51 protein-coding genes, 1 tRNA gene and 2 pseudogenes (1 of these 54 running past the window's edge) are annotated in these 57,671 nt (G+C 67.9%); 26 read left to right on the top strand and 28 right to left on the bottom strand.

What is annotated here, in order from left to right; translation table 11 throughout:
• Positions 1-11, bottom strand: partial view of an SDR family NAD(P)-dependent oxidoreductase gene (locus ACM9NP_RS15040; RefSeq protein WP_415647312.1) — the 5' end (the start) only. The gene continues 787 nt to the left of window position 1, outside the view; 11 of the gene's 798 nt are visible here — the first part of the coding sequence; its start codon is at positions 9-11; its stop codon lies off the left edge, out of view.
• Positions 12-248: 237 nt separating this feature from the next.
• On the opposite strand from ACM9NP_RS15040, the gene ACM9NP_RS15035 reads away from it, so the two are divergent.
• Together ACM9NP_RS15035 and ACM9NP_RS15030 are read left to right on the top strand one after the other, a co-directional pair.
• On the top strand, positions 249-878 hold the full coding sequence (locus ACM9NP_RS15035; RefSeq protein ID WP_415647311.1) for a hypothetical protein: 630 nt from the start codon (positions 249-251) through the stop codon (positions 876-878).
• Positions 776-1,060, top strand: a complete 285-nt coding sequence (locus ACM9NP_RS15030) for a dihydrodipicolinate reductase C-terminal domain-containing protein (RefSeq protein WP_415647324.1) — start codon at positions 776-778, stop codon at positions 1,058-1,060. The genes ACM9NP_RS15035 and ACM9NP_RS15030 overlap by 103 nt, the downstream gene beginning before the upstream one ends.
• 83 nt (positions 1,061-1,143) lie before the next feature.
• Here ACM9NP_RS15030 and ACM9NP_RS15025 read toward each other — a convergent pair.
• Positions 1,144-1,219, bottom strand: a tRNA-Ala gene (locus tag ACM9NP_RS15025).
• Positions 1,220-1,331: 112 nt separating this feature from the next.
• Here ACM9NP_RS15025 and ACM9NP_RS15020 point away from each other — a divergent pair.
• Positions 1,332-1,904, top strand: a complete 573-nt coding sequence (locus ACM9NP_RS15020; RefSeq protein WP_415647310.1) for a hypothetical protein — start codon at positions 1,332-1,334, stop codon at positions 1,902-1,904.
• A 7-nt stretch (positions 1,905-1,911) separates the two neighbouring features.
• On the opposite strand, the gene ACM9NP_RS15015 is transcribed toward ACM9NP_RS15020, so the two are convergent.
• On the bottom strand, positions 1,912-2,406 hold the full coding sequence (locus ACM9NP_RS15015; RefSeq protein ID WP_415647309.1) for a phosphotransferase: 495 nt from the start codon (positions 2,404-2,406) through the stop codon (positions 1,912-1,914).
• A 566-nt stretch (positions 2,407-2,972) separates the two neighbouring features.
• On the opposite strand from ACM9NP_RS15015, the gene ACM9NP_RS15010 reads away from it, so the two are divergent.
• From ACM9NP_RS15010 to ACM9NP_RS14990, 5 genes are all read left to right on the top strand, one after another.
• Positions 2,973-3,266 carry a hypothetical protein gene (locus tag ACM9NP_RS15010; protein WP_415647308.1) on the top strand — a complete coding sequence of 98 codons (294 nt, stop codon included), beginning with the start codon at positions 2,973-2,975 and terminating at the stop codon, positions 3,264-3,266.
• A gap of 183 nt (positions 3,267-3,449) precedes the next feature.
• Positions 3,450-3,938 carry an RNA polymerase sigma factor gene (locus ACM9NP_RS15005; protein WP_415647307.1) on the top strand — a complete coding sequence of 163 codons (489 nt, stop codon included), beginning with the start codon at positions 3,450-3,452 and terminating at the stop codon, positions 3,936-3,938.
• The gene (locus tag ACM9NP_RS15000) at positions 3,935-4,558 is read left to right on the top strand and encodes a methylated-DNA--[protein]-cysteine S-methyltransferase (protein ID WP_415647306.1); all 624 of its coding nucleotides are present in this window, start codon (positions 3,935-3,937) and stop codon (positions 4,556-4,558) included. The genes ACM9NP_RS15005 and ACM9NP_RS15000 overlap by 4 nt, the downstream gene beginning before the upstream one ends.
• Positions 4,555-5,241, top strand: coding sequence for an alpha-ketoglutarate-dependent dioxygenase AlkB family protein (locus tag ACM9NP_RS14995; RefSeq protein WP_415647305.1), 687 nt, complete (start codon positions 4,555-4,557; stop codon positions 5,239-5,241). Before ACM9NP_RS15000 ends, ACM9NP_RS14995 begins: the two co-directional genes overlap by 4 nt.
• Positions 5,242-5,253: 12 nt before the next feature.
• Positions 5,254-5,862, top strand: coding sequence for a DNA-3-methyladenine glycosylase I (locus ACM9NP_RS14990; RefSeq protein ID WP_415647304.1), 609 nt, complete (start codon positions 5,254-5,256; stop codon positions 5,860-5,862).
• Here the strand turns inward: ACM9NP_RS14990 and ACM9NP_RS14985 are convergent, their stop codons facing one another.
• Positions 5,863-6,237 carry a DUF4267 domain-containing protein gene (locus ACM9NP_RS14985; protein ID WP_415647303.1) on the bottom strand — a complete coding sequence of 125 codons (375 nt, stop codon included), beginning with the start codon at positions 6,235-6,237 and terminating at the stop codon, positions 5,863-5,865. It lies immediately after the preceding gene.
• A gap of 110 nt (positions 6,238-6,347) precedes the next feature.
• Here ACM9NP_RS14985 and ACM9NP_RS14980 point away from each other — a divergent pair, with 110 nt between their 5' ends.
• On the top strand, positions 6,348-6,743 hold the full coding sequence (locus ACM9NP_RS14980) for a VOC family protein (RefSeq protein WP_415647302.1): 396 nt from the start codon (positions 6,348-6,350) through the stop codon (positions 6,741-6,743).
• Positions 6,744-6,813: 70 nt separating this feature from the next.
• Here the strand turns inward: ACM9NP_RS14980 and ACM9NP_RS14975 are convergent, their stop codons facing one another.
• Both ACM9NP_RS14975 and ACM9NP_RS14970 read right to left on the bottom strand, forming a co-directional pair.
• Complete coding sequence (locus ACM9NP_RS14975) at positions 6,814-7,380, bottom strand: YwqG family protein (protein WP_415647301.1); 567 nt, start codon at positions 7,378-7,380, stop codon at positions 6,814-6,816.
• A gap of 42 nt (positions 7,381-7,422) precedes the next feature.
• Complete coding sequence (locus tag ACM9NP_RS14970) at positions 7,423-8,070, bottom strand: hypothetical protein (RefSeq protein ID WP_415647300.1); 648 nt, start codon at positions 8,068-8,070, stop codon at positions 7,423-7,425.
• 89 nt (positions 8,071-8,159) lie between these two features.
• On the opposite strand from ACM9NP_RS14970, the gene ACM9NP_RS14965 reads away from it, so the two are divergent.
• Entirely contained in the window at positions 8,160-8,711 is a 552-nt protein-coding gene (locus tag ACM9NP_RS14965) for an ArsR/SmtB family transcription factor (RefSeq protein WP_415647299.1), read from the top strand.
• 48 nt (positions 8,712-8,759) lie between these two features.
• On the opposite strand, the gene ACM9NP_RS14960 is transcribed toward ACM9NP_RS14965, so the two are convergent.
• The 14 genes and pseudogenes from ACM9NP_RS14960 to ACM9NP_RS14895 form a co-directional block, all read right to left on the bottom strand.
• Positions 8,760-9,296 carry a DUF6069 family protein gene (locus ACM9NP_RS14960; RefSeq protein WP_415647298.1) on the bottom strand — a complete coding sequence of 179 codons (537 nt, stop codon included), beginning with the start codon at positions 9,294-9,296 and terminating at the stop codon, positions 8,760-8,762.
• A 451-nt stretch (positions 9,297-9,747) separates the two neighbouring features.
• Positions 9,748-11,882: pseudogene (locus ACM9NP_RS14955) on the bottom strand (ABC transporter ATP-binding protein).
• The gene (locus ACM9NP_RS14950; protein WP_415647297.1) at positions 11,879-12,778 is read right to left on the bottom strand and encodes an ABC transporter permease; all 900 of its coding nucleotides are present in this window, start codon (positions 12,776-12,778) and stop codon (positions 11,879-11,881) included. The pseudogene ACM9NP_RS14955 and the gene ACM9NP_RS14950 overlap by 4 nt, the downstream one beginning before the upstream one ends.
• The gene (locus ACM9NP_RS14945) at positions 12,771-13,799 is read right to left on the bottom strand and encodes an ABC transporter permease (RefSeq protein ID WP_415647296.1); all 1,029 of its coding nucleotides are present in this window, start codon (positions 13,797-13,799) and stop codon (positions 12,771-12,773) included. Before ACM9NP_RS14945 ends, ACM9NP_RS14950 begins: the two co-directional genes overlap by 8 nt.
• A 347-nt stretch (positions 13,800-14,146) precedes the next feature.
• A complete protein-coding gene (locus ACM9NP_RS14940) occupies positions 14,147-15,895 on the bottom strand; it encodes an ABC transporter family substrate-binding protein (RefSeq protein WP_415647295.1) in 1,749 nt (582 codons plus the stop codon).
• 183 nt (positions 15,896-16,078) lie between these two features.
• Positions 16,079-17,212, bottom strand: a complete 1,134-nt coding sequence (locus ACM9NP_RS14935; protein ID WP_415647294.1) for a hypothetical protein — start codon at positions 17,210-17,212, stop codon at positions 16,079-16,081.
• 587 nt (positions 17,213-17,799) lie between these two features.
• The gene (locus ACM9NP_RS14930; protein ID WP_415647293.1) at positions 17,800-18,918 is read right to left on the bottom strand and encodes a LicD family protein; all 1,119 of its coding nucleotides are present in this window, start codon (positions 18,916-18,918) and stop codon (positions 17,800-17,802) included.
• Complete coding sequence (locus ACM9NP_RS14925) at positions 18,915-20,276, bottom strand: hypothetical protein (protein ID WP_415647292.1); 1,362 nt, start codon at positions 20,274-20,276, stop codon at positions 18,915-18,917. The genes ACM9NP_RS14930 and ACM9NP_RS14925 overlap by 4 nt, the downstream gene beginning before the upstream one ends.
• Positions 20,277-20,286: 10 nt before the next feature.
• Complete coding sequence (locus ACM9NP_RS14920) at positions 20,287-20,979, bottom strand: phosphocholine cytidylyltransferase family protein (RefSeq protein WP_415647291.1); 693 nt, start codon at positions 20,977-20,979, stop codon at positions 20,287-20,289.
• A gap of 402 nt (positions 20,980-21,381) precedes the next feature.
• Complete coding sequence (gene rarD / locus ACM9NP_RS14915) at positions 21,382-22,308, bottom strand: EamA family transporter RarD (protein ID WP_415647290.1); 927 nt, start codon at positions 22,306-22,308, stop codon at positions 21,382-21,384.
• Positions 22,309-22,706: 398 nt separating this feature from the next.
• On the bottom strand, positions 22,707-23,879 hold the full coding sequence (galK, locus tag ACM9NP_RS14910) for a galactokinase (protein WP_415647289.1): 1,173 nt from the start codon (positions 23,877-23,879) through the stop codon (positions 22,707-22,709).
• Positions 23,872-24,837, bottom strand: a complete 966-nt coding sequence (galE, locus tag ACM9NP_RS14905) for a UDP-glucose 4-epimerase GalE (protein ID WP_415647288.1) — start codon at positions 24,835-24,837, stop codon at positions 23,872-23,874. The genes galK and galE overlap by 8 nt, the downstream gene beginning before the upstream one ends.
• Positions 24,834-25,901 carry a galactose-1-phosphate uridylyltransferase gene (galT, locus tag ACM9NP_RS14900; protein ID WP_415647287.1) on the bottom strand — a complete coding sequence of 356 codons (1,068 nt, stop codon included), beginning with the start codon at positions 25,899-25,901 and terminating at the stop codon, positions 24,834-24,836. The genes galE and galT overlap by 4 nt, the downstream gene beginning before the upstream one ends.
• Complete coding sequence (locus tag ACM9NP_RS14895; RefSeq protein WP_415647286.1) at positions 25,898-26,680, bottom strand: DeoR/GlpR family DNA-binding transcription regulator; 783 nt, start codon at positions 26,678-26,680, stop codon at positions 25,898-25,900. The genes galT and ACM9NP_RS14895 overlap by 4 nt, the downstream gene beginning before the upstream one ends.
• Positions 26,681-26,794: 114 nt before the next feature.
• Here ACM9NP_RS14895 and trpS point away from each other — a divergent pair, with 114 nt between their 5' ends.
• The 4 genes from trpS to ACM9NP_RS14875 all read left to right on the top strand — a co-directional run bounded on the left by trpS (position 26,795) and on the right by ACM9NP_RS14875 (position 35,677).
• Positions 26,795-27,814, top strand: coding sequence for a tryptophan--tRNA ligase (gene trpS / locus ACM9NP_RS14890; protein WP_415647285.1), 1,020 nt, complete (start codon positions 26,795-26,797; stop codon positions 27,812-27,814).
• Between the two features lie 169 nt (positions 27,815-27,983).
• Complete coding sequence (locus tag ACM9NP_RS14885) at positions 27,984-28,502, top strand: 2'-5' RNA ligase family protein (RefSeq protein WP_415647284.1); 519 nt, start codon at positions 27,984-27,986, stop codon at positions 28,500-28,502.
• Between the two features lie 180 nt (positions 28,503-28,682).
• Entirely contained in the window at positions 28,683-29,912 is a 1,230-nt protein-coding gene (locus ACM9NP_RS14880) for a YihY/virulence factor BrkB family protein (protein WP_415647283.1), read from the top strand.
• Between the two features lie 596 nt (positions 29,913-30,508).
• Positions 30,509-35,677, top strand: a complete 5,169-nt coding sequence (locus ACM9NP_RS14875) for a S8 family serine peptidase (RefSeq protein WP_415647282.1) — start codon at positions 30,509-30,511, stop codon at positions 35,675-35,677.
• Between the two features lie 178 nt (positions 35,678-35,855).
• Here ACM9NP_RS14875 and ACM9NP_RS14870 read toward each other — a convergent pair whose 3' ends face one another.
• The gene (locus ACM9NP_RS14870) at positions 35,856-36,821 is read right to left on the bottom strand and encodes a helix-turn-helix transcriptional regulator (protein WP_415647281.1); all 966 of its coding nucleotides are present in this window, start codon (positions 36,819-36,821) and stop codon (positions 35,856-35,858) included.
• A gap of 85 nt (positions 36,822-36,906) precedes the next feature.
• Between ACM9NP_RS14870 and ACM9NP_RS14865 the strand changes: the two genes are divergently transcribed.
• Positions 36,907-37,587 carry a RibD family protein gene (locus tag ACM9NP_RS14865; protein ID WP_415647280.1) on the top strand — a complete coding sequence of 227 codons (681 nt, stop codon included), beginning with the start codon at positions 36,907-36,909 and terminating at the stop codon, positions 37,585-37,587.
• 344 nt (positions 37,588-37,931) lie between these two features.
• A complete protein-coding gene (locus ACM9NP_RS14860) occupies positions 37,932-38,543 on the top strand; it encodes a hypothetical protein (RefSeq protein ID WP_415647279.1) in 612 nt (203 codons plus the stop codon).
• Here the strand turns inward: ACM9NP_RS14860 and ACM9NP_RS14855 are convergent.
• Entirely contained in the window at positions 38,538-39,146 is a 609-nt protein-coding gene (locus tag ACM9NP_RS14855; RefSeq protein ID WP_415647323.1) for a TetR family transcriptional regulator, read from the bottom strand. The genes ACM9NP_RS14860 and ACM9NP_RS14855 overlap by 6 nt on opposite strands.
• A 324-nt stretch (positions 39,147-39,470) precedes the next feature.
• Here ACM9NP_RS14855 and ACM9NP_RS14850 point away from each other — a divergent pair, with 324 nt between their 5' ends.
• From ACM9NP_RS14850 to ACM9NP_RS14840, 3 genes are all read left to right on the top strand, one after another.
• Positions 39,471-40,775, top strand: a complete 1,305-nt coding sequence (locus ACM9NP_RS14850) for a D-arabinono-1,4-lactone oxidase (protein WP_415647278.1) — start codon at positions 39,471-39,473, stop codon at positions 40,773-40,775.
• A gap of 165 nt (positions 40,776-40,940) precedes the next feature.
• Positions 40,941-41,867 (top strand): ABC transporter ATP-binding protein, encoded by a 927-nt coding sequence (locus ACM9NP_RS14845; RefSeq protein ID WP_415647277.1) that lies wholly within the window; start codon positions 40,941-40,943, stop codon positions 41,865-41,867.
• Positions 41,864-43,480, top strand: coding sequence for an ABC transporter permease (locus tag ACM9NP_RS14840; protein ID WP_415647276.1), 1,617 nt, complete (start codon positions 41,864-41,866; stop codon positions 43,478-43,480). Before ACM9NP_RS14845 ends, ACM9NP_RS14840 begins: the two co-directional genes overlap by 4 nt.
• 112 nt (positions 43,481-43,592) lie before the next feature.
• On the opposite strand, the gene ACM9NP_RS14835 is transcribed toward ACM9NP_RS14840, so the two are convergent.
• Positions 43,593-43,721: a hypothetical protein gene (locus ACM9NP_RS14835; protein WP_415647275.1), complete on the bottom strand. Its 129-nt coding sequence runs from the start codon at positions 43,719-43,721 to the stop codon at positions 43,593-43,595.
• 107 nt (positions 43,722-43,828) lie between these two features.
• Between ACM9NP_RS14835 and ACM9NP_RS14830 the strand changes: the two genes are divergently transcribed.
• Positions 43,829-44,866, top strand: coding sequence for a magnesium and cobalt transport protein CorA (locus tag ACM9NP_RS14830; protein ID WP_415647274.1), 1,038 nt, complete (start codon positions 43,829-43,831; stop codon positions 44,864-44,866).
• Positions 44,867-44,991: 125 nt separating this feature from the next.
• Here the strand turns inward: ACM9NP_RS14830 and ACM9NP_RS14825 are convergent, their stop codons facing one another.
• Positions 44,992-46,425 (bottom strand): MDR family MFS transporter, encoded by a 1,434-nt coding sequence (locus ACM9NP_RS14825; RefSeq protein WP_415647273.1) that lies wholly within the window; start codon positions 46,423-46,425, stop codon positions 44,992-44,994.
• Positions 46,426-46,513: 88 nt separating this feature from the next.
• Positions 46,514-47,785, bottom strand: a complete 1,272-nt coding sequence (locus tag ACM9NP_RS14820; protein ID WP_415647272.1) for an MFS transporter — start codon at positions 47,783-47,785, stop codon at positions 46,514-46,516.
• A 278-nt stretch (positions 47,786-48,063) separates the two neighbouring features.
• Between ACM9NP_RS14820 and ACM9NP_RS14815 the strand changes: the two genes are divergently transcribed.
• The 5 genes from ACM9NP_RS14815 to ACM9NP_RS14795 all read left to right on the top strand — a co-directional run bounded on the left by ACM9NP_RS14815 (position 48,064) and on the right by ACM9NP_RS14795 (position 53,456).
• Complete coding sequence (locus ACM9NP_RS14815; protein WP_415647271.1) at positions 48,064-48,816, top strand: phosphoglyceromutase; 753 nt, start codon at positions 48,064-48,066, stop codon at positions 48,814-48,816.
• A 329-nt stretch (positions 48,817-49,145) separates the two neighbouring features.
• Entirely contained in the window at positions 49,146-50,291 is a 1,146-nt protein-coding gene (locus ACM9NP_RS14810) for a sensor histidine kinase (protein WP_415647270.1), read from the top strand.
• 208 nt (positions 50,292-50,499) lie between these two features.
• Entirely contained in the window at positions 50,500-51,180 is a 681-nt protein-coding gene (locus tag ACM9NP_RS14805) for a response regulator (protein WP_415647269.1), read from the top strand.
• 237 nt (positions 51,181-51,417) lie between these two features.
• A complete protein-coding gene (locus tag ACM9NP_RS14800) occupies positions 51,418-52,290 on the top strand; it encodes an ABC transporter ATP-binding protein (RefSeq protein WP_415647268.1) in 873 nt (290 codons plus the stop codon).
• Positions 52,291-52,301: 11 nt separating this feature from the next.
• Positions 52,302-53,456 carry an ABC transporter permease gene (locus tag ACM9NP_RS14795; RefSeq protein ID WP_415647267.1) on the top strand — a complete coding sequence of 385 codons (1,155 nt, stop codon included), beginning with the start codon at positions 52,302-52,304 and terminating at the stop codon, positions 53,454-53,456.
• 281 nt (positions 53,457-53,737) lie between these two features.
• Here ACM9NP_RS14795 and ACM9NP_RS14790 read toward each other — a convergent pair whose 3' ends face one another.
• On the bottom strand, positions 53,738-54,499 hold the full coding sequence (locus tag ACM9NP_RS14790; protein ID WP_415647266.1) for a MerR family transcriptional regulator: 762 nt from the start codon (positions 54,497-54,499) through the stop codon (positions 53,738-53,740).
• A gap of 53 nt (positions 54,500-54,552) precedes the next feature.
• On the opposite strand from ACM9NP_RS14790, the gene ACM9NP_RS14785 reads away from it, so the two are divergent.
• Positions 54,553-54,831, top strand: coding sequence for a hypothetical protein (locus ACM9NP_RS14785; RefSeq protein ID WP_415647265.1), 279 nt, complete (start codon positions 54,553-54,555; stop codon positions 54,829-54,831).
• Positions 54,832-54,966: 135 nt separating this feature from the next.
• On the opposite strand, the gene ACM9NP_RS14780 is transcribed toward ACM9NP_RS14785, so the two are convergent.
• Positions 54,967-55,545, bottom strand: a complete 579-nt coding sequence (locus tag ACM9NP_RS14780; RefSeq protein ID WP_415647264.1) for a hypothetical protein — start codon at positions 55,543-55,545, stop codon at positions 54,967-54,969.
• 2 nt (positions 55,546-55,547) lie between these two features.
• A pseudogene (locus ACM9NP_RS14775) lies at positions 55,548-57,671 on the bottom strand (hypothetical protein); the annotation flags it as partial.

The raw sequence follows: 57,671 nt of genomic DNA, 5'->3' as shown, positions 1-57,671 counted from the left end.
AACATCGTCATGCCGTCGACTTTAGGCGCCGCACCCGCCCGTCCCCCGAACACGACTCGCGCCCGTAACGATCCCTTGTGTCTGATCGACGATCCCGTCCGACCGGGGTGCGTCGCTGTCGTTCCACCACCGCGACCGCGTGGAAAATCACCCCCAGCCTCGACCCGGCGGCTGAATCGGTGGCACCGCGCCGATCGAGGACACCGAGCCGCCGGACGGTCCGAACACGTGAGAGCTCAAGGAGACCCATGACGAGCATCTGCTTCGCCGGTGTGACCGGGTGGGCCGCGCCGCCGATCCTCTCCGCCGTCCACGAATCACCGGACCTCCACCTGGTGGCCGGGGTGTCGCGCCGTGCGGCGGGCACCACCCTCTTCGGCGACCGGCGTCGACGCGACCGGCGACGTGTACGACAGTGTGGACGGCGCGCAGGCCTCCTTCGACGTCTCGTCGACTACACGAGCGCCACCGCCGTCAAGGACAACGTCCGCCGCGCCGTCGACGCGGGTGTCCACGTGGTCATCGGATCGAGCGGACTGTCCGACGCCGACTACGCCGAGCTGGACGAGCGGGCGCGCTCCCGGGGTGTCGGTGTCATCGCGGCCGGGAACTTCTCGATCATGGCGGCGATCCTTCGCCGCGCCGCCGTCCTGGCGTCGGAGCATGTGGACAGATGGGAGATCCTCGACTACGCCGACGACACAAAACCGGACGTCCCGAGCGGCATACGGCGGGCGACCTGGCGGAGACCCTCGCCGACACGCGTCGACCACGGATCACCGTCCCGGTCGAGGATCTGTACGGTCCGCAGGAGGCGCGCGGCGCCGAAGTGGGCGGGACACGGGTCCACTCGGTGCGGCTTCCCGGCTATGTGGTGACGACGGAGATCGTGTTCGCGGGCGAAGGCGAGCGATTGATCATGCGGCACGATCCCGGCTCGTCCCCCGAGCCCTATGTTCGTGGCACGCTCCTGGCGATCCGCCGCGTCGCCGACGTCGTGGGGCTTCGGCGGGGATTGGACTCGGTCCTGTTCGACGTCGACGACCCGCCTCGTCGCTGACGTACCTCCACTATGGTGGACCCGCCGAGTCGACCGTGGCACGAATCAGGGCCGGTATCCGTTTCGGATACCGGCCCTGATCTTGGTGGAGCTGAGGGGATTCGAACCCCTGGCCTCCTCGTTGCGAACGAGGCGCGCTACCAACTGCGCCACAGCCCCTTGCTTGGTCTGACCGGCGATTACCGTAACACACGCGGGCCCGCCACTCGTCAGCCGGACCCCGGCGCGATCGACTCGGGCGAGGGTTGAGCAGGTCGGGCACGATGGTGCGATGGCGAAACCCCACAGCAGCGAATTGTCCCGGCGACTTGTCCACGGGAGCACGGATTCGTCCGGCGAATTGCGGTTCAGTTGGCAGGCGCTGAGCCTGCGAAGACCACTCGGCGGCGCACCCGCCTCGACGATCCATGTGCGGTGCGAGACCTGCGAGACGACCGTCGCGATCACGGTCGCGTCGCAGGGCGAGCTTCAGGGCATGCGCCGGCGGTCACGGTTGATCGGAGTCACGTTGCTGGCCACGCTCGCCGTCGGCGTCGTGTCGGCGCTGCCCTGGATCGACGACGCGGCCCTGAACGCGGGGTGGGCGCTCGCGGTGGGCGTCGTCGCGGGGACCGCGCTGCTGCTCCTTGGGCTGCGGTTCGCCCTCCTCGCGCCGCCGGGCATGGACGGGATCATCACGGGCGACCCGGAACACAAGGTCGTCGACTCGGGGCCGGCCGCGCGGACGTGCGGCGCGTGCGGGTACCGCGAGTACCTGCCGGCGCATGTGGACGACCCGGTCAAGCTCGTGGCGTCGATCAAGGAGGCGCGCGTCCGTTTCGAGGCGCACGATTGCGTCAGTTGACTCCGAATCAGTCGTCGGCGAGTTCGTCGAAGGTCGTGGCGTCGCTGGGGATCTCGCGGAAGTACCAGGGCAGGTTCGCATAGACGTGCAGCAGCGCGTAGGCCATGAGGCGGCGCGAGAGTTCCTTCGACGGTTCGACTCCGTACCCGGCCAGGAGCTGGCTCCACAGTGCCTTGTCGTCGCGTCCGAAGAAGATCCCGGCCGCGACCAAGTCGTACTCGGTGTGGCCGCGCATGGCCGGTTCGCAGTCGAACAGTCCGGTCGGGTCCCAGCGGCTGTCGAGCTCGGTCGTGAGGACGTGGACGTGCATGAACTCGGTGTGCCGCAGGGTGTCGGCCGTTCGCGGCAGGTCGACCGACGCGAGGAGGTCGGGGATTCGGACGAGCGATTCGTCGCCGAGACCTTTGCGGCGCTGACGTTCGACCGCCGAGGTGGTCTGTGCGTCGACGAAGGTGCCCCAGTCCGCGGGGCCGAGGTCGGCGGGCGGGGCGACCGCGTGCATTCGGCGAGCGCGACGCCGAGACGTCGCATGACGTCGGTGCGCGCGGCCTCGGGGACGCGTGGCCACTCCGTCTTCAGGTCGGCGCCGTCGAGGCGGCTCATGACGAGGTAGCCCCAGTCGTCGCAGGTTCCCGTCGCGATGAGGCGGGGGGTGGGAATGGACAGGGCGTCTTGCCTGGCCGTCATGACCGAGCGTTCGATGGGCAGGTCGCCCATGTCGGCGGCCGGGTACAGCTTGAGGACGGTGTCGCCGACGGCGATCCCTCCGTGTGCTTGGTGATCTCCGTCGTCGGCAGGTCGAGTTCGCGGCAGAGGGCGTGGACCCCGGGCCACAGGCTCTCGTCGGTGATCGCGTCGCACTCTTCGTCGCTGAGGGAGGAGGGAAGGATCGGCACGGGCGCAGCGTATGGAGGGCTTGACGGCGAGGCAATCGAATTCGGAAAACGGCCACGACACGATAAATCGGACATATCACTCAAAAGCCTCAAATCGGGACTTTTGTGCTCTATTGTCTGGGTGACAGTGATGGTCGGGACCGATCGGTCCCACTACTTCAGGAGCATCGACATGCGTCGTATTGCCACCGCGTTCGGGGCGGTTGCCGCCGCCGGAATGTTCGTTCTCGCCGCGGCGACGCCCGCCGCCGCCGCCAATGGGACGTTGATCCTCAACGGCGCCGGGTTTGAGAACCCGTCGGGTTGCATCAACAACCCGCGTCCGGGGCCGGGCCTGGTCGAGAACTACACCGACGCCCCGGTCTACATCTACCGGTGGGCTGACTGCCAGGGCGGTGCCGCGGAGGTCGTCCAGCCGGGCGAGGTTCTGCACACCTTCGCCGTGAGCGTCATGCCGGAATGGTAGGACGCTGAGCCGTTCGCGGCTCAGAACGGTTGTCCCCGATACATTCCCGTTCGGTGGCAGCCACATTTGACCCGGCACGNGAGCCGCCACCCCGAGATCGGGTGGCGGCTCGCTCTTGTCGGTCGTGGCGAAAAACTCGTTCCCGCGATCTCACAAAACGACCCCGGCGAACGTTTACATGGTGTGAGCAGCACACCGTTTGAAACCGTCGTCCGAGAGCACGGCCGAACGATCCTCCGAGTCTGCCGAGCGCTGCTCGGCCCGGTCGACGCCGACGACGCCTGGTCGGAGACATTTCTGGCGGCGCTGAAGGCCTACCCCGATCTGGCGGAGGGCTCGAACGTGGAGGCCTGGCTCGTCACGATCGCCCACCGGAAGGCGATCGACGTCACCCGCGCCAAAGCGCGAGCACCGGTCCCGGTCGAATCCCTGCCGGAGCCCCCACCGGTCGAGGCCGTCAACGGCGTCGAGGTGTGGGAAGCGTTGCGGGCCTTGCCTCGCAAGCAACGGCAGGCTGTCGTCTATCGCCATATCGCGGGCTTGTCGTATGCCGAGATCGCCGACATCCTCGGTGGTACGGAAGCGGCGTCCCGGCGCGCCGTCGCCGACGGGATCAAGGCACTGCGTTCGACCTACCCACCCCTGAAGAACGTCGGAGGAGGAACACGATGAACAGCACCGAGTTGACGAGGACCGAACGGTCGACCCTGTTCGACGGTGACGAGGCCACGGAGAACGAGAGCCTCGACCGCCTGCACACGGAGTTGGAGCGCCGCGCCGACGAGCTCGGCCTGCTCGACATCGCCTACCGGACGGTCGACACACCGGTCGGGCCACTGCTGCTGGCGTCGACGGCCCGCGGGTTGGTCCGGGTCGCCTTCGACCGGGAGAGCCACGACGGCGTGCTGGAGGAACTGGCGCGGCGGATCAGCCCGCGCGTCGTGCGGTCACCGGCGAAGCTGTCCGACGCCGCCCGCGAGATCGACGAGTACTTCGCGGGCGCGCGGCATCACTTCGACATTCGGCTCGATCTGAGTCTGTCGTCCGGCTTCCGGCGCGCGGTCCTGGATCACCTGCCGCGCATCGCATACGGCCAGACGGAGAGCTATGCGCAGGTCGCGGCGGCGGCGGGCAGTCCGCGCGCGGTCCGTGCGGTCGGTACCGCGTGCGCGAAGAACCCGCTGCCGGTCGTCGTGCCGTGCCACCGGGTCGTCCGCTCGGACGGGTCGGCGGGCGGTTACGTCGGCGGCGAGGAAGCGAAGCGCACACTGCTGGAGTTGGAGGCCGTGTGACGGACGCTCACTTCGGCGGCTCGGGAGACGGCCTGTTCGCTCGGGAACGGGCGACGGTCGCGCCCGGCGCCGTGCACATCCCGGTTTGGCTCACACCCGAGTACCAAAAATCCATAGTGGAAGAATGTGACCGGTGGGCGTCCGGGCCCGTCCCGGCACGTACCCCGACACTGCCCGGCGGGCGACGAATGTCGGTCCGCCAGGTGTGCCTCGGCTGGCACTGGGCACCGTACCGATACACCCGCACGGCGGGCGGCGTCCCGGTGCTTCCGCTACCGCGCTGGCTGACGGAGCTCGGTCGAGCGGCGGTCGTCGACGCGTTCGGCGTGGGCACCCGCTTCGAGGCCGACGCCGCTCTCGTGAACTTCTACGACGGCGGTGCCACGATGGGCATGCACCAGGACAAGGACGAACACACCGACGCGCCCGTCGTCTCGCTGAGCCTCGGCGACGCCTGCCGATTCCGCTTCGGCAACACCGTCGACCGTGGACGGCCCTATCGTGACATCGAACTCCGCTCGGGCGACCTGTTCGTATTCGGCGGTCCCTCCAGGCTCGCGTACCACGGGGTCCCGAAGGTCCACCCGGACACGGCCGACCCGGCCATCGGCATCCGAACGGGCCGTATCAACATCACCTTGCGGTCGACCGGCCTGTCGTCGTCCGCGACACCAACGACGTAACAGGGAGCACACATGGCGAATCAGGTCGACACAACGGGTCTCGTGACCGGCGAAGACGGTCTGGCCCGCCCGATGTGGGCGGCGAAGGACGCGCTCCTGCGCGAGTACTACGACACCGAATGGGGCATGCCCGTCCGTGACGAGCGGGGATTGTTCGAAAGGCTGAGCCTGGAGGCCTTCCAGTCGGGGCTCTCGTGGGCGACGATCCTGCGCAAACGCCCGGCGTTCCGGTCGGCCTTCCGCGCCTTCGACCCGGACAAGGTCGCCGTGTTCGAGGAGTCCGATATCGAGCGCCTCATGTCGGACACCGGGATAGTCCGCAACCGGCAGAAGATCCTCGCGACGATCGGCAACGCGAAGGCGACGATCGAGCTGCGTGCCGACGGCGGTCTCGTCGACCTCATCTGGTCGCACCGGCCCGACGAGACCCCGAGACCGAAGGCGCTCGCCGACATCCCCACCACCTCGCCCGAATCCGTGACACTCGCGAAAACGCTGCGCGCCAAAGGGTTCCGATTCGTCGGCCCGACGACGATGTTCGCTCTGATGGAGGCGATCGGCATCGTCGACACCCACTTGCTGGGCAGTCACCGCCGGGGAACCTCCGGGGTGTGGACGTGATCAGCCGAAGAGAACCAGCCAGGCGCCCAACGCGATCATGCCGACGGCACCGATCGCGTGGACGAGGTGCGCGACCACATTGGCGGAGCGATGCCTCCGAATGATGAGCAGGTCGCCGATCGGGAGGATCGCCGCGAGCATGAGGACCCCACCGAGCACCCCACCGTCGGTCTGGGCGACGGCGAGTAGAGCCAGGATCGCGCCGAGCGCGATGTCTCGCAGTCCGGTCGCGGCCCCGAACGCCTCCGCGGGGCCGTCATCGACGATGCGAACACCGTACTGGGCCGACGCGCCGCGCGGGCTGATCGTCGCGTAGACGCCGACCGCGCACAGGGCGACACCGACGAGCGCGACTCCCCAATGGCCAATGGGCATTCCAGCCTCACTTAATCCCTTATGGTGCATCATGATCACGAAGGCCGTACCGGGTGCCGAGTATGGACTTTTGGCCGTAAATGTCGGATGCCGAGCCTATCCTGACGGGCATGATTACACACATCTACTCGGTCACCGTCATCGTCGGCGACCAGGATGAAGCAAAGAAGTTCTACACCGAGACCCTCGGCTGGGAGGCTCGGGAGGACACGAAGATGGAGTCGATGCGCTGGCTCACGGTGTCTCCCCCCGGCGCTCTGACGACGGTTTCGCTCGGTCTGCCGGGGATGTACACCCCAGATGACCCGTCGAAGGACACCCCCGGCGGCGAGACGGGAGTCGCGCTCGTCTGCGACGACATCGACGCGACGTATAGGGAACTGTCGGAGAAGGGCGTGTCCTTCAGGGGCGAGCCCGAGTCCATGCCGTGGGGCGATTTCGCGACCTGGTTCAAGGACCCGTGGGGCAACGAGTACTTTCTCTCCGGTGGCCGTGGCGACCAGTGACGATGAAGGCGGTGCCGGAACGCGTTCGTCGCGTTTCGGCACCGCCTTCCCCCCGAACGGGACGGGTGGCTCAGCTGCATTGCCAGAGGAAGCGGCCCTCGCTCAGGTCGGACTTCACGAAGCCGTACCCGATGCCCGCGTCCCCGAAGTTGACTGAGTAGCCCGTGTCGCCGTCGGCGAGCTGGAACAGGAAGATCCAGTCGTCTCCGGGTGTCTCGTCGGATTGGATCCAGGCGGGTCTGCCGCCCATGTAATTGAGCCCGTGGGAATCGGGCTGTTCGCTGAGTCGAACGGTGACGTCGGGGCCGACGGTCGGCCCCTTGGCGTCGTCGGTGACCGTGAGAAACGCGGGCAGGCGACTTCCGGGCCCCTGAACGATCAGCGCGTTCTCTCCGGCCTCCGATTCCCATGACGTGGGGTTCCCTTCCCCGGTCATGAAGAGATAGGCCATGCGGGTCTCGTCCGACGGCAGCCGGAACTGACCGATGAACTCCATCAGTTCACCGCTCTCCTTCGAGGTAGGCCACTGTGGTGTGTCGACCCAGTTGGGCTGCCCGCCGATCTTGGTCGTGGCGGCCGTGATCGGTTCTTCGGCGATCGTCAGGTTCAGGTAGCGGGTCGGTGGTGCTTCGCTCATGAGCGTCACGATAGGCGTCGATTGCGACAACCGGTGTCGGCCTCATCGTGACACGGACACCAGCGGCCGGTCCGATCGTCCGACGCTCTCCTCAGTCCGGTTCCATAGTGTTCTCGCGATGATCGTGAAACCCGCGAGCAGCGTCAGCGCGGCGATGGCCTGCCCCAAACGCAGCGGCAGGTCCACGAGTTGTTCGGCGCCGGCGATGCTCACCGCGGCGCCGACGAGCACTGCGGCCATGACCGGCACCCGCCGGACGGTGGCCAACTGGATCGACTGCGCCGCAAGGGCGACGAACAGGAGCGCCGGACCGACCTGGTACACGAGCAGCTCGACCCCCGGAGCGCTCTGAACGGTCGTGAAGAATTCGCCCAACTCTGCGGTCGTCGTCGTGACCGCGCCTCCGATGAGATCGATGATCATCTGTGCGGTCATGGCAGCGGCCCCGGCGAGAGCCAGTCCCGCGAAGCCCCACCCGAGCGCCTTCCCCAGCCCTGTGGACGGTCGTACCGCCCGCGCCATGGCCACCGCGACGACCCCGAACATCAGGTTGTCGATCACCCACGCCACATGGGCGACCGTCCAACCGGGCTCGACTCCGCCGCTGCCCAACCGCATGACGGCCCAGCCGACGAGCAGTAGAAGAGGTGCCCCGATGAGGGACACGAGTGTGAGCTTCTTCGATGTCATGCGGTGAAGGTTAGCGTATGCAGAATTTATTCTGCAAGTATTTCTCTGCACATTATTCTCCGCAAAGTGCCTCGCGATACCCTGCCCCCATGTCCGATGAGCCCATCCCGTTCACATCCGAGGCGATCAAGGCGCTCGCGAGTCCACTTCGTCGACGCATCCTGCGTCAACTCGGCAACCACGGTCCCGCGACGTCGACGACGATCGCGACCGCGCTCGGCCACAACAGCGGGACCACCAGCTATCACCTGAGATTGCTCGCCAAAGCCGGCTTCATCGAGGAGTTGCCTGAGCGGGCGAAAGGCCGGGAACGCTGGTGGCGTCTCATTCCGGCCGACCGGCGGATGCCCGACCCGGCGGACCTGTCCGACGCGGACCGGTCGGCGGCGTCGGAACTTCTCCGGGCCCGGCTCACCGAGGATCTCACCATGATGGCGTCGTTTCTGAACGCGGGCAACGAACTGCACGATTGGGCGGAGGGTTCACGCGGGCGCAGTCATCTGACCAAGGAGGAGCTTCGCGCGTTCCACGACGACTATGTGGCCCTGTTGAGGCGGTACAGCAAGCCCCCGGAGGACGCCAGTCCGGGTGCGCGGCCGATCATGCTGCGCTGGTACGGATTCCCCGATCCCGACGCGTGACCACGTTCTGTCGGGCGGGATCGATCGCTCGACGTGGACGGGTTGACGTCAGGACGCCGCGCGCGCCGACGTCGAACCGATCGAGCCGAGGATCGACGTGAGACACAGCCCGGCGACGAGGTTGATCCCCGCCGTCGCGATCTGCGCGTCGAGGGCCGCGCCGAACGTGAACGGCAGGAGGACCGCGACGGCGGTGACGAGCACGCAGATCCAGTAGAAGAACTGCATGGGCCGGGGCATGATCAGCAACAGCAGATGCAGCAGCGCGGTGGCGGCGAGCGCGACGGCGGCTCCGGCGAGGGCGTACTGCGTCGTCGTCGCGGTGCCGTAGATTCCCTCGCCTTCGGCGGCGAGGACGGGAATGCCGAGTACTCCGCGAACGAGCAGGATGCCGACGACGATGACGAGCGCGACGACGACGGCGGTGCCGAATCCGCCCGCCCACAGTCGCCCGGCGGCGACGCGTGGACGCCGATCGCGGTGTGGGGGCGGCGGTGCGCCATAGGGGATCTGGGTGGTGGGATCGGTCGGATCCATGGGGGGTGTCGGCTGGGCGCGCCCCGGCTCGTAGTGCGGCTCCGTCATGTCTGTCGAAAGTACCGGCATCGTCCCTGGTGGAGGGCGAAATGGACAATCCGGCCGACTTCAGCGAGGTGCGTTCCTGAAACGGGCTTCAGCCCGCTTTAGCGTGGCTTCAGCACCCACGGGGTAGCGTCGACCTTGGGGAGGAGGCCGGAGGCCCCCGAGCTGTCGCGGGGGCCGGGTCGATCGCCACGAAGAGGCCGCCGTTTTCCTTGCGGCCGTTGAACTTTCGCGGGCCGTCCAACGACGGGCGCGGCCGCTCGGCGCGCGAACCGAACCTCGTCGCCCCGCAGCCACGGGGAAGACCCGCGGCGTCCGAAAGCCAAGGAGATCCAAGGCCCGCGGCGTCCGAAAGCCAAGGACGATCGAGAGCCGACGGCGCCCCTCGCGAAAGCCGGGCGGGGACCGGGGGCGTCGGAATGGCGCCCGGTCCCCGCCCGGTGTCGGTGCGTGGTCAGTCGCCCTCGCGTTGCAGCGGGATCTGCACGGCACGGCTGGGCCCCGCGTAGTGGCACGCCGCCATGGTCGGCCCGTCGTGGTCCGTATGCAGCTGCGGCTGCTCGGTGGAGCACAGCTCGCGTTCCCCGTCGGACAGCTCGTTCGCGAACTTCGGGCAGCGCGTTCGGAAACGGCACCCCGACGGCGGAGCCGACGGGCTCGGGACGTCCCCCGTCAACAGGACGCGTTGACGGGCGCGTTCCTTCCGCGGGTCCGGCAGCGGAATCGCCGAGATCAGCGCCTGCGTGTACGGGTGCGACGCGCCGGTGAAGATCTCGTTCACCGTGCCCGTCTCGACGATCCGACCGAGGTACATGACGGCCACCCGGTCGGCGATGTGCCGAACGACGGACAGGTCATGGGACACGAACAGGTAGCTGAGGTGCAGCTCCTCCTGCAGGTCCTCCAGCATGTTGATCACACCGGCCTGAATCGACACGTCGAGCGCCGACACGGGTTCGTCGAGGATGAGCACGCGCGGGTTCAACGCGAGCGCGCGGGCGACGCCGATGCGCTGCCGCTGTCCGCCGGAGAACTCGTGCGGGTACCGGTTGCGGTGTTCCGGGTTGAGTCCGACGGTCTCCATGAGGTCGCGGACGCGTTGCCGTCCGCCGTCGGCGAACCGGTTGTGCACGCGCAGCGGCTCGGCGATGATCTCGAAGATCGTCATGCGCGGGTCGAGCGACGCGAACGGGTCCTGGAAGACGATCTGAAGTTCTGCGCGCAGCGGTCGCATCTGCTGCCGCGACAGCGTCGTCAGGTCGCGGCCTTGATAGTGGACCGAACCGGAGGTGACCGGGATCAGCCCGAGCAGCAACCGCGCCGTCGTCGACTTTCCGCAGCCGGACTCGCCGACGAGCGCGAGCGTCTCGTTGGAGCCGAGTTCGAGCGAGATGTCGCAGACGGCGTGGATGTCGCCGATCTTGCGGCGCAGGAGGCCCTTCGATCGCACGGGGAAGTGTTTGACGAGGTTCGTTGCGGACAGGACGGGCGCGGCGGGGGCCACCGTGTCGTCCGTCGTGCCGGACGTGAGCGTCATGATGTCTCCTTGGGAACGCCGGCGGGGATGAAGATGTCCTCTGGCTTCGAGTCGACGAGGTCCCGGTGGAAGTGGCACGCGGAGGCGTGTTCGCCGCCGTTGATCGTCGCCAGGTTCGGCTCCTCCTCACGGCACGCGTCCTGGGCCATCGGGCAGCGGGGTGCGAAGGGGCAGCCCGGTGGCAGGTTCACCATCGAGGGGGGAGTCCCGAAGATCGGTGTGAGTCGGTGTTCCCGGTCGGCGTCCATTCGGGGGAGTGACCCGAGGAGGCCCAGCGTGTACGGCATTCGCGGCGAGTAGTAGATGTCGTCCACTGTGCCGTATTCGACGGGTTTGCCGGCGTACATGACGAGCACGCGGTCGGCGTGTCCGGCGATGACTCCGAGGTCGTGGGTGATGAGGATCATCGCGGCGCCCGTTTCCTTTCGGGCGGTCTGCAACGCTTCGAGCACCTGCGCCTGGACGGTCACGTCGAGCGCGGTCGTCGGTTCGTCGGCGATGATCACGTCGGGTTGGTTCGCCATGGCGATCGCGATGACGACGCGTTGCCGCATTCCGCCGGACATCTCGTGCGGGTAGGACGCGGCGCGTTGCCTCGGGTTGGGGATGCCGACGACGTCGAGGAGTTCGACGGCGCGTTCCCACGCTTTCGCGCGGGACACCTTGTTGTGGACGAGGACCGCTTCGGCGAGTTGGTATCCGACGGTGTAGACCGGGTTGAGCGAGGTCAGCGGGTCCTGGAAGATCATCGCGATCTTGTTGCCGCGGATCTTGGAGATCTGGCTGTCCTTCAGGCCGAGGAGTTCCCGGCCGTCGAGCAGCGCGGAGCCTTCGACGCGGGCGGTGCGGGGCAGGAGGCCCATGACCGCCAGCGAGGTGACGGACTTGCCGGAGCCGGATTCGCCGACGATTCCGAGGGTCTCGCCCTTGCGAAGTTCGTAGCTGACTCCGCGTACGGCGTTGACGGGCCCGTCCTCGGACGGGAATCGCACCGTCAGGTCGCGGACCTCCAACGCGTACTTGTCGTCCGTTGTGGACTTTTCGGTGGTCACTTCCGTCCCCCTGTCTGGCGTGGGTCGAGGGCGTCGCGGAGGCCGTCGCCGATGAAGTTGATGGTCAGGCAGATGAGGATCAGGAACACGCCGGGGAAGTAGAACAACCACGGTCTCGTGAACGCGGCGCCGACGGAGTCGGACACCTGTGAGCCGAGTGAGGTGTCGGGGGACTGGATGCCGAGGCCGATGAAGGACAGGGCGGATTCCGAGAGGATCGCCACGGCCATTTCGAGGGTCGCGGCGACGATGATGACGCTCGTCGCGTTGGGAACGAGGTGCCGGAAGATGATCCGGGTGTCGCTCGCCCCGGCGGCGCGGGCGGCCTCGATGTACTCCTGTTCTCGGATGGACAGGACCTGACCTCGGACGACGCGAGCGGTGCCGACCCAACCGAGGAGACCGAGGACGAGGGCGATCTCGAACCAGCCGACTCCTCCGTCGACGGCGCCGGCGAGCGCGGCGGCGACGGCGAGGAACGGCAGGACGAAGATGATGTCGACGAAGCGCATCATGATCGCGTCGATCCAGCCGCGGTAGAAGCCGGCGATGGCGCCCCACGCGGAGCCGATTCCGACGGACAGGATGGCGACGGTGAACGCGACCTTCAGGGATTGCTGACTGCCGCGCATGACCATCGCGAAGTTGTCCTGGCCGGCTCGTGTCGTCCCGAAGGGATGGTCGAGTGTGGGGGGTGACAGGCTGGGGATCTCCCGGACCATCGTGTGCGGCCATTTCCACACGAGCGGTCCCACGAACGAGAACAGCACCAGCAGCACGAACACGCCGAGGCTGATCATCGCCATGCGGTGTCGTCGGAACCTGGTGATGACCAGGTTGAACATGCTGCGTTCCTGGGTGGTGATCTGTTCGGCTTCCAACAGTCGTTCACTCATAGCGGATCCTCGGGTCGAGCAGGCCGTACAGCAGATCGGACACCAGGTTGGCGAGGATGACGAGCGTTCCCGAGATGAGCAGGAACGCCATGACGGCGAACGAGTCCCCGTCGATGATCGACTCAACGAAGTAGGTGCCGAGGCCGCGCCAGCTGAAGATGGTCTCGGTGATGATCGCGCCGGAGAGGGCGCCGGCGACACCGAGCGGGGCGAAGGTGGCGATCGGGATGAGCGCGGTGCGCAGGGCGTGTCGCCGCATCACGGTGCGGTTCCGAACGCCCTTGGCGCGAGCCAGGCGGACATAGTCGGAGTTCAATACCTCCAGCATGGACGCGCGCTGGTAGCGGCTGACGGACGCGTATCCGACGAGCATGAGGGTCACCGTCGGCAGGATCAGGTGCCCGATGACGTCCAACATTCCCTCCCAGAACGGCATCGAGTCGTAGCCGGGGGAGGCCTCGCGGATCGTGTAGAACCACGTCGCGCCGCTGGCCTTGTTGAACGCGATCGCGCTTTCCTTGATGAGGGCGGCGAGCCAGAACGTCGGCATCGCGAGCGCGACGAACCCGACGAAGGTCAGGATGTAGTCGATCTTGTGGTACTGCCGGACGGCGGAGATGACGCCGGAGATGATGGCGAGGCCGAACGACAGGATCGTCGCGGCCAGCGCGAGTCGCATGGTGATGAAGAAGCGTTCACGGAGTTCGGCGCCGATGTCGGCGACCGGGCCCTCGAGGGACGGCCCGAATTCTCCCTTGAGGAGGCCGATGTCTCCGTTGCCTCCGATACCGGTGAGCCACAGCCAGTACCGTTCCGGCATCGACCGGTCGAGGTACATGCGCTTCTTGAAGTTCTCGATCGCGTCTTCGGAGACTTCGTCACCGTCGGAGGCCATCTGAAGCTGGTAGGTGAACTCGGCGACGGGGTCGTTGGCCGTGTCGACCAGGACGAACGCGAGCGCCGACGCTGCGATGAGGATGGGGATGGCGACCAACAATCGCCGAATAATGTAGACAATCATGGGGGTGGTCCGCACTTTTCGTGTGTACGGATGGGGGTCCGTGCCCTGTTCGGGGCACGGACCCCCATCGCATTCTGACTGTTAGAGGCCGTCTCGCTGCTCGTCAGGTCGTCTGCGGGGCCGGTGAGGGCTCCCGTCGGCGTTATCAGACCGTCCACTGACGACACCGGAATCCGGGCGATTCCTCGCCTCACCGATGCGTCCACGGACACGCCTCGCGCGACCTGAGATGACGGATTACCTCCGGTGACCGTCGCCGGGTGGTCCGCCGTGGCGTCGAGCGTGCGGCGTCGCGTTGGTCACCTCGTCACCCGGACGGCCCCGTCGGGACCGTCCGGGCGCGCGCGTCAGGCTCGGAAGCCCCACGCCTCCATGTTGTAGAAGGACCGCAGCGACATGGCCCAGTTGTCCCGGACGTTGACGACGTCCTCGTTGACGACGATCAGCTGCACGGTCGTGACGAGCGGCAGGGAGATGGCCTCGTCGACGACGAGCTTCGCGGCGGCCGTGGCGTAACCGGCGGCCTCGTCGATGTCGGCGGTCGACATGACCTTGGCGATCTCGGCGTCGATGTCCTCGTTGCCGCCCTTGGTGAAGTTGGACGGGGACTCGGAGTGCCAGAACTGGTTCGGGGCACCAGAGAACGTGGGCGACGACGACCAGCCGAACTGGATGATGTCGAAGTCGCCTTCGGCGAGGACGGCCGAGAGCTTGTCCGGGGCGACCGGCTTGATCTCGATGTCGATGCCGAGTTCCTTGAGGTAGCCCTGGACGAGCGTCGCGCTCGTCTCGCGCATCGTGTGTCCCTCGAGGAAGCGGAAGTTCAGCGGCCCGACGGCTTTGCCGTCCTTGGTGAGCGCGCCGTCGGCGAGCTCGTAGCCGGCTTCTTCGAGGATCTTCTTGGCGGCTTCGAGGTCGCCGGCGCCCTGGCCGGACTCGCTCAAGATGTCCTCGTGGTACTTCGTGCCGTTCGGGAAGATGTGGTTCGTCCGGTTCTCGACGTCCTTGGACACCTGGCCGTAGGTGCGCTCGTTGATGTCGGTGACGTCGATCGCGGTGAAGATCGCCTTGCGGAGCTCGACGTCCTTCAGCCACTTGTTCGTGGTGTTGACGTCGATGTGGTCCCAGCTGCCGGCGGGGCCGACGCTGGACAGGATGCCGTCGCTGGAGACGGCGTCTTCGACGACGTCGGGGTCGAGCGACGCGGGCACGGCGCCGTCGATCTCGCCGTTCTGCAGCGCCTTCAACAGGTCGGGCTGGCTGGCGATGACGACGAGGTGGATCTTGTCGAGGGTCGGCTTGACCTCGCCGTACCACTTCTCGTTCGGGACGAGGGTGACGGATTCACCGAGCTTCGCGGACTCGATCAGGTACGGTCCGCCGGACCAGGTGGGCGTGGTCTCGTCGAACCAGACGGCAGCTTCGCCCATGGCCTTGGGGTCGTTCTTCCAGTCGAAGCCCTCGGCCTCGGCGGCGTGCGCGGGGTAGCTGATCGGGACGCCGTACATCCACTCCGGGTCGATCACGCCGTCCTTGAAGGTGACGTTGATCGCGCCGTCGACTTCCTCGATGGACTCGACGGAGCCGCCGTAGGAGGTGCTGGCGGGGTTGCAGTTCTCGTCGCAGAGCTTCGAGTCACCGGACACGGCGTACCAGTGGTACACGAAGTCGTCGATGCTGATCGGGGTGCCGTCGTTCCACGTGGCCTTGGGGTTGAGCTTGTAGCTCATCGTCTGCGGCTCGTCGGAGACGAGCTTCGGCTCCTCGGCGAGGAGGTCCTTCGACCATTCCCAGGTACCGTCGGGCAGGAAGCTACCGGTCGGCGGCGTGATGCCAGCCAGGACCTGGTTCTGGTACACCGAGTTGCCCTCGGCGCGGTTGGCGTTCCAGTTGGTCCAACCGGCGGACAGGGCCCAGGTGAGCTCTCCGCCGTCCTTGCGGTCGCCGCTGTTGCAGTCGACGGGGTTGTCAACGCAGTCTTCGAATCCACTTCCCGTGGGTTCCTCCGCCTCCGTTCCGCCGCCGCACGCCGACAACGCCAACAACATCGCGGCTCCGGCCGCGAGCGCGGCACTGGTCCGGGCTCTCATTCGCATGATGGACACTCCTCTCAACATCGATCTCTGGCGATCTCTGCCGGGAAGTCTGGCATGCAGAAATATAAATATCGTTGTTCATGAACTAATCGGGGCGGATTCGTTACGCCGCTGTGATGCGGATCGCATTTGCGTGCATACGTCAAGTATCTATGTGTGAAAGTGGATTTGATTTCCATTGGGTTACAACGGATGCCAGGTGGTGGGCCCGTTTCCGCGATCCCAGCGAACATGACCCGCTTTGCGCAGTGCCCGCAATTGAACGGACAAATAGGTCGGTGAGCAATCGAGCAACTTTGCCAACTGTGGACAGTTAAGTCCGGGATTCTCGTGAACGGAAGCCAATGCCTGGGCCGGCGCCGGGCGCGGACGATACTGGCGACGGGACGTGTGCCGCACGAGAAACCACCGCAACTCCGGGTCCTTCGGGGACAACCGTAGGTTGTCGAGGAGCAGATGATCGCGCAGCGCCTCAAGTTGCCACGCCACGTGGCTCTCCGGCTGGCCCGTGTCCTCCAGGATCGTTCCGAGGGTCGCGCCCTCGATGTGCCGGGCGACAGAGTCCACTATCGACTGAACGATGGCGTACGCCTCGCGCGGCAGCCACAGCATCAGATCCGTGTTGCCGGCGAACCGCACCCCGCCGACCCGGCCGTCCGCGAAGAGCCTGGCCAGCACCTGCGCGGCCTCCGCGGGCGGGCAGCCCGCGAGCGCGGCGACGGTCGGCAGGATCAGGCCGACGGGCGCCTCGGTGACGATCGACTCCACGATCCCGTACAGGGGTGAGACCGCCATCGCGTCCTCGTCGGCACTCCCGCGGGACTGGCGCGGTGCCGCCGGGAGGGGCGCTCCCGGCGCCGTCCGCACCACGTGGCCGGACTCCTGGAGCGTCGCGAGGACGTGGATGATCGTGGTGGGCGTCTGTCCGAGCATCGTGGACAGATCGTCGAGCGTCAGCCCCGACTCGTCGTCCTGTACCGCCGCGATGACCTCGCGGGCGAGCGTTCCCCAGTCGGGATGCGTCGCGCCCGTGCGCACCCAGTGGATCTCGAATCCGGACCGGCCGGGGCGGTTCACCCCGCAGATGAATCCGGACGCCCGCAGCGCCAACAGTTGCTTGTGGACTTGGGCGCTGGTCAGGCCGGACTTCGCGATCAGCCGGGCCGAGCCGATGCCCGGAGGATTGGCGTCGATGAGGGCCATCACGTCGCGTCCGGCGTCGGGCATCGGAAGCCCCGCCGCCGCGATCGGAATCCACCGATACGCCGACGCGGCGCCGGTTTCGGCCTCGGGCAAGGGTCCGTGCGGGTCGCTCACGAGTGCGATCGTGCCACATGGCGCGGCGTTCTCGCACGTGTCGACCGTTTTGGAGATTGGTAACGGTCTATTGGATAACCATTGCATAACGAAAACGATCACCCTGAGTGGTGCGTCGTCGATGCGCCGTAGTCGTTCCCGGTGCACCTTACGCGTATCGACGTGGCGCGAGCCGTGTCACAGCGTCGGCGAGGCCTCCGGCCACAGGTGACCGTCCGTAGTGGTGATAACGATCTGGCACCAGCGTGTGATGAACACCGCTGCGCGCGTGTGGTAGTCGTCGATCCCGGCGATGTCGAAGGGTCGTCGTCCCCGTTCGCGAACGGCCGCACGGGCGATCCTCCTCCGGTCCGATGGACGCCTCGGGGTCGTCCCGTTGTCTCAGGTCGTGCGAGGGCACGGCAGGGTGTCACTCGGCGGAGACGCAGGTGGTTCGACAACGCGGTCGATGGCGTTCTGACGCTGCCGTAGGCGAGCTGCCGGGTAGCGGGACAACTCTCGGCGCCGATGGGCCGATCGCGGTCCCGTCCGTAGAAGGCGAAACCCCCTCCACGGAGACCGTGAAGGGGGTTTCGAAGAAGCGGAGGTCAGATCCGGTCGAGCCAGTGTGACTCGCCCAGATCGCGAAGGTGTCCGATGAATCGGTCCACTTTGACCCTGTTGCCCTTGTTGATGCCGTCCAGCAGGGCGAAGTAGCACAAGGTGTCGAGGAAGGCCTGATCGGTGACCTCGGCGTTCGGGGCGTCCATCCGAGCGTCGAAGTTGGACTCGGGAACGCGCCAGTTGCCGTAGTTCTCGTCGAGGTACTGCTCCGGCGGGTCCGGGACGAACTGCGGAACGCCCAGGAATTCGACGGTCGTCAAGTCGAACGGGGAGTTCCACCAACGCGTCGCGGTGCCGTCGTGCCACACACGACCGTCCTCGCCCTCGTAGTGCGGGAAGACGTCGATCATCATGCCGTTGGCGTGGTTGATCCGCAGCCGGTCCGTGTTGAAGTCGAGGCGTCGGACGTGGAAGTTCTCGGTCGCCTCGAAGGCCTCGACCAGGTCGCTAGGAGCGATCTCGGAGGTGAAGAACCCGAGGTCGATGTCCTTGTCCCAGCTGATGAAGCCGGAGTCGCGGACGTAGCCGAGCAGCGTGCCCGAGATGAGGAAGCCCCGCACGTTGAGGTGCGCCAGCTGGGTGTTGAGCTCCTTCAACGCGACCGTCGCCAGCGCGTCGAAACCGGAGTCGTCCGGGGCGGATCGCATCCGTCGGGTCGACGCGAGCGCGCCGTGCTTGACCTTGCCGAGACGGTGCCGGAATCGCTTCGACCGCAACGCCTGCAACACGATCGCCTTGCGGGCCAGGGCCCGCGCCTCCTCGTGCTCACCGGCCGCGGCGGCCGCGCGCGCGACCGTCGTCAACAGGGGAACGATGCCGTGGCAGCTGCGGGGGGACTCCCACCACAGCGCCCGGATCTGCGCGTAGTCGCCCGGTTCCTCCATGAGGGACCGAAGCTCCGACCACAGTCGAGCGTAACGCCACAGTCCACCGCGGATCGCCGTGACGAGCGTGTCGGCGGCACCCTGCCGGTCGCCGGTCGTGCGGATCGCGCGGGCGGTCTCCAACTGCTTGTTGGCGAGCTTCTCCCGCTCCGGGCCCGGCTCCGGCAATGCAACGAGTTCCGACACGGCCTGCCTCTTCTTCACTTCGATCGTGGTCATCGACCCGCTCCAACCGTTGTCGCCAGCTCGTCCTCGCCCGCTTTGCGCAGGTCGGCGGCGGCCGTCGTCCGGTCCCCGGCGGTCAGTCGCTTGTACGCGCGCCGCACGAAGTGCAGATTCAGGTACTCCGGCCACGTCGTCTCGACGTTCGGCGCGTCGCTGGTGAACGCGTCGAAGCCGGAGTTCGGTGTGCGCCAGTCGTCGTAATTCTCGGTCAGATACTTGTCCACATTGCCTGGGATCGGCAGACTCAGACCCCGGAACTCGCGACGTTCCACCTCGAACGGTGTGTTGTGCCAGCGGACGAACACGGCCTCGTGCCACATGCGACCGTCCTCCGGGTAGAACCGGAAGATGTCGATGGGGGAGCCGCCGCGGTGCCGCAGCCCGACCTTCTTCGTGCGCGGGTGCACGACGTCGAAGTCGAAGCGGGGATGCTTCGCGAACAGCTTGTTGATCGCGTCCTCGTCGAAGTCGGACGCGAAGACGCCGACGTCGATGTCGTTGTCGGCGGACAACGGACGTCCCTCACGGACCAGGCCCAGGGCGGTGCCCGCCGCCATGAAGTACGGGATGCCGGAGGCGTCCAGCACGGAGGCCAGGTCCTCGAAGGCGCTCCAGGCGCCCTTGCCCTCGAGCTTCGCGTCGACGATCGGGGCGTCCAGCTTGTGACCTGAGTGGACGTATCGGATCGCCTGGCGGTACAGCTCGATCGCCGAGTCGGTGTCCGACGCCCGCGCCGCCGCGGTCGCCAGCTGCCGAACGCCCTTGAGGAAGTCCGCCGGATCCGTCACCAGTGGTGTCCACGCCGCCGACAACCGCGCGTACTGCTCCGGGCTGTCGCACAGCTTCGCTGCGGCCCACAGCACCTCGCCGTTGCGGACAAAACGGGGCAGCGCCTCGACCGCGAGGGCGTCGGCGTCGGCCGTCGGAAGCGTCCGGTATCCGTACGTGATCATCCGCGCGACGCTCGCGGCGTGCGACGGTTGAAGCATCCTGCCGGTGCGCGCCGAGTTGAACGCGGCGGCGTAGTCGCCGTAGTAGGCGTGGAAGTCGGCGTGCAGGGCGTGCAGGTCGGGCGATTCCGGGAACCGATGATCGAGAGTGGACAGAGTCTCGCTGAGCAGGTCGTCCGCTCCGGCGCGGAAGACCGCGCGGGCGGCGACGAGCGCCGTCGACAGGTGCCGGGTGGGAATGCCGCCGGAGTTCCGGATGAACTTCGTGATGTCGTCCTGAGTGGAGTTCTCACCCAGGTATTTGAGAGCGGCGTAGGTGCGGGCCGCTCCAGCCGGGAGCGCCCGGTAGACAGGTGTGCGACTCAGGACCCGAACGACGGTCTGCTTCGGTTGAAAAGGCATGGGTGGCTTTCTAGAAAGTGTCGTTGGCGCGAGCCAGGTCCTCGGCGAAGTCGACTTCGATGACGGGGTGGGCGGAGATGTCGAGCGCTTCGATCCGCAGGCCGTCCTTCTCGATCGCCAGCTCGATGCCGCGCTCGAAGTAGTCCTGCTCCTCGCACTCCTCCAGGCGCTTCGTCAACAGCGCCCGGTCACCGGAGGAGATGAAGTTGATGCCGACGGCCTCGCCCAGCGCGCCGTCGACGACCGTCTTCGACAGCTGGTTGATGTAGCCCTCGGTGTCGAGCGTGTACTTGACCTCCTCCTCGGCCACGGACGCGGTGTTGACGCACACGAAGGAGCGGTCCATTGCCATGTGGGGGAGGAGTTCGTCGAGGATGCCCTCGTTGAAGACGACATCGCCGTTGAGCCACAGGACGCCGCCGGGGCCGGCGATCTGCAGGGCCTTCAGGAGGCTCTTGGAGGTGTTGGTGTCGCCGTACGCCTGGTTGTACATGAAGCCGACGTCGGGGACGGCCTCCATGATCATTTCCTTCTTGAAGCCGACGACGAGATGGATCGAGTGCCGGTTGAATCGCGAGGTCAGCATCCGCAGGGAGCGGTGCAGAATCGTCTCGCCGGAGTTCAGCGGCGTCAGTGACTTCGGATGCGGGCGGCCCAGCCGCGAGCCGACTCCTGCCGCGAGTATCACGATGTTGTTGGCCACTGCGTCTCCTCCATGGGTACGGATGACTGCTCAAGGCACGGGGTGCGCCGTCTACCACGTATGGGTTGAAAAGGGGGGTGGGGCTCGCCGGCGGAATCTACTTCGTTCGGCGCTCCCTAGGGGGCTGAGGTCGTTCCCGCTGCCCTAGGTCCGGCTACGCGCGGTGAGCACGCGTTGCGCGTGTTGACCGATGGACTCGCACGGCCTCATCGCCGCGCGGGCCCCGCCTGCCGTGCGACCATGGCTCCTCGTCGCACCGCGCCCGACCGTGAGATAACGGGACAACCCCATAAATGCTGATCGTCGGGCGACTATATCACCGGTTTCCTGTGAGTTAACTGATCGATGATGCGACGCCGGTGGGTGAGCGTTCGACGCGGGCCGACACCGCTTCGCGACGGATCAGGCGGGGACGTCGGCGGTCGCGGGACGTCCGGCGGCCAGGATGATCCGGTTGCGGCGGTTCTGGCGGACCGCGTCGGCGGTGAACACCGCGAGGGCGCACCAGACGAGGCCGAAGCCGATCCAGCGGGCCGTCGGCATCACCTCGTGGTAGATCGCGACACCGATCGTGAACTGCATGATCGGCGCGATGTACTGCGCCATCCCGATGACGGTCAACGGCAGCCGGTTCGCCGCCCCGGCGAAGAACAGCAGCGGCACGGCGGTCGCGATCCCCGCCCCCGCCAGGAGCAGGGTGTGGGTGACGGAGATCGTCCCGAAGGTGGCGTCGCCCGTGGAGTACAGCCAGACGAGGAAGCCGACGGCGGGCAGCGCCACGGCGACGGTCTCGGCGAAGAGGCTCACGTCGGCGGGCAGCGCGACCTTCTTCTTGATCAATCCGTAGCAGGCGAAGGTGAAGCCGAGCGTGAGCGCGATCCACGGCAGGCGGCCGTACTCGATCGTCAGGACGGCGACCGCGAGCCCGCCGATGCCGACGGCGGCCCACTGCCAGGAGCGCAGCTGTTCGCGGAGCAGGAGGACGCCCATCAGCACCGACACGAGCGGGTTGATGAAGTAGCCGAGCGAGGTCTCGACGACGTGACCGGAGTTGACGCCGTAGATGTAGGTGATCCAGTTGACCGAGATGAGCACGGCCGCCCCGGTGACGGCGGCGGTGCGGCGCCAGTCGGCGAGGAGCCTCCCGACGAGCCGGAAGTGCCGGAGCGCGGCCACCACGATCGCCACGACGACGAGTGACCACAAAAGACGGTGGGCGAGGATCTCGCCGGCGGACGACGGCAGCAACAGCTTCCAGTACAGCGGAAACAGGCCCCAGATCCCGTAAGCGGCGGCGGCGTAGATCAGACCACGACGTGTATCAGGCACCGCCCAAATCTATGCCCGATCCGGGCCGCCGAGACCTGCTCCTCCCTGTGCGTTGGGCCACTTCAGGGCGGTGCGCGAGTGTCCCTGCCGCGATCCGAGTGGGCTCGTTCGACGGCGGAGCCTCACAGCGGCGGACGCGACCGGAACGGCCTGCTCGAGTCCCCTTGCGGTCGCGGTGTCGTACCGATCGACTCGTACACGCGGCTGATCCGCGGCCGTTCGGGTCGCGGTGGCCCGGCCTTTAGGTAGTCCCGTCGCGCCGGGGCGTCGGTCGCGCCGCCCGGGCGTCGGTCGACCAGCGGAGTGGTCCCCGGGCACGCCGGTGTTCGACACCACTGACGTGGGAGCCTCGACCACACGGAGCCGTCGGGTTTCGGCCGAACCACCGCGTGAGGTGGTCAGGTGTCGATGCGCGCCGCCCCCGCGGACGGCACCGCGAGGTAGAAGGTCGGCGAAGGCTGTTCGGCGAGGTCGGCCGCCTCGGCGATCACGTCGCACATCTCGTCGGAGCGGTCGGCGTTGACGAGCGCGATCGCGCTCCCGCCGAAACCGCCGCCCATCATGCGCGCGCCCCACGCGCCACCCTCGATCGCGGCTTGCACGACCGTGTCGAGTTCGGGGCACGAGACCTCGAAGTCGGCCATGAGAGACAGGTGGGACTCGGTCATCGCGGCACCGAGATACCGGAGGTCGCCCAGGGTGCCGTCCTGGAGCGCCCGGGCGGCGGCGAGGGTGCGGGCGTTCTCGGTGATCACGTGTCGTACTCGCCTGCGCAGCAACCGATCCGGCAGCGCCAGGTACTCGACGTGGTTGACGTCGCGGAGGCTCGCGACGTCCAGCAGCTTCGCGGCGCGCTCGCAGTCGCGGCGGCGGTCGGCGTACTCGCCGGTGGCGTGCGAGTGCCGCACGTGCGTGTCGACGACGATCATCTCGAGCCCGGCCTCTTCGAGATCGAAGGGCACCGGCTCGATGACGTTGGAGCGGCTGTCCATGAACAGGGCGTGACCGGGGATCGACATGAGCGAGGCGGTCTGGTCGAGGACACCGGTCGGAGCGCCCACGTACTCGTTCTCGGCCCGCCGGGCCGTCAAGACCCGGTCGAGCACGGACAACTCGATGTCGTACAGGTCGACCAGCGCCGACAGGACCGCGATCTCCAGGGCCGCCGACGACGACATCCCGGCACCGAGGGGCACGTCCGAGGCGATCGCGATGCGCGCGCCGCCGACGCGAACGCCCGGAAGCGTCGACAGCGACCAGACGATACCGGCCACATAGGATGCCCAGCCGGGGACGGGGTCGGCGCGGGACAGGTCCCGGCTCACCCGCGACGGTCCGAAGGTGACGGTCTCGCCGGTCGCCTCCGACCACACCTGCCAGGTGGGGCTCGTCGAACGGGAGACGGCGGCGGCCGTGTAGAAGCCGATCGCGTAAGGCATGGAGTAGCCATCGTTGTAGTCCGTGTGCTCGCCGAGGACATTGACACGCCCCGGCGCGATCCAGCACCCGGCGGGGCGCCCCCCGAAGGCCCGCGAGTAGCCCGCTTCGGCGCGTCTGAGCAGGTCATCCATGACGGTGAAACTCCCAAGCGTCGCCGACGATCGTGGACAGGTCGCGGCGGGACGGAGCCCAGCCGAGTTCATCGTGCGCGGCTTCGCTCGACGCGACGAGCGTCGCCGGATCGCCCGACCGACGCGGGGCGCGCTCCACGGGAACCGGGAGCCCGGTGACCGCCTCGACCGTCGCGATGACCTCCCGGTTGGAGAAGCCGACGCCGTTGCCGAGATTGAACACCCGGTGCGCGCCGGGCTCTGCGGCGTCGACGGCCAGCAGGTGCGCCTCCGCGAGGTCCGCCACGTGGATGTAGTCGCGGACGCACGTGCCGTCCGGGGTGTCGTAGTCGTCGCCGAAGAGACGCAACTTGTCCCTGTTCCCGGCAGCCGCGTCGAGCGCCAACGGGATCAGGTGCGTCTCGGTCGCGTGTCGTTCCCCGTGCCAGACGCCGTCACCGTCGCGCCAAGCCCCGGCGACGTTGAAGTACCGCAGGCTCACCGCCGCGAGGTCGTGCGCGACGCAGTACGAGGAGATCGCCGCGTCGGCCGCGAGCTTCGTCGCGCCGTACGTGCTGGTCGGGACGGTCGCGGCCGTCTCCGGGATCGGCAGTCGCTCGGGATCGCCGTACACCGCGGCCGTCGACGAGAACACGAGTCGGCCGATACCCCCGCCGCGCATCGCCTCCAGCAGCGCGAGCGTCCCGACCGTGTTGGCGTTCCAGTAGTCGCCGGGCCGGTCCATCGACTCGCCCGCCGCGATCAGTCCCGCGAAGTGGAACACCGCGTCGAAACCGTCACCGGCCACAATGGCCGCATTATGGACGGTGTCGCGGACGAGCCGGGCGCCCGCCGGAACCGCGTCCGCGTGCCCCGTCGAACAGTCGTCGAGGATCGTCACCTCGTGGCCGCCCTCGACGAGCATCCTCGCCACGATCGACCCGATGTATCCCGCGCCCCCGGTGACCAGGTATCTCACATTGCCTCCCTCAGAAGCCGCGCCGCGCGCTCCGGCGGTACGTCGTTCACGAACGCCCCTTGGGCCGATTCCGAACCGGCCACGTACTTCAGTTTGCCGGGAGCCCGGCGAACCGAGAACAGTCGCAGATGAAGATAGGCCAGGTCACGGTCGGTCCGCACCGGAGCCTGATACCACCCGGACACATATGGCATCGGCACCTCGAACACGTTGTCGAGCGCTCGCAACACCGACAAGTACAGGGGCCCGAAGGCGTCGCGGTGACGTTCCGGCAGCGCCGCGAGGTCCGGCACCTGAACATGCGGGTACACGTGCACCTCGAACGGCCATCGCGCGGCGACGGGGACGAACGCCGTCCAGTGCTCGTTGGCGGCGATGACGCGTTCCCCCGCGCGCTCGCTCTCCAACACGTCGGCGAACAGATCACGGCCCGTCGCGGCCCGGTGCTCACGCGCGACGTCGAGCATCCGCCGCGTCGTCGGCGCCACGTACGGGTAGCCGTAGATCTGGCCGTGCGGGTGGTGCAGCGTCACCCCGATCTCCTCGCCCCGGTTCTCGAACGGGAACACCTGCTCCACGTTCGGATCGCGGGACAGCTCGGCCGTGCGATGCGCCCACGCGTCCATGACGAGCCGCACCCGATCGGGATCGAGCCCGGAGAACGACTCGCCGTGATCGGACGTGTAACAGACGACCTCGCAGCGGCCGACCGACGGACGCCTTGAATCATCCATGATGGATTCCGATTCGGGTGGCCCGCCGAACGACGGGAAGCGATTCTCGAAGACGGCGACGGCGTAGTCCGGCGCGGGGATCTCGGTCGTCCGACCGTCCGAGGACGGGCACAGCGGACAATCCGTGGCGGCCGGGAGGAAGGGCCTGGACTGCCGATTCGCCGCGACGGAGACCCACTCGCCGGTGGTCACGTCCCGCCGCAACTCGGCGGCGCCCGCGCGCGCTTCGGCGGGGCGGGCGTCCCGGTGCCGGTCGCGCCCCTCGTCCGTCGCGTCGAAGTAGACGATCTCGCGCCCGTCCGACAGTCTCGCTCGTGCCACGTGCGTCACGAGGGCTCCTCTCCCGCGATGATGAGCCGACCGACGCGCTCCCGCAGGCTCACGCGGGCGTCGTCCGGCATGCCCCCGTCGGTGACGAGCACGTCCGTGTCCGTCATCGAGGCGATCGTGCGCAGCCCGACGATGCCCCACTTCGTGTGGTCGGCGAGGACGACGAGCCGTCGGGCGGTGGCGATGAGCGCCCGGTTCGTCTCGGACTCCTCCAGGTTCGGAGTGGTGTAACCGCTGTCGGCGTCGACGCCGTGCACGCCGAGGAACAGGAGGTCCACGTTGATGCTCTCGAGGGTGGCGATCGCGAACGGCCCGACCAGTGCGTCCGAGGGGGTCCGCACGCCGCCGGTGAGGATCACCGTCTGGTCGTCGAGCCCCGAGCGGTAGAAGACGTCCGCCACCGGCACCGAGTTCGTCACGACCGTCAACCCGCCGACGCCCACGAGGTGCGCCGCGAGCGTCCAGGTCGTCGTCCCGCCGGACAACGCGATCGCCTGGCCCGGGGACACGAGCGCCGCGGCCTGCCGGGCGATCGCCTCCTTCGCGGACTTCTGCTGGACGGCCTTCGCCTCGAAACCGGGTTCGTCGGTGGAGCCGATGTCGATCGCCGTCGCCCCACCATGGACCTTGGCGACGAGGCCGCGCTCGGCGAGCGTCTCCAGGTCTCGACGGATCGTCATGTCCGAGACCCCGAACTCCGCGACGAGCTCCGCGACCCGCACCGCCCCCCGTCTGCGGACTCGCTCGGCGATCACGGCCTGGCGCTGCGGCGCGAGCATGGCGCTGTCCTCACGATATCGACGGTGAATTGCGGCGGGTCGATCATAATCGAACAGAACCAAACACCGTGGCGTGGGTTCGATCGGGCGATGCGGCACTGGCAGAATTGCCGCATGACCACCACCGATTCCACGCCGCGCAGGCTTCGGGTGCTGTCGGGTATCCAGCCGACCGCCGACTCCTTCCACCTTGGTAACTACTGTGGAGCGTTGCGGAACTGGGTGGACATGCAGGACACCCACGACGCGTTCTACTTCATCGCCGACCTGCACGCCATCACGATCGACCACGATCCGAAGCTGCTCATCCAGCGCCGCCGTGTCGCGGCGGCCCAACTGCTCGCGATCGGCGTCGACCCGCAGAAGTCGACGCTGTTCGTCCAGTCGCAGGTCAGCGCGCACCCGATGTTGTCGTGGGTGCTCGAATGCCACACCGGTTTCGGTGAGGCGGCGCGCATGACGCAGTTCAAGGACAAGTCGGCCAAGAACGAGCGCACCACCGTCGGGCTGTTCACCTACCCGGTCCTCCAGGCCGCCGACATCCTCCTCTACGACGCCGAGGCCGTGCCCGTCGGCGAGGACCAGCGGCAGCACCTCGAACTCGTCCGCGACCTCGCGCACCGGTTCAACACCTCGTACGGACAGACCTTCGTGACCCCGAACGCGCACATCGTCAAGGCGACCGGCGTCATCCACGACCTGGCCGACCCGACGAAGAAGATGTCCAAGTCCGGGTCGTCCCCGCAGGGCATCATCGACCTCCTCGACGAGTCGAACCGCATTCGCAAGAAGATCAAGTCCGCCGTCACCGACACCGGTCGCGAGATCGCCTACGACACCGAACTCAAGCCCGGTGTGTCGAACCTGTTGACGATCTACGCGACGCTCAGCGGCACCAGCATCGTCGAGCTCGAGGAGCGGTACGAGGGCAAGGGCTACGGCGATTTCAAGAAGGACCTCGCCGAAGTCGTCGCCGACTTCTGCGCCCCGATCGCCCAACGCACCCGCGAATACCTCGACGACCCGGCCACCCTCGACAAGATCCTCCTCGGCGGAGCGGAGAAAGCCAACACGGTCGCCTCCGCGACGCTGTCCCGGGTCTACGATCGGGTTGGCTTTGGCGAACCGGTGTGAAGTCAGAGCCTGTCCCGTTATCTCAGGTCGTGTGAGGTGAGACTGTGAGCGTCATCCGGCAAGGCGGAGAATCGCCTGCGCGACGGTGTTTCGCGCGGGTGGTTCGACAACGCGGATCGGGGCGTTCACCGGCCATCGCGGCGAACGAGACGAGCTTCGGGCGGCGGACATGCTGACCGTCGGTGTGGCGATCCCGATCCCCCAGCCGTGGGGTGCCGAGCTCGATGCCGCCCGCGCGGCGACCGGAGACCCCCAGGCCGCCCACGTGCCGTCCCACGTGACGCTTCTCGGCCCGACCGAGATCGACGACGAACGTTTCGCGGACGTCGAGTCGCACCTCGCCCGCTGCGCCGCGGGGCATCACCCGTTCGACATCCACCTGCGGGGCACCGGCACGTTCCGGCCCGTCACCGAGGTCGTGTTCGTGACGGTCGCCGAGGGCATCAGCGAGTGCGAGAAGCTCGAGGCCGCCGTTCGCGCCGGACCACTGGACCGGGAACTGAACTACCCCTACCACCCGCACGTCACCGTCGCCCAGTCCGTGCCGGAGCCCGCCCTCGACGCCGTGTTCGAGGAGCTCGCCGACTTCGAGACGCGGTTCAACGTCGGCGGATTCACCCTGTACACACACGACAACGTGACCGCCTGGCGGCCCCGTCGGGTGTTCCGCTTCGGCGTGCCGCTGTAGGGAGCGTTCCGTTCCCGGCGGATCCGACACGGAGTCGGCTCCGGCGTCGAGATCGTGGTCCGCGCTTCGTCCGCCGGGAGCGTTGTCGGGATCTTTCCCGCCCGACCGAGTGACATTCCGACACGCGCCTCTCACGACCTGGGCTGACGGGACGAGCTCCCATAGGCGACCATGGGCGACGTGAAGTTTCCCGACGTAGGAGCGGCATTCGACCGCTTGATCGCGTGGCTGCGCGCCAGATCGAAGAGATTCGATCACTTTTGGCGTGCGCAGGAACGCTTCTTCGAAGTCCACGCCGGTCTGCTGTCCGCCGCGATTTCGTACTACGCGTTCTTCGCGGCGCTGTCCCTGTCTCTGCTGTCGTTGTCGGTCCTCGGATACCTGCTCGAACTGCCCGACCTGGAGCGCGTCGTCCAGACCTGGCTCAACGAGAACCTGCCGATCATCGACGTCAACTCCATCAAGGTGTCCCGGCAGACGGCCGGTCTCATCGCGCTCGGAGCCCTGACGATCACCGGTGTCAGCTGGGTCCAGGGTGTCCGGTCGTCGATCCGCGCCGTGTGGCTTCTCGAACAGGAACCCGGGCACCCGATCTGGCGATGGATCGTCGACCTGGTCGTCCTCTTCGCGCTCGGCGTGCTGCTCATTTCGACGCTCGCCATCACGGCTGCCGCCGAGGTGGCGTTGAACTGGCTGCGCGACGGCTACGCCGCCGGGTGGCTGACGACGTTGATCTCATACGGGTCGACGATCGTCGGAATCGGTGTGAACACCGTGCTGTCGGCGGCGCTGCTGTCCGCGCTGCCTCGACTGGCGTTGCCGATCAAGCGCGTCCTGCCGCCCGCGCTGTGGGTCGCGATCGGGCTGGAACTGTTGAAGACGATGGGGAACCTGTACATCACCTCGGTGTCGAACCGGCCCGCGTACCAGGCCGTCGGGACGGCCGTCGGTCTGCTCATCTTCCTGTTCCTGTTCAACCAGATGCTCATGTTCGCCGCCGCGTGGACGGCGACGAGCCGCCGGGGGAACGCGATCGACCTGGTGGAACGCAAGCGCATCCGCACCGAGCGGTTCCACCGTGCCCCGAGCGCGATCACGATGGCCCCGCCGGTGCCCCTGCCCGCGAGTTCCATCACGAGGAAGGACGTGCGCGCGTTGCCCGCCGAGCCCGAGGCGTCCCGGCCCACCCTCCCCTTCACCCCCGACACGCGGGACTCGTCCACCGAACCGGACGACGATTCCTCGTCCACCGAACCGGACGCCGAGGACTCCCCGTCGGTCGGACCGGACGCGGGGTCCAGTCAGGACTCGTCGACCAAGTCAAACACAGTGGACTCCACGCCGAACTCGCCCGAGCCGCCATCCGATTCGACACCCGAAGACCCCGACGATTCTCCGCGGGACAGTTGACAGTGTGAAGACGTGGTGCGCCCGGGTGGTCGGGGAGTTTCGGCTTGGTGGGGCGGTGTGCGTGTCGAAAGCGTTCTGCGGCATCGGTAACGGAGACCCACCAAGCCGCGGAAGGTGACCACCGCCCAACTCGAATCCTTCCGAATTGCGGTGGTGGAGTTTCCCGGCTTGGTGGGTCTCTCTTCCTGCCGGTGCATCGTCTTTATGTCGCGTACGCCGCCCCACCAAGCCGAAGGTGTGCGGTACGGAGGTGTTGCGGTTTCGTACGCCGAGTGTTGCGGTCTGCCGGGTGGGTCCGGAGGTGTGCGGTATGGCGTACCGGTACGGAGGCGTTGTTGTGAGACCGCAGCGAGTCGAAGCGTATATGTCCTTTGTGGACTGATGGGGCCCGTCGGCGCAGGGTGGGTCGGGTGTGGGGGTGTTGTCGCTAAGGGTCAGATCGGTTGTCCGGAACACGCCATTGCCTGGTAGCCGCCATCGTCAGATCTTCCGGGGCGGGGTCGTTCTTCCTACGCTCGACAGCAACCGAGCGGCCGCCCGCGGTCGCGCTCGACCCCCCGACCGTCCCGCTGCCCAAGCGGGCGAGGAGCACCCCAGTGACACGAGCACCATCCAGACCCCGGATTCGGGCCGCGACGGCGGCCGTGGCCGTGACGGCGTCGGCGATAGCCGCCGTCGCGCTGCTGCCGTCCGCCGACGCTGACGACGCCCGCGACAAGATCGAACAGTCCGTCCTCGATGACTTGAGGGACGGGTCGGCGACCTTCTTCCTGTCCCTCTCCGACCGCGCCGACGTGCGGGCGGCGTCCCAGTCGGACGACCCCGGAACCGTCACCTACGAGGCGATGACCGCGTTCGCCGACGACTATCAGTCGGGACTGCGCGACATTCTCGACCGGCACGACGCGGACTACGAGGCCTTCTGGATCACCAACACCATCAAGGTCACCGGCGACGCGGAGCTCGTCGACGAGCTCGCGGCCCGCGGCGAGGTCGTCCAGATTCGTCCAGAGAGGTCACTGACGCTGTCGGAACCCGTCGAGACCGTCTCGGTCGACGCGGAAGACGGCGTCCAATGGGGTGTCGAGGCGGTCAAGGCCGATCAGGTCTGGGCCGAGTTCGGCGTCGACGGTGACGGCGTCGTCATCGGAAGCATCGACAGTGGCGTCCAGTACGACCATCCCGCGCTCGTCGCGTCGTATCGCGGCAACGACGGCGACGGCTTCACCCACGACTACAACTGGTTCGACCCGAGCGGAATCTGCCCCGAGGACGCTCCCTGCGACAACCAGGGGCACGGCACCCACACCGTCGGCACGATGGTCGGCGCCGACGGGTACGGCGTGGCTCCCGGCGCGCGGTGGATGGCCGCGAAGGGCTGCGAGGCGCGATCCTGTTCGGAGGAGGCGCTGTTGGCGTCCGGACAGTGGATGCTCGCCCCGACGGACCTCGACGGCGACAACCCCCGCCCCGACCTCGCGCCGGACATCATCAACAACTCGTGGGGCGGCGGCCGAGGCGAGGACTGGTACGGCGAGATCATCGACGCGTGGCGCTCCGCCGGCATCTTCGCCCCGTTCGCGGCCGGTAACGGGGCCAACGGCCAGTGCGGCACCGTCGACTCGCCCGGAGACAACGCCGGCACGTACACCGTCGGCGCCGTCGACTCGACCGGAACGGTCGCGGCGTTCTCCGGTCGCGGCCCCGCGATGACCGAGGGCAAACCGGACATCACCGCGCCCGGTGTCGACGTCGTGTCGACGGTTCCCGGCGGCCAGTACGCCCAGATGTCGGGCACGTCGATGGCGACGCCGCACATCAGCGGCATCGTCGCCCTCCTGTGGTCGGCTTCGCCTGCCCTGTACCGGCAGGTCGACGCGACCGCCGAGGCGTTGAACTCCACCGCCGTCGACACCGAGGACACCACCTGCGGCGGGGACGCCGAGTTCAACCACGTCTACGGCAACGGCATCGCGGACGCCCTCGCGGCCGTCGCCGCCGCGCCGCGCGGAGACGTCGGGCTCGTGACGGGAACCGTCACGGACGCGGCGACGGGCGAGCCCGTCCGGTCCGCCGCGATCACCGTCGTGGGGGAACACGGCCGCACCACCACTTCGGACGCCGACGGACGGTTCCGCGTTCGCGTCAGCGTCGGCGAGTACGAGATCACCGCCGCGGGTTACGGCTACCGGTCCGTCAGCGAATCGGTGACCGTGTCGACGGATGAGGAGTCCACAGTTGACTTCTCGCTGATCGCCACGCCTCGCCACGACGTCACCGGCGTCGTCACCGACCCTTACGGTCGGCCCGTGGCCGGGTCGGCCGTCACCATCGACGGCGCGCCGATCGACTCCGTCGTCACGGCCACGGACGGGAGCTTCCGATTCGACGAGGTCGCCGAGGGGGAGTACGACGTGACCGTCACGCCCGCCGACCCGGCGCGCTGCCTCGGCCCGACGACGGACCGTCTCCACGTTGACGGCCTCGTCGTCAACGAGATCGCGATCGACTGGCGGGTCGACCCCTTCGGTTGGTACTGCTCCGACACCGAGTATCGGTGGGAGAAGGTTCGCGACGAGGTCGCGATCGCCGGAGACGAGGACGCCGCCGTCGTGGAGCTTCCGTTCCCGGTCGACTTCTACGGCGCCGAGTACCCGGCCGTCACTGTCAACACCAACGGCCGCATCGGTTTCACGGACGACAAACTCGGCCTGCGCGAGAACACCGCGCTGCCGACGGCGACCAACCCGAACGGCTTCCTCGCCGCGTTCTGGGACGACCTCGTGATCGACGAGCGGGCGTCCGTTCGCTCCGGCCTCGTCGGTCGGGGCGCGGACGAGCGGTTCGTCATCGAGTTCGACGACGCCGCCCTGGCGTCGAACACCAAGGCCCGGATCAGTTTCCAGGTCGTGTTCGCCGAGGACGGCGGCATCGTCGTCCAGTACCGGAACCTGCGGGGCGACGCCGAGGCGGGCGAGTCCGCGACCGTCGGTGTCGAGAGCCCGCAGGGCAGTGTCGCGACGATGTACTCGTACAACGCGCCCGTCCTGTTCGACGGCTTGGCGATCCGCTTCGACGGGCCCGAGCCCGGCGAGGTCGACACGACCGAGGTCGAACTGTCCACCTTTGACCCCGAGGCGACGGACAGCGCGTCGTCGAGCCTCGACGAGTCGTGGAGGTCATCGTCGGAGGAATCCGACACGCCTCCCGAGGCGGGACCCGGCGAACTCGTCTTCGCGGAGCGTTCGGTCGTCGACTCCGACAACGGCCTCGCCTCGGTGCTGAACCTGGGCGGAACCTCCGATCGGTTGCAGGTCAACGAGTTCGGTGTGTTCGCGCGGATCGAGGAGGACGGTGATCGCGTCTGGCGGCGCGGTCCCGCCGAGTTCTACGGCGAATGGCCGGTCACGCCGGCGCGGCCGTGGGACTCGGGTCAGCCCGCGTTCCGGGTCCCCGTCGGCCTGTCCGGCGTGGGATTGACCGGTGGTGACCTCGACGGCGCGACCGCGCTCGGCGATCTGACGGGTGACGGCGTCGACGATCTCGCCTTCATCTCCATCGTCGGTGCCGGTCCCGGTTGGGCCATCAAGGTTCCCGGGCATCAGCTCAGCTACGGCACCTTCGTCACGGTCCTCGACGGCGAGACGGGCGAGACCGTCTGGCATCGATTCTTCGCCTTCGCCGTCTCGGTGGTGATCTCCGACGGCACCCTCGTCGTCGCGGATCAGCCCGTGTCGCACCGGCAGGCCACCGACGCGTACCAGGCGACGGTGACGGCCTACGCCTTCGAACCGGTCGACGGAGCCGTCACGGTGACCGAGACGTGGACGATCGACGGCGGTTCGCGGACGGGCGCCTGGCCGGCGATGGAGCTCGTCTCCGACGGGATCGTCGCCTTGTCCAGTGAGGACGTCGCGATCGCCGGTTCGGCGCAACTGCGTCTCATCGACGCCGCGACGGGCGAGGTCTCGTGGAACGCCGACGTGGTCGACGCGCCGCGGTCGATCGCCTACGACGAAGCCCGCCGCGTGCTCGTCGGAACGGAGCAGACGCCGTTCAGTGAGAACTCGGCCTACACCCTGGCGACGTACGCCCTCGACGACGGCGCTCGAACCGTGGTGAGTCGACGGGTCAACGCGCTCCCGGTCAATCTGACGATCGCGGACGTCACGAAGGCGCGAGGCGCCGAGTACCTCGTGGCGGAGGCGATCCTCGACCAGTACGGCTGGGCCGACGTCACCCAGCTGCGCGCCGTCGACGGCCAGGGCCGACAGCAGTGGCCGTCCTATTCGGTCAAACGCAGTCCCGACAACGGCCATGACGGTTCGCTCATGCTGGGTGTGACCGTCGTCGACGGGACGATCCTCGTCAACAGGGCCGACGACTCCACGAGAGGGCTTCCGGGCTACAACGAGTTGGCGTGGTCGGCGGGCCTGACCGCGATCGACGGCCGTGACGGCGATCGACGTTGGGAGACGACGGGGACGACCGCGTCGCCGACGTACTCCTTCGTCGAGGATGGACGTACACCAGTGGTGACGACCATCGCGGCCGACCAGACCGTCTACAGCTACCGGGTTAGCGACGGTCGGCTCGTCGAGAAGGGCGCGAACCTAGGCGTCGTCACCGCGATGCTGTCCGCCGACGTCAACGGTGACGCCGTCCAGGACCTGATCGTCGGTGGCAGCTCGCACGGGTTGTTCGCGTTGGACGGTTCCGATCTCGACTCGACGCCGACGATCCTGTGGCAGGCGGAACTGCCGGGCTCCGTTCGTGAGCTGGAGTTCGCCGACGACGGCGCGTCCATCGTGGTCGCCGCGTCGACGGCCGCCGTCGTCGTGGACACCCTCAGTGGGCGCGTCACCTCGGTCATCGACGGCCATGACGAGCTCGTGTGGTCGGTGACCGTCGGCGACGTTGACGGGCGGTCCGGCGACGAGATCATCGTGCCGACCGACGCGGTACGCGCGTACTCCGTGAAGGGAAAGCGGCTGTGGAGCCACGATCCCGGTGACGGCGCGATCTTCGCGTCCGCCTCCATCTCCAATGGAGTCGTATACGCCTCCTACGGTCCGAGGTTCGGCACCGAGGCCGATCTGGGCGCGACCGCCGTTGCGTTGAGCGGGGATCGGGGTCGAGTCCAGTGGACCACGACGTCGGAGCGATACGCGACGCCGCAACTGTGGGGCGGTGTCGCCGCGGAGGCGACGATGCCGGGCGTCGACGGCCCCGCCGTCGCGTTCGCGTGGACGACCGTGGACCAGAACGGTGTCACGGAGTTCCTCGACCCGGACACCGGCGAATCCCTCGGCTCGTTCCAGACGACGGGACGGGCCGGACATCGAGGGTTCTCGACCATCGAGGGCGAGTTCGCGCAGCTGACGTCCTACCAGACACACCAGTTCCGGGTGGACGGCCACACCCCGACCGCGATGACGGGCGACCCGTGGGACGCCGCCGTCGCCACCGGCCCCTCCGGTGAACGCCTCGTCGTCATGGCGAACGCCGGATACCTGGCCATGTGGAACGCGTCCATGCTGGGCGCCGGCGTCAACTATCCGAGATCGATCGAGGACACGACCTGGGGAATCTCGACCCAGGACCTGATTGTCGTGGACTTGACCGGCGACGGTGTCGACGAGGTCATCGGCTTCACCGGCGACCCGCTCGGCTACGACATGGTCCTCGGCTTGACCGGATACGGCCAATGGCAGGCGTCCTCCGACCGGACCGGAATCGTCGTCTACAACGTGACGACTCCGTAGGTCTCGACCGGGGCCGCCGTTCCGAAGGGGACGGCGGCCCCTTCGTGTTCGCGGGACGCGAAACGCGTGCGTTCGCCGACCGATCTCCCGTTTCGGGGAGCATCGCACTTCGTCTACTGAGGACTATGAGTGTAGATCTCATTGACTGACGCGCCGGTCCGCCGAGAGTATCGACACGTCATTCGGTCAGCCAGCCCCGTCTGGCGGCCTGCATGCCCGCCTGGAAACGATTCGCCGCGCCGAGACGGTCGAGCAATCGATTGACGCGGCGACTCACCGTCCGAAGGCTCAACCCGAGTCGGCGCGCGATCGCCTCGTCCTTGACGCCGGAGGCGAGCAGGCCGAGCAGTTCGCGCTCGGCGGGGTCCAATGGACCACCGATGTCGGCTCCGCCCTGGAACAGCGGAAGCGCCTCTCTCCACAGTGACTCGAACAGCGCCGCCATCGCCGCCGCCACGGGCGACGGGTGCACGAGGACGCCGCTTCGCGTCACCCCCACACCGGTGTTGATCGGGATGAAGGCACGCGCGCCGTCGACGATCAGGAGTTTCATGGGAACGGTCGGCAGGACCCGCGCCTGTTCGCCGACCGAGGCCATGCGGCGGATGTTGTCGTACTGCCGAGGCAGTTCGAGCACCTCCACGGCGTACACCACCCGGTGCGCCACGCCCCGGTTCAGTGACGTTTGCTCGGTGCTCTCGACGGCGTTGGCGTTCGAGTAGGGCGGGGTGTCGAGGACGGCGACCTCGTGTTCGGCCGAGTCGATCAGGGCGCGCAACGTCGCTTCCATCTGCTGGCGGCCCTCCACCAGCTCCGTCAACGTGTTCCGGCTGCTTCCGTCCAGGTAGTCCCGGGCGAGATCAACGATCGCGGCCGCCGCCGTGTCGATCCCCTCCTGCCGCGCACTGACCAGTCGACGCAGTCCGATGCGGGGGTCGACCGGGAGCAGGCGATCTCCGTCGGTCTCCGCCAAGCCTGCGTCGACGAGTTCGATGTGCGCGGCCTTCATCTCGGAATCGGTGAGGCCGGACAGGCCGACGAGCGAACCGACGTCCGCGCGAGGCTCGGCGAGGATCGTTCGATACAGCAGCTCGGCTTCGCCGGTCAGGCCGAGCCCACGCAGGCGGGAATGCCGTGTAGTCACGTGCCCATGATGCCTCACCAGCGGCGATGCTCCGATGGCTCGATACGATGCGGGGACGTGACGAGGGGTGGTTTCGATGGGGGATATGGGGAAGCGGCGGCCGTACGTGGTCGCGTCCGCGGCGGTGTCGATCGACGGATATCTGGACGACGCCTCGCCCCGGCGTCTGCTGCTGTCGAACGAGGAGGACTTCGACCGGGTCGACGGCGTCCGCGCGAGCGTCGACGCGATCCTCGTCGGGGCGGGGACCCTCCGCGCCGACGACCCGCGCCTGTTGGTGCGGTCCGAGACGCGACGCCGGGAACGCGTCGAGGCCGGTCTGGCGGCGTCGCCGATCCGGGTCGTCGTGACCGGAACGGGCGACATCGACCCGTCTGCCAGGGTCTTCACCGTCGGTGGCGCGGAGCGGTTCGTCTACACCACCGTCGCCGCGCGACCCGCGCTCGCGGAGCGATTGACCGAGGCCGCGACCGTTGTCGCCCTTGGGGAGTCCATCGATCTCGGCGCCGTGCTCGCCGATCTCGCCGATCGTGGAGTCGGGCGCCTCCTCGTCGAGGGCGGAGCGATGATCCATACTCGACTCCTGACGGCGGGGCTCGTCGACGAGCTGCGGCTGGCGGTCGCGCCGTTCCTCATCGGAGACCCAACCGCGCCACGGTTCCTCGGCCCCGCCGCGTATCCGTACGGGCCCGACAATCCATTGAGGCTCACCGAGGTCGACAAACTCGGCGACGTCGCCGTCCTCCACTACCTCGCCCAACGTTGACGGTCGCGTCGTTCGTGTCGGTGACGCGGTGCGCACTTCGAACTCCGTCGTCGGAGCGGCGGCGTACTCGAATCTCCTCGCGGGCGTGCGGGGCGACCTCCCCGACGCGGCGATCTGGTTTCGCGCGACGCTCATTCCCGACCGGTCGAGACGGAACCGCGGACGGCCCCACCAAACCGAGGGCGCGGGCCGATACGCCCGAACGCTCCAAGGCGACAGGGGAGACGCCGCTGGGTTTCGCTGAGATGTCGGCCGATGCCAGGCCGGGCTCGGATTGTCTCGGGGTACGAAGCCGTGAGATCGTGGGGCGCCCTCAGCGGGCCCGACCTGGAAGAGGAGCGACCATGTTCGACGAGCGGTTCGCCGAGTTCTCTCGTGAGCGGCTCGGGGGCGACCCCGTCCCCGACGATCTGCGGGTGTTGCTACTGGCCGAATGGCAGGGCCGGACGGACTTTCGGGACCTGCTGGGCGTCAAGTTCATGGAACCGGGGCAACTCCATCCACTGCTCGACACGAGTTACCTCAGTGCGGCCGAACTCGCCGACCCCGAGATGCAGGCGGTGAACGCCGGTCTCGCCCTGATGAGCACCCATGTCCACATTGTTGCCGAGAACGAGGACAGGTGGATCGGGTACTGGGCGCATCCGGACGAGCCGACCCACCGTCCCCGGCCCGTCGTCATGCTCGACACCGAGTTCTCGTACTGGCTCGCCGAAGGCGGAACCCTGGTCGAGGCGCTCGCCGTGGAGGGCGCGCACTACGCGGAACTCGACGAGCGTTCTGCCTTCGCTCGGACGGCGGGCGCCCTCGCAGAGCTCGGCCTTTCGTTGTCGATGAGCGAGCTCGCCGCCTGTGAGGAGCCTGAGTACATCGTGGACCCGACGCGGTTCGGTGAGGAGTTGATCCGGGCCGAGCGTGTCAGGCGCGGCCTGTGGATCGGTGCCGAGACGTTATGAGTCGCGGTCCTGGACGTAGGTCGCGAGGTACTGGCGGATGATCTTCTTCGCCTCGGCGAGCAGTGCCGGGTCGCCGTCGGGGTCGCGTCGGAACGCCAGCTTGATCAGGGCGTCGGCGGTCTCGACCGCGACGGTCAGCGCCATGTCGAGCCCGCGCGGGGAGCCGATGTTGAAGTGCTCGTCCAGCAGTCGTTCGATGCGATCGGTCAGGACGTCGTTGTTGGTGCGGGAGTCGTCCAGGAGATTGATGTCGACGGCGTCGCCGAAGTGGGTGGTGCGGAAGCCCGGCTCGGATCGGTGCATGGCGATGTACTCGTCGATGGCGATGTCGACGAGGTCCCACCAGTGCGCGGGTTGCCGCTGCGCGATGTGCGTCGCCAGGCTCTCGAAGAACACTTCGAGGTGGCGCATACCGAGGGCGCGAACAACGGCGCGTTTGTCGCCGAAGAACTGGTAGACCGAGCCGATCGCCACGTCGGCGCGGTTCGCGATCAGGGTCGTGGTCAGTTTCGTGTAGCCGACCTCGTCCAGTAGCTCCGCGCACGCGTCGAGCATGCGGGTGACCCGTTCGGTGCTGCGTTGTTGGACGGGGCGTCGGCGCAACGCGCCCGAAGCCGCCGCGACCTGGGCCGACTCGCGCGAGCCGTCACCCGATGTTGACGAGCGTTGCTGATTGCGCGCTACTGTCGACACTCGACCTCCTTGTGGTGCTTCGTCGTGATCAATTCTTCCGCAAACCGAATCGGGGTTGTCTCGCTACCCGGCAGATCGGTCGCGTCGGCGTCGGGACGCCCCGTCCAAACCGTCGAATCGTCCGCGTGAGACGGGCATGCGGCCTTTCCCGGCGGCGGCCCGCCACTCGCCTCACGTGGCCCTAGACGACGGAACCACCTCTTATCATCGTCTCCGGTCTTGACGGGAGCGAAGATGAGGGGTATTCACGTTACTGTGAGCAGAGACTGGACGAACTGGGCGTCGACCGCCACCGCCAAACCCGCGACGATCGCCGCCCCCACCGACGTCGACGGTATCGTCGCCGACGTCCGGACCGCGGCCGAGCGCGGGCAACGCCTCAAAGTGCCCGGGTCCGGGCACTCCTTCACCGGCATCGCCGCACCCGAATCCGGCCTGCTCGACCTGTCGGGCTTTCGCGTTCCCCCCGTCATCGACACGACGACGAAACGCGTCACCGTCGGTTCGTCGACGACCCTGCGCGAACTGAACGCCGTCCTCGACGCCAACGGTCTCGCCCTGGCGAACCTGGGCGACATCGACGCCCAGACCGTCGCCGGCGCGACCTCGACCGGCACCCACGGCACCGGTGGCGCGCTCGGCGGCCTAGCGACCTTCATCCGCGGACTCACCCTCGTGGACGGCGAAGGGGTCGTCCACGAGATCGGCGAGGACGACCCGCGTCTGAAGGCGGTCGCGCTCGGGCTCGGCGCGCTCGGCGTCATCACGACGGTGACGTTGCAGTGCGTCGATGCCTTCGCGCTCGTCGCCGACGAGCGGCCGATGCCCCTGGACCAGGCCGTCGCCGAGTTCGACGCGCTCGCCGATCAGAACGACCACGTCGAGTTCTTCTGGTTCCCTCGCGCCGAGCAGGTGTTGTTGAAGCGCAACAACCGTTCCGGCGAGGCGGCGCCGTTGTCGTCGTTCCGGCGTTGGCTCGACGACGACTTCCTGTCGAACTCGGTGTTCGGCGCAGCCTGCCGTCTCGGCCGGGCCGTCCCCGCGATGGTTCCCGCCGTGACCGCCGTGTCGGCGAAGGCCCTGTCCCAGCGCACCTATCGGGACGCGTCCCATCGGGTGTTCTGCACGCCGCGCCGCGTGCGTTTCGTGGAGATGGAGTACGCGGTGCCTCGCGAGGCCTTCGCGGAGGTGTTCGCGGCGCTGCGAGCCGAGGCGAGCGCCCGGCGGATCGTGTTCCCCGTCGAGGTCCGGGTCGCCGCCGCCGACGATCTGTGGTTGTCGACGGCGCACGGTCGAGACAGCGTGTACTTCGCCGTTCACCAGTTCCAGGGAATGCCGTATCGGGAGTACTTCGACGCCATCGAGGCGATCATGCGCGCCGCGGACGGCCGTCCACATTGGGGGAAGATGCACTGGCGGTCGGCGGAGGACCTGGCGACGACGTATCCGCGCTTCGCGGACTTCACGGCGCTGCGCGACGAGCTCGACCCGGCCAGGGTCTTCTCCAACTCCTATCTGGATCGGGTGCTCGGGGTGTGAACGCCGCTCGTTCCGGGCGCTCCCGTCCGTGTCGTCCGAGATGGACGGGGACGGGGCGCTCGGCTTTCCGGGGAGGACGGAGGCGCGTCCGCTTCCGGCTCACCCCATCGATGTTCATTGAATTTTGTACTTTCACGAAATTGTAAAAACTGTTATGGTCGTGGTGTGACAACCATCGATATCTCCGGACTGGTCAAGACCTTCGGACCCGTGCGCGCCCTCGATGGCCTAGACCTTCGGGTCGACGCCGGTCAGGTCCACGGCTTCCTCGGTCCCAATGGATCCGGCAAGACCACCACCATCCGCGTCCTACTAGGCCTGCTGCGCGCCGACTCGGGAACCGCACGACTCTTCGGCGCCGATCCGTGGCGATCCGCCGTCGACCTTCATCGCCGCCTCGCGTACGTGCCCGGCGATGTCAACCTCTGGCCCAACCTCACCGGGGGCCAGGCCATCGACCTGCTCGCGCGGACCTCCGGCGGCGTCGACGAGAAGCGCCGTGCCGCCCTGCTTCAGCGCTTCGACCTCGACCCGACGAAGAAGGCACGCGCCTACTCGAAGGGGAACAGACAGAAGGTCGCCCTCGTCGCGGCGTTCTCCACCCGCGCCGAACTGTTCATTCTGGACGAACCGACGTCCGGCCTCGACCCGCTGATGGAGGTCGCCTTCCAGGACTGCGTGCGCGAGGTGATCCGGGACGGTCGCACCGTTCTGCTGTCGAGTCACATCCTCGCCGAGGTCGAATCCCTGTGCGACCGCGTCAGCATCATCCGCGAGGGCAAGACGGTCGAGAGTGGAACCCTGGCGGAGCTGCGGCACCTGACCCGCACCACCATCACGGCGTCCACGGCGCGGCCCGTCCCCGACGCGTCCGCCCTCGGGCCCGTCCACGACTATCGCGTCGACGGCGACCACTTCACCTTCGACGTCGCCAACGAGGACCTCGAAGCCGTCACCACCACGCTCGCCGGTTACGGAGTCCGGTACCTCGTCAGCAAACCCCCGACGCTGGAAGAACTGTTCCTGCGCCACTACGGCGACGAACTCGCCGACATCAACGGCACGAACGATGAGCCCGGGGACGCGTCATGAGCGCGGACACCCCCGCCGAGGGCGGCGTCCTCACCGGCACCTGGGCGCTCATCCGGCTGATCCTGCGACGGGACCGGATCCGCGTCCCCGTCTGGATCCTGTCGATCGTCGCCTTCACGGTGTCGTTCCTGCCCGCGATGCCGGATCTGTACCCCGACCAGCAGGCGCTGGACGGACGCGCGGCCCTGATGGAGAACCCCGCGACCATCGCGATGACCGGCCCGGGCTTCGGCGTCGACGACTACACCTTCGGCGCCATGGTCGCCAACGAGTACCTCGGCTACGTCGCGATCCTCGTCGCGTTGATGAGCGTTTTCCTCGTCGTCCGGCACACCCGCGCCGAAGAGGAGACCGGTCGGGCCGAACTCGTCCGCGCCGGAGTCGTCGGACGGTACGCCCCGCTGACGGCGGCGGTATCCGTCGTGCTCGCGGCGAACCTGGTGATCGCGCTCCTCCTGATCGCCCTGATGCCACCGGCCCTGCCGGAACTTGACGTCGCGGGGACCGCGCTGTTCGCCGCCTCCGCGGCCGGGACCGGCCTGGTGTTCACCGGGGTCGGCGCCGTCGTCGCGCAGCTGACGTACGCCGCGCGCGGGGCCACCGGGCTCGGGCTCGCGACGCTCGCCGTCGCGTACCTGCTGCGCGCCATCGGCGACGCGGGCGACCTCCCAGCGCTGTCGTGGTCGTCCCCGATCGGCTGGACCCAACAGACAGCCTCCTATGTGGATGACACCTGGTGGCCGCTCGCGCTGTCGGTCGGCGCCACGGTCGCGACACTGTGGATCGCGGTCCTGCTCAGTCGCCGCCGCGACGTCGGACTCGGCCTGTTCGCTCCCCGGAAGGGCTCCGCCCGCGCCGGGGTGTCGCTGTCCGGCCCGATCGGACTCGCATGGCGGTTGCAACGCGGAACCGTCATCGCCTGGTCCGTCGGCCTCGCGGTCTTCGGTCTCGTCTACGGCAGTATCGCGCCCGAGATCGAGAAGTTCGCCAACGAGAACCCGTTCGTGTCGGAGGCGATCTCCCAGGAGGGAACCTCGCTCACCGAGGGCTTCTTCGGCATGGTCGTCATGATGTTCTCGATGTTGGCGATCGGCTTCGTCCTGCAATCGGTGCTGCGGGCGCGCGGCGAGGAGAGCGCGGGCCGAGCCGAACCGCTACTCGCGCGGCCCGTGTCGCGCGCGCGGTTCCTCGTCGGGCACGTGATCATCGCGGCCGTCGTCGGTCCCCTGCTCAGCTACATCGCGACCCTGTCGATGGGGCTGTCCGCGTCGGCCTCCCTCGGAGACTGGTCGATGCTGCCCGACCTCGTCCTCGCCGCGACCGTCTACATTCCCGCCATCTGGATCTTCGTCGGCATCGCGGTCGCCCTGTTCGGGCTCTTGCCACGACTCACGGCCCTCGTCTGGGCGACGCTCGTCTACGTCGTCGTCGTCAACATGCTCGGGATCTTCCTGCAGCTGCCCGACTGGATGATGGAGGCCTCGCCGCTGAGCCACATCCCCCGGGTGCCCGCCGACGACGTCACGGCCGCGCCGCTTCTGACGATGACGGCCATCGCCGTCGTCCTGCTCACCGCAGGCTTCGTCGGCTTCCGTCGCCGCGATCTGGCCTGACGACAGGGGGAGCGTCGTTCTCGGTGTCCACGATGGTGCCGAGGGCGTCGCTCCCCGCCGTGTGGCGGCGAGGACGCGCGGGCGCCCAGAGTCGTCCCCTATGGAGGCGGTGTCAGGGGGAACCGTCCGCCGTCGCGGGGTCGACGGTGATCATGACGATCACGGCGAGAATCCATCCGGCCCACACGATGAGGCCCAGACGAAGCGCGTGGCGCTTGACGAACGATCGAGTGCGGTCCATGGCGTGCCTCGATTCTGCGTATCGTGATTGCGTTCGGCAGCCCCCCGGCCGCCGTGGGCGGGAGTGCGGGCGCCCAAGATTACCCCCGCGCGGTCAATGGAGTGAACGTGAACCGGGACGAGACGGCCCTGGAACGTGCCACTGTGGATAGTATCGGTCCGGGCATCGTCGATTGCGCCCTGTACGCCGAGGGCACCCGGCAAGGCGGTCAGGTACCGCTCGACGTCGCGTGGGAGACCGCTCGGGACGCGGGCGACGGCTTCGTCTGGATCGGCCTGTACGAGCCCACGACCGAGCAGTTCGAAGCGGTGTCGACGGAGTTCGGGCTGCACCCGCTGGCCGTCGAGGACGCCGTCAACGCCCACCAGCGGGCGAAACTGGAGATCTACGGCGACATCGCCTTCGCGGTGTTCAAGACGGTCCGGTACGTCGATCCGGAGGAGCTCATCGAGGTCGGCGAGGTGATGGTCTTCCTGGGCCCGAAGTTCGTGGTGACGGTTCGCCACGGCAAGGCCGGTTCCCTCGCCTCCGTCCGTCGACAGTTGGAGGCCAACCCGGACATGCTGCGGGCGGGGCCGAGCGCGGTGCTGCACGCGGTCGTCGACCACATCGTCGACGGTTACGGCACCGCCGCCGAGGGGCTCGGGAACGACATCGACGACGCCGAGTTCAGCGTCTTCGACAGCGCCCGCGCGCGGGACGACCAGGTGACGGAGCGGCTGTACACCCTCAAACGGGAGGTGCTCGAGTTTCGGCGCGCCGTCCGGCCGCTCGCGGAACCCCTGGGCCGCATCGTTCGTGGTGATGTGCCGCAGGTCGATCCGCGGACCATCGAGTACTTCCGCGACGTGGAGGACCACCTACTGCGGGCGGCCGAACACGCGGACTGGTTCGCGGAACTGCTCACCGGGACGCTCGGCGCGAACATGGCGCAGATACAGAGCCGCGAGAACGCCGACATGCGCAAGATCACCGCGTGGGTCGCGATCGCGTCGGCGAACACGCTGATCGTCGGCATCTACGGGCAGAACTTCGTCTACATGCCCGAGCTGCAATGGAAGTACGGCTATCCGCTGATGCTCACGCTCATGCTGGTGATCTCCGTGTGCATGTACCGCGGGTTCAAACGCAATCACTGGTTCTGACGATTCCGCTTGGTTGGTTAAACGTCTCGCTTGGTTGGGCAAATGTTCGAATTAGGCGTGTTTTCGCAATTTGCCCAACCAAGCGGAACTTTTGCCCAACCAAGCGGAGTTCAGGTTGGCGGCCGCTAGGCGCGGACCGCTTCGATCTCTCCGGTGTCGTCGAACGCGCGGGGGCGGAGGATCGACTCGGCCGTGACGGCGGGTTCCTCGGCGTCGACGGACACTTCCGTTGGCGTGTCGATCTTCTCGACCCGCCCGGCTTGATCCGCCGGTTCGGCGTCCTTCGACGCGTGGTCCTCCTGCATGGCCTTCTCCGCCTTGTCCGCCTTCTCGGCCGCGTACATCACGGCGAGCCGCCGATCGCGGGACGGTCCCGCCGCGAGGTTGCCGACCGCCGCGGCGATGCCGACGACGAACGCGATCAACCACCAACCGCTTCCCAGGTACTGGAGGCCGAGCCCGCCGAGCGCGGGAGCCGTCAGGCTCGCGGCCTGCCACGACAACGAGAACGTCGCCTGGTATCTGCCGCGCATGTCGGCGGGGGCGAGGTCGGCGATCGTCGCCGAGTTGGCGGGCGTCTGGAGCATCTCGCCGATCGTCCACACGAGAACGGTCAGCATGAAGACCGGAACGGAGGACGCGATCCCCGTCGCGCCCACGCCGACGGCCCAGAACACGCTGGCCAGCGCCAGGACGCGGGTCCGGCTGCGTCCGTCCACGAGCTTCGGGATGAACAGCTGGCCGACGACGATGATGATGCCGTTCGTCGCGATGATCCAGCTGTACTGCTGTTCGGTCAGGCCGGAACCGGTGACCTGCAACGGCAGTAGCGCCTCCATCGAGGACATGAGGAACGCCGGCAGGAACGTCAGCCCGACGAACGCGAGGAAGACGCGGTCCCGGGCGATGATCCGCAGCGAGCCTCGCGAGCGCTCGGCGGCGCGCGGGGTGTCGGGGACGACCGCGTCCGCGGGTCGCGTCTCGGGGATCTTGAACCAGATGATGACGGTGCTGACGGTGATCGCGGCGGCGTTGATGAAGAAGATCAGTTGGAAGTTCCACCCGGCGACGAGGCCCGCCAGGAGCGCCGCTCCGGAGAAGCCGAGGTTGATCGCCCAATAGTTCAGCGTGTACGCCTGGATGCGTCGCGCGGCGGGGATCAGGTCGGCGATCATCGCGGAGAACGCCGGTCGCGCCATGTTCATGGTGCCGCCGAGCGCGGCGAGCAGAACGCCGATGAGCCAGACCTGGCTGACGAACGCGAGCGCGATCAGCACGGCGATGCTCAGAACGTTCGCGAGCAGGAGCGTCTTACGGCGTCCCCACCGGTCGGTGAGCGCGCCCGACACCTGGGTGCCGACGATCGCGCCGGCGCCCTGGGCACCGAGCAGGATGCCGATGACGCCGGGGGACAGGTCGCGGACGACGCTCAGGTAGAGCGTCATGTAGATGACGACGAACGACCCGAGTCGGTTGATGAGCGTGACCGTCCACAAGTGCCAGAAAGCTCGTGGTAGTCCGCCCGTGGTCTCGGTGAACCACCGCTGAATGGATTGCAACGCACACCTCGGGAATGTAAGGAGTTCGACAGGCAACATCCATTACACGTCTAGATGCTCCGTTTGGTCGCGCGTTTTATCCGTGTGCTTACTCACTGGCCGTGAGCTGGGGCACAGGACGCTTGATGGCCACTGTGTCATTAATGTGGATGGACGCCGCACGGGCTCGTTCGACGGTCGAGCGTTCGCGTGCGGGACCGGACAGCAGGTGGCCGACGGTGGCCGTCGCCGCGACGCAGCCGATGATCAGCCAGTGCCAGTCGCCGAGGTACTGCAGGGTGAAACCGCCGATCGCGGGGGCGATGAACGCCGCGAGCGTGAACGTCAGGTTGAAGACGCTCTGGTACCGCCCGCGCATCCCGGCGGGGGACAGGTCGGCGATGACGGTCGCGTTCGGGGGTGCCCCGAGCATGCCCCCGATCGTCCAGACGACGACGCAGACGACATAGCCTCCGAAGGAGTCGACGAGTCCGACCGCTCCGAAGCCGACGGCCATGAAGGCCAGCGACACGGCGAGCACGGTGGCTTTGACGAAACGGTTCGTCAGTCGTGGCACGAGCAGCTGGCCCAGGATGATCATTCCGGAACCGATCGCCAGCGCGATGCCGTAGTCGCTTTCGGACAGACCATCGGCGGTCATCGCCAGCGGCAGGGTCGACTGTGTCTGGGTGAACACGATGGCCTGCAACAGGAGCAGTCCGACGAAGGTGAGGTAGATCCTGTCGCGCCACACGTCGGCGAAACGTCCGGGGCGAGCGACGGGCGTCGTCGACGACTCCGGCACGACCGGTGTGCGGACCAAGGTCTCGCGCACGGCGACGACGATGACGACGGCGACGATGGCCTCCGCCGCCGCGTTCAGGATGAACAGCAGCTCATAGGAGACCTTGGCGAGGAAGCCCGCCGCGAGTGTCGCCACGCCCATGCCCACATTGGTCGCCCAGAACATGAGATTGAACGCGTAGTCGCGGTCCTCGGGCGGCACCACGTCCGCCATCGCGGCGATCGCCGGTGGCGAGAACATCGCCATCGCGAAGCCGAACACGCCGACGATGACGCCGATGACGATCAGCGGCGTGACGAAGGTGAGCGCGGCGAGCGCGACGGCCGCGACGCTCGCGGAGATCAGCATGGTCGACTTGCGCCCGAATCGATCGGCGAGCATCCCGCCCAACAGGACGCCACCGGCCCCACCGACTCCGAACAGGCCGACGATCAGTCCGGCCATGCTCTCGGTCTGCCCTCGCTGGGTCGTCAGGTACAGGGCGAGGATGATGACGACGAAGCCGCCGGCCCGGTTGAGCAGGAGGCAGGACCACAGGACCCAGTACATCCGGGGCAGGCTGGGGCGTTTCGGCAAGGGGGGCTCCTTCGTGATCGGCGCCGACTGTACGACCGCGCCGGGGCGAGACGCACCTTCGTTTCCGGCATGCGGACAGTGATCTCCATCGCAGGGGAGCGTGGTGGTGTCGCCACTGCCGTCGAATGTCCATGAAGGACGATTGATCGCTGTCGCCCTGAACGCGGTGGATCCGGCTCAAGGAGGCTGTGCACAGTGGGAGGTCGCCCTGGTCGTGGCGCTCGAGGTGGTCGGCCCCCGACGACACGACCTGCCGCGCAGCGGGGCAGGATGGAGTCATGACTGCGACTGTGGTGATGCTGCGGCACGGTGAGAGCGAGTGGAACGCCAAGAACCTGTTCACCGGCTGGGTGGACGTCGAACTCACCGCCAAGGGCGAAGCCGAGGCCAAGCGCGGCGGCGAGCTGCTCGCCGAGCACGGCCTGCTTCCCGACGTCATCCACACGTCGTTGCAGCGTCGCGCCATTCGCACCGGTGAACTCGCGCTGCACGCGTGCGACCGGCACTGGATCGAGGTCAAGCGGTCGTGGCGCCTCAACGAACGCCACTATGGAGCCCTCCAGGGCAAGAACAAGGCCGAGACGCTCGAGAAGTACGGCGAGGAACAGTTCATGACGTGGCGTCGGTCCTTCGACGTCCCACCGCCGCCCATCGACGTCGACGACCCGTACTCGCAGGCCGGTGACCCGCGTTACGCCGAGCTGCCGCCGGAACTGTTGCCGCGCACCGAATGCCTCAAGGACGTCGGCGAGCGCATGCTGCCGTACTGGTACGACGCGATCGTGCCGGACCTGCGCGCGGGGCGCACCGTCCTCGTCGCGGCGCACGGCAACTCGCTGCGCGCGCTCGTCAAACACCTCGACGGGATCGGCGACGACGCGATCAGCAAGCTGAACATCCCGACCGGAATGCCGTTGCGGTACGACTTGGACGCCACCACCCTGCGGCCGGTGACCGCCGGTGGCGTATACCTTGACCCCGAAGCCGCCGCGGCGGCCGCCGCCGCGGTCGCGGCCCAAGGTCGCAAGTAGATCGACTGAGCGTTACCCCCAAGGAGACCAGGCCTCATCCGTCTGGGTCTCCGGACGCGGTCTCATCCACCGCGTCCTGGGCGTGGTCTTATCCGCCACGCCCCGAGCACGGGTCTCATCCACCCGTGTTCCGCGCCCGGCGTCGGAACCGATGAACAAAGCGCTCATCGGCGGACCGACGCCGGGCGCCCCAATGCCCGTGCCGTCGACGGAGCGGGCCGGGACGACCGTCAGCCCGTCTCGTCGTTCACCCGCCGTTCACCGTGACGACACCCATTCATCCTTCGCGCGTAAATGGCCGGTGACGCCGTGCCCGCTAAGCTCGACTGGTGACGACCCCCAAGACGCGAGTCGGCCGCCCCGCCTGGTGCGGCAGGGCGGCGACGGCCGCGTCCTTCGCCGTCGGTCTCGCCGCGGGGGCCGTCGGCGGTTACGTGTCCACCGGGCGCTCCGGGGCCCTCCCTCCCGCCGACGACTGGCCGCAGTTCATCCACGCGCTGCGCACGGGGATCTGCGTCGTCGACGGCGAAGACCGGATCAGTCACATCAACGCCGGCGCGGCCACCCTCGGGCTGGACGACGACGGCCGGCTCGGCCGGGACGAACTGCGCGAGCTGCTCGCCACCGTCCGCGAACACGGTGAGGCCCGCGACACCGAGCTGGAGATCCCGTCCGAGGGCGACCCGATCGTGTTCAGCGTTCACGCGTCGCCGCTCCCGGACGAGCACGTCGTCCTGGAGCTGACCGACGTGTCGGAGGTTCACCGGGTCGAACGGATGCGCCGCGACTTCGTGGCGAACGTCAGCCATGAGCTGAAGACGCCCGTCGGCGCGATGCAGTTGTTGTCCGAGGCGCTGTCCGACGCCGTCGACGATCCGGTCGCCGCCGCCCGATTCATCACCCGGATCCAGCACGAGTCCGCGCGCATGTCGAGGCTGGTGTCGGAACTGCTCGAACTGTCGAGGTTGCAGGGCGCGGAGCCGCAACCACGACCGAAGCGCGTACCCGTCGACCGGATCGTCCTCGAGGCCTTCGACCGCAGCAGGACGGCCGCGACCGCCAAGGAGATCACCCTCATTCGCAGCGGTGTCGGCGGTGTCGTCGTCTCGGGTGTCGAGAGCCAGTTGGCGATGGCGATGAGCAATCTCGTCGGCAACGCGATCGCGTACTCGCCGACGCAGACGACCGTCACCGTCAACATCAGCCTGTCGGGCGAGTGGGTTCGTGTCGCCGTCATCGATCAGGGCATCGGTATCGCGCCGGAGGACGCCGAGCGGATCTTCGAGCGGTTCTACCGGGCGGACCCGGCCCGTTCGCGTGCCACGGGAGGGACCGGTCTCGGTCTCGCGATCGTCAAACACGTCGCCGGGAATCACGCCGGTCGGATCGACGTGTCCAGTATGCCCGGAAAAGGGGCAACGTTCACCTTGTCGTTGCCTGTGGTCAGCACGCAGTCCGGACTGACGGAACCCTGATCCGGTGAGATCGCCAGGGGATGAGGTCGTGTCCGGGAACGTCGTTACCCGCCGCGCGAGCGTCAGGCGACCACTCGCCACGTTGCCGGGGCACCCGCGTCGTGCGTCGGCACCCCGAAAGCCATGGCCGCCGAGCACCTCCGCTTCGCGAACACGTCCACGGAGCCCGCTCCGAACCCGCCCCAACCCAGGATCAGAAAGGCCGACCGTGACCCGAGTACTCGTCGTGGAAGACGAAGAGTCCTTTTCGGATGCTCTCTCGTACATGCTGCGCAAGGAGGGATTCGAGGTCGCCGTCGCGGCGACCGGAACCGAGGCGCTGCGCGAGTACGAGCGCGCGGGCGCCGACATCGTGCTGCTGGACCTGATGTTGCCGGAGAAGTCCGGCACCGAGGTCTGCCGTGAGCTGCGGGCCGTGTCCAACGTCCCGATCATCATGGTGACGGCGCGCGACACCGAGGTCGACAAGGTCGTCGGCCTGGAACTCGGCGCCGACGACTACGTGACGAAGCCGTACTCGCCGCGCGAACTCGTCGCCCGGATTCGCGCGGTCCTGCGCCGCAACGCGGAACCGTCCGACCCGATGGTGACGATCCTTGAGGCCGGTCCGGTCCGGATGGACATCGACCGGCACGTCGTCTCCGTCGACGGCTCCGAGATCGGGATGCCGTTGAAGGAGTTCGAGCTGCTGGAGATGCTGCTGCGCAACTGCGGGCGCGTCCTCACCAGGGGCCAGCTCATCGATCGAGTGTGGGGCGCCGACTACGTGGGCGACACGAAGACGCTCGACGTCCACGTCAAACGCCTGCGTTCCAAGATCGAGCCGGAACCGAGCCGCCCCAAGCACCTCGTCACCGTTCGCGGTCTGGGATACAAGTTCGAGAACTGATCGTCCACAGTGGCATCCGGCGGTCGTCCCGACACCGGGCGACGTCGCAGTTCGAACGCGGTGGTCCGTCGTGTCGACGGATCGTCACCCCAGCCGGTCTGATCCGCGCTCATCGTTGTTCACGCAGGTTGACGAACGGGGTCGGAAGGCGGTCTCCTACCCACGGAGGAGACGCGCGGTGACGGATTCGTCCACGCGGATGAGTCGATCCCCGTTGGCCGACCATAGGGTGAAACGGTGCTAGAGATCAGGAACCTTCGAAAACGCTTCGGGGACAAGGTCGCCCTCGATGACGTGTCGCTGACGGTGGAACCGGGCCGCATGTTCGGCTTCGTCGGTGCCAACGGGGCCGGGAAGACCACGACGATGCGCATCGCGATGGGCGTGTTGACCAGCGACGCCGGAGAGGTGCTGTGGCAGGGCACCCCACTGGCGTTCGAGTCGCGCGCGTCCTTCGGCTACATGCCCGAGGAACGCGGGCTGTACCCCAAGATGCGGATCGCCGACCAGATTGCCTACTTTGGAGAGTTGCACGGCATGACGTCGGCGGCGGCGAAGACCGCCACGGGCGAATGGCTGGAACGCCTCGGGTTGGCCGATCGCGGTCGCGACTTCGTCCAGGACCTGTCGCTCGGCAACCAGCAGCGAGTCCAGCTGGCCGTCTCGCTCGTCTTCGACCCGAAGGTGCTGATCCTGGACGAGCCGTTCTCCGGCCTCGACCCGCTCGCCGTCGACACGATGGCGTCGGTCCTGTCCGAGCGCAGCGCCGCCGGGGTTCCGGTGATCTTCTCCAGCCACCAGCTCGACCTCGTCGAGCGACTGTGCGACACGGTCGGGATCATCTCGGCGGGCCACATGGTCGCGGTCGGCACGGTCGACGAGCTTCGCCGCCGCGGGAACCGAAGACTTCGCGTCACCATCGAAGGCGCCAATCCGAACTGGGCGGATTCACTGCCGTGCCAGGTATCCAGCGATGTCGAAGGGGAATGGGTCGTCGACAGCGATGACGACCAGACCGTGCTCGCCGCCGCCATGGCGGCGGGCCGCGTCACCCGCTTCGGCTTCGACGAACCATCACTTGTGGACATCTTCCGGGAGGCTTCGTCGTGAAGGGCTTGTGGATGGTCGCACGCCGGGAGATCATCGTCCGGGGTCGCACCAAGGGTTTCGTGATCAGCCTGCTCGTCACCGTCGTGCTGATGATCGGGTTGACGCTCCTGCCGACACTGCTCGGCGGCGACAGCAAGTACACGATCGCGGTCACCGGCGAGGGATCGACCGAGCTCGCCGCCGCGATCGACGGCATCGGCGAATCCGGTGAGTCCGATCTCGACATCACGGTCGAGGAAGTCGACGACGCCAACGCGGCGAGGGCCGCCGTCGAGGAGGGGACGGCCGACGTCGCCGTCGTCGACGACACCACGATCATCTCCGACGGAGACGTCGATCAGCAGCTCGGCCTCGTCATCGACGGCGCCCACAGCGCCGTCGTCACCCAGCGCCAGCTCGCCGAGGCCGGTCTCGACCCGCAACTCGTCGGCGACGCGTTGACCGTGACGCCGCTCGAACGCGAATCGATCGACGGTGAGGAGGACGGCGCCCGCACCGGGATCGCGATCCTCGTCGTCATCCTCATGTTCTTCCTGCTCATGTCACCGACGATGTACGTCGCGACCGGTGTCGTCGAGGAGAAGAGCAGCCGCATCGTCGAGATCCTGCTGTCGTCGTTGAAGACCTGGCAGCTCCTCGGCGGGAAGATCCTCGGCCTGGGCGTGCTCGGCTTCGTCAACATCGTCGTCATCGCCGCCTCGGCGCTCGGTGGCGCGGCCGCGACGGGCCTGATCTCGGACCTGCCCGACGGCATCGGCTCCGTGGCCCTGTCGGCGATCGTCTGGTGGATACTCGCCTACGCGTTCTTCGCGTCGCTGGCGGGAGCGCTGTCCTCGATGGTCTCGCGGCAGGAGGACATGAGTTCGACGTTGACTCCCTTGACGCTGCTCATGACCGGCTGTTACCTGGTCGCGTTCATCGGCACCTCGCAACCGGGGAGCATGATGACGCTCGTTCTGTCCTATGTGCCACCGTTCTCGTCGTTCATGATGCCGGTCCGTGAGGCGGCGGGCGACGTCGAACTCTGGCAGAGCGCCGCGTCGGCCGGACTGATGCTGCTGGCGTCGATCGGCGTGATGGCCATCGCGTCGACGATCTACAAGCGCAGCGTCATGCGCACCGGGAGCCGCGTCAAGGTGAAGGACCTGTTCAGCAAGGCGTCCTGAGTATTTCGTGAATCGGGNCGCCCGGCGAACCGCCGGNCCCCCCGACCCGTGCCCGGACCTGGCGATGCGGGCACTAGAGGCTGTCTCGTCACCCGGCAGATCGGCTGCGGCGGATTCAGAACGCCGGCGTGCGGGGTCTATTTGCCGTGTCATGCCCTGAATCGACCCCACACGACCGAGATCACAGGCATCTGGAGGTTGTGGGTCCTGACGTTGGTGAAGTCACTTCGACTGGTCCGAGCCGGACGATTTGCCAACTCGAGCTCGGCGCCGATGTCCCACTACGACGACGGCGAACGCATGCGTTTCGTGGTTGTTAGTCGTTGGTCGATGAGCCGGTCGAGGCGTTCCCAGGCGGCTGTTTCGATCCCGAGATGCCCACTGAGGATGTCGATGGTCTCGGGCGGCATTTGGTCGTAGGCGGGGAGATCGGAGACCATCGTCATACGCTCGGCGAGCCGGGCTGCAGCATCGGCGAGCTGTTCGAGGCGGGGATCGTCCGGGTTCCAGTCGATGGCGTCGTCATAGCCGCGGAGTACAGCGACATACTCCGCGTCATCTAGTAGCGCGGTGCGTGCGGGGAGAATAGCGCGGGCAATGTCCGGGGCGAGGGCGTAGCTGAGGATGAAGCCGTCGCGGATGGCGTGCTCGTGGCGATCGGAAAGACCGATGACACGGAGTCGGTCCAAGTACTCGAGTGCCTCGGGTGGCAGGCAGAGTCGGTCGGGTTGGTCGAGCTGGCGCAGTCGGGTTCGGCGTTGCTGGAGTTGGCGGATGCGGGTGCGCAGTTCGGCGTCGATCTGGTCGATCTGTTGGGCGGCCTCGTCGGCGTCGGCGTTCAGTACGTCGGGGATACGGGCCAGCGGGACGCCAGCCTGTGCGAGGGTGACGACGCGGGTCAGTGTGATGATCGCCTGGGCGTCGTAGCGCCGGTACCCGGAGGCGTCCCGTTCTGGTTCGGGCAGTAGACCTTTGGCGTGGTAGACACGGATGGCTTTGGTTGTCACTCCGGCGTGGGTGGCGAGCTGCCCGATCGTCAACATCCTCCAATATAAGGCTTGACCTTGCCCTAGGGGCAAGGCTGCACGCTGGATCCATGACTGATCACGAATTCGAGGAAGATACCCTCCGCGCTCTCGCGGACGAGGGCAACGAGACCGCGTTGGACCGGCTTGCCGACCTTTACGACGCCCGCGACGATCTGGACGCGCTATCCGAGCTGCTCGACGAGGGCAGCGAACACGCCGGGCGATTGCTGACGCGTCGCGCTGTGGCGAACCGGGATCTGCGGGAGCTGCAACGTCTCGCTGACGCTGGAAGTGATGAGGCTGGACCCGAATTGGAACGGTTCCTTCGCGAAGCACACCGACGGTGACCGCCAGGGCGTCCAGCCTGCCCGCGTTGACTGCGCTGCAAGCGGGTGGCAGCGCACCGGTGATCGACGCGGTGGAATTGCGAAGGGACGTTCGGGAATGACGAGGACTTCCGGTGTCTCGCGGTTGCCGATCCGCTAGAAGATCTGGTCGCGGAGCAGGTAGACGAGCCCACCGAGGCCCGCCAAGAGGACGCACACGGCGACGAGAACGCCGACGGCCGCGCGCCGTCCGCCGGGTCCCTCGAGCGGTTCCCCGGTCGGAGGTCCGCCCCGCGAACCGAGGATCCAGCCCGTGAGCGAGGTCGTGAACTCGCTGGTCCACCCCGTTGCCGGTCCGGGCGTGCCGTGCGGCGCTCGGACGGGTGCGGCGGGAGGCGGAGGCCCCCACGTCGGGGTCCTCGGGTGACCGGTCGTCGGCGGTCCCTGCGGGGATCGCCACGTCGACGGCGGAGCGGCGTACTGATCGGGTGGTGCGAAGGCCTCGCCCGGACGAGGCCCGATCGGCGGGTTTCCAGTCGGGCCACCGGGAAGCGGCTGTCCCGGTGGCTGTCCGAACGAGTGAGTGGCCGGGGCAGCCGGTGGTGGGGCGGGTGGCGGTTGCGATCGATCGGGCCGATAACGGCGCAGGTCGACGGGCCGTGACGTGTCCGGTGACGGCCCGCCCCACTCCTGATTCGGAGGGGGCGCGCCGTCGTGGTCGTGCGGCCGGGCCATCGTCAACTCCGCTGCTGAGGCAGACCGTCCTCATCGGACCGAGCGGTTCCGTAGACGCGGCCAGAGGAGCGCGGCAGGTTCGGCGGCAGATCGCTCGCCGCCAACCGCTGAGCGGTCGGGACGGTCGCCACGCCACGTGCCGGTTCGCTCGGAATCTCCGGCGCCTCGACGACCGGTGCCGGCTCGAACAGCGACGGAGGAGCGCTCTGCTCCGGAATGGACGGTTCGGAGACGCTCTCCTGCTCGTCGAGCCACGGCTTCGCGAAGTCGTCCCAGGGCGACGACGCCTCGGCCGAGGGAACGGACGGCGGCGCGGGTGCCGCTTCGGGTTCCAGCTCGGGCGAAGGAGCCGGCTCCGGTTGTGCCGCCACGGCTTCGGCGGGTTCCTGCCACGACGACAGATCCGGTGCGTCCGTCACCGGGCCCGGTTCCGACTCCGACGGAGCCACTTCACCGGCGCGGTAGGTGCGCGCCTCGAAGGCGCCGACCGGGATCTCGTCGACGGGTTCCGCCATCGTCGGAATACTGACACGGCCGCGCGCGGGGAACGGGTCCGCATCGGCCGCGGGCGGCGCCGTGACCGGGGCGTCGGCGTCCGTCCACTGAGACTGTTCCGGCTCCGGTTCCGGTTCGGCGTCCCAGTTGGCCCGTGCGGTGGTGCCGGGGACGGCGAAGGCGGGTGGCTCGGCGGGCGGGGCCTCGGCGACGTCCACCGGGTCCGCTTGCCGTTCAACCGGTTCGGGCGTCGCGTCGTCGGGTTCGGTGTCCCAGTTGGCTCGGGCGGTGGTGCCGGGGACGGCGAAGGCCGGCGGCTCGGCCGCGACGGGCTCCGCCGGTTCGTTCCACTCGGCTTCTCCGACGGGGTCGGGCGTTTCCGAGGCGGGGCCGTCGTCGGTGTCCCAGCTGGCTCGCGCGGTGGTGTCGGGGACGGCGAACGCGGGCGGTTCGGCGGGCAGGCCCTCGGCGACGTCCACCGGCTCCGATTCCGGTGCGTCGGACTCGGGCCGGAGGTCCTCCGCACCGGGTTCCGCCGTCACCGGCTCCGGTGTCACGGGTTCGGGCGTCGCGTCGTCGGGCTCGGTGTCCCAGTTGGCTCGCGCGGTGGTGTCGGGGACGGCGAAGGCGGGCGGCTCGGCCGCGACGGGCTCGGCCTCGTCTTGGGTCTCGGTTTCCGCAGACGGGGTTGCGGCGACGATCTCGGGCTCGTTCGTGCCGTCGGCGTCGGCTTCCGGGGTGTCCGGGTCCGTCGTCTTCGGTTCGTCGTCCGTGGCGGGCGGTTCCGGTGAGTCGGGCTCGTCGGAGCTCGGCGCCACCGTTTCCGCCGGAGGATCGGCGGGCTCGTCGGTGTCGGACGCTTCGGGCGCTTCCTTCGGTGTCGAATCCGTCGAGTCGGCGGGCGTGTCCGCCGTCGTCTCGTCCTCGATCTCCTCGTCGAACTCATCGAGATCGCCGAAGTCGACTTCGGCGGCGAGCTCGGCCATCGCGGCCTTGTCCTCTTCGGACAACTCGGCCTCGGGTTCACCGGTGGGGCCAGTCATTCCGGCCCACAACGCGCCATCGACGGGTGCCGGCGGTGGAACGTGCTCCTCGCCGGTCGAGGGTGTCGGGCCGACGGGCGGTGGCGAGGGAGCGGGTGCCGCCTCCGGTTCCGCGTCGTCGGTCGAGTCGGCCGGTACATCCGCCGGAGGCGGCGAAGCGGGCATCAGCGGCGGACCGTCGGTGGATTCCATGGGCAAGCCGAAACGGGACGCCCCACCGGCTGGGTCGGCCGACGGCACCGCGAACGGCGCCTCGCTGAACGGGGCGGCGGGGGCGACGTCCTCGGCGGGCGTCGTGGTGGCCGCGTTCGTCTGCACCGCTTCCGGTCCAGGCGTGGGGCCGACCTCGGGCTCACTCGTCAGCGGCGGTGGCGCGGACGCGGAGGGCAGCGAGAACCCGGCGGGTGCCGGTGTGTCCACACTGTCCTGAGCGGGCGGCGCCGGTGGCGGCGTCGGAGGTGGCGTCCACTGTCCCGGCGGTGGCGGGGACTGGGGAGCGCTGGTCGGGGACCACGCGGCGGGCCCGCCCGGTGGCGGCATGGCCGGAGGTGGCGCTGCTGGTGGTGCGCCCCACGGGTCGTTCTGCGG

Source organism: Stackebrandtia soli (genome assembly GCF_965137155.1).
GTDB lineage: Bacteria > Actinomycetota > Actinomycetes > Mycobacteriales > Micromonosporaceae > Stackebrandtia > Stackebrandtia soli.
This window is presented reverse-complemented; position numbering and strand designations above follow the sequence as displayed.

Coding starts and splice junctions, on each gene's coding strand:
- ACM9NP_RS14950 (WP_415647297.1), bottom strand. CDS start 12,778: ATGAGTGAACGACTGTTGGAAGCCGAACAGATCACCACCCAGGAACGC.
- ACM9NP_RS14945 (WP_415647296.1), bottom strand. CDS start 13,799: ATGATTGTCTACATTATTCGGCGATTGTTGGTCGCCATCCCCATCCTC.
- ACM9NP_RS14975 (WP_415647301.1), bottom strand. CDS start 7,380: ATGAGCGAAGCACCACCGACCCGCTACCTGAACCTGACGATCGCCGAA.
- ACM9NP_RS14835 (WP_415647275.1), bottom strand. CDS start 43,721: ATGGACCGCACTCGATCGTTCGTCAAGCGCCACGCGCTTCGTCTGGGC.
- ACM9NP_RS15000 (WP_415647306.1), top strand. CDS start 3,935: ATGAACAGCACCGAGTTGACGAGGACCGAACGGTCGACCCTGTTCGAC.
- ACM9NP_RS14860 (WP_415647279.1), top strand. CDS start 37,932: ATGTTCGACGAGCGGTTCGCCGAGTTCTCTCGTGAGCGGCTCGGGGGC.
- ACM9NP_RS14980 (WP_415647302.1), top strand. CDS start 6,348: ATGATTACACACATCTACTCGGTCACCGTCATCGTCGGCGACCAGGAT.
- galK (WP_415647289.1), bottom strand. CDS start 23,879: ATGGATGACCTGCTCAGACGCGCCGAAGCGGGCTACTCGCGGGCCTTC.
- ACM9NP_RS15010 (WP_415647308.1), top strand. CDS start 2,973: ATGCGTCGTATTGCCACCGCGTTCGGGGCGGTTGCCGCCGCCGGAATG.
- ACM9NP_RS14795 (WP_415647267.1), top strand. CDS start 52,302: ATGGTCGCACGCCGGGAGATCATCGTCCGGGGTCGCACCAAGGGTTTC.
- ACM9NP_RS14815 (WP_415647271.1), top strand. CDS start 48,064: ATGACTGCGACTGTGGTGATGCTGCGGCACGGTGAGAGCGAGTGGAAC.
- ACM9NP_RS14990 (WP_415647304.1), top strand. CDS start 5,254: ATGGCGAATCAGGTCGACACAACGGGTCTCGTGACCGGCGAAGACGGT.
- ACM9NP_RS14965 (WP_415647299.1), top strand. CDS start 8,160: ATGTCCGATGAGCCCATCCCGTTCACATCCGAGGCGATCAAGGCGCTC.
- ACM9NP_RS14940 (WP_415647295.1), bottom strand. CDS start 15,895: ATGCGAATGAGAGCCCGGACCAGTGCCGCGCTCGCGGCCGGAGCCGCG.
- ACM9NP_RS14885 (WP_415647284.1), top strand. CDS start 27,984: ATGCTGACCGTCGGTGTGGCGATCCCGATCCCCCAGCCGTGGGGTGCC.
- trpS (WP_415647285.1), top strand. CDS start 26,795: ATGACCACCACCGATTCCACGCCGCGCAGGCTTCGGGTGCTGTCGGGT.
- ACM9NP_RS14850 (WP_415647278.1), top strand. CDS start 39,471: ATGAGGGGTATTCACGTTACTGTGAGCAGAGACTGGACGAACTGGGCG.
- ACM9NP_RS14790 (WP_415647266.1), bottom strand. CDS start 54,499: ATGTTGACGATCGGGCAGCTCGCCACCCACGCCGGAGTGACAACCAAA.
- ACM9NP_RS14865 (WP_415647280.1), top strand. CDS start 36,907: ATGGGGAAGCGGCGGCCGTACGTGGTCGCGTCCGCGGCGGTGTCGATC.
- ACM9NP_RS14925 (WP_415647292.1), bottom strand. CDS start 20,276: ATGCCTTTTCAACCGAAGCAGACCGTCGTTCGGGTCCTGAGTCGCACA.
- ACM9NP_RS14780 (WP_415647264.1), bottom strand. CDS start 55,545: ATGGCCCGGCCGCACGACCACGACGGCGCGCCCCCTCCGAATCAGGAG.
- ACM9NP_RS14960 (WP_415647298.1), bottom strand. CDS start 9,296: ATGACGGAGCCGCACTACGAGCCGGGGCGCGCCCAGCCGACACCCCCC.
- ACM9NP_RS14840 (WP_415647276.1), top strand. CDS start 41,864: ATGAGCGCGGACACCCCCGCCGAGGGCGGCGTCCTCACCGGCACCTGG.
- ACM9NP_RS15035 (WP_415647311.1), top strand. CDS start 249: ATGACGAGCATCTGCTTCGCCGGTGTGACCGGGTGGGCCGCGCCGCCG.
- ACM9NP_RS14970 (WP_415647300.1), bottom strand. CDS start 8,070: ATGACATCGAAGAAGCTCACACTCGTGTCCCTCATCGGGGCACCTCTT.
- ACM9NP_RS14785 (WP_415647265.1), top strand. CDS start 54,553: ATGACTGATCACGAATTCGAGGAAGATACCCTCCGCGCTCTCGCGGAC.
- ACM9NP_RS14930 (WP_415647293.1), bottom strand. CDS start 18,918: ATGACCACGATCGAAGTGAAGAAGAGGCAGGCCGTGTCGGAACTCGTT.
- ACM9NP_RS15015 (WP_415647309.1), bottom strand. CDS start 2,406: ATGCACGCGGTCGCCCCGCCCGCCGACCTCGGCCCCGCGGACTGGGGC.
- ACM9NP_RS15020 (WP_415647310.1), top strand. CDS start 1,332: ATGGCGAAACCCCACAGCAGCGAATTGTCCCGGCGACTTGTCCACGGG.
- ACM9NP_RS14895 (WP_415647286.1), bottom strand. CDS start 26,680: ATGCTCGCGCCGCAGCGCCAGGCCGTGATCGCCGAGCGAGTCCGCAGA.
- ACM9NP_RS14985 (WP_415647303.1), bottom strand. CDS start 6,237: ATGCCCATTGGCCATTGGGGAGTCGCGCTCGTCGGTGTCGCCCTGTGC.